The organism is Cupriavidus taiwanensis (assembly GCF_900250115.1).
In the GTDB taxonomy this organism is placed as follows: Bacteria; Pseudomonadota; Gammaproteobacteria; order Burkholderiales; family Burkholderiaceae; genus Cupriavidus; species Cupriavidus taiwanensis_B.
On record NZ_LT984803.1, the window covers coordinates 1386343 to 1443090 of the forward strand.

Below are 56748 nucleotides of genomic sequence, written 5' to 3' on the forward strand. Positions count from 1 at the left end.
GCGGGTCCCCTGTTTCCATTGAGAGGACTACACCATGACTGACGTTGTCATCGTATCCGCGGCCCGTACCGCGGTTGGCAAATTTGGCGGCTCGCTGGCGAAGATTCCGGCGCCGGAACTGGGTGCCGTGGTGATCAAGGCCGCGCTCGAGCGCGCCGGCATCCAGCCGGATCAGGTCAGCGAAGTGATCATGGGGCAGGTGCTGGCCGCCGGCTCGGGCCAGAATCCGGCGCGCCAGGCCTCGATCAAGGCCGGCCTGCCGGCGATGGTGCCGGCCATGACCATCAACAAGGTGTGCGGCTCGGGCCTGAAGGCGGTGATGATGGCCGCCAATGCCATCATGGCGGGCGATGCCGAGATCGTGGTGGCCGGCGGCCAGGAGAACATGAGCGCCGCGCCGCACGTGCTGCCGGGCTCGCGCGACGGCTTCCGCATGGGCGACACCAAGCTGGTCGACACCATGATCGTCGACGGCCTGTGGGACGTGTACAACCAGTACCACATGGGCATCACCGCCGAGAACGTGGCCAAGGAATACGGCATCACGCGCGAGGCCCAGGACGAATTCGCGGTGGGCTCGCAGAACAAGGCCGAGGCCGCGCAAAAGGCCGGCAAGTTCGATGAAGAAATCGTGCCGGTGCTGATCCCGCAGCGCAAGGGCGACCCGGTGGCGTTCAAGACCGACGAGTTCGTGCGCCACGGCGCCACGCTCGACAGCATGTCCGGCCTCAGGCCTGCCTTCGACAAGGCCGGCTCCGTGACCGCGGCCAATGCCTCGGGCCTGAACGACGGCGCCGCCGCGGTGGTGGTGATGTCGGCCGCCAAGGCCAAGGAACTGGGCCTGACCCCGCTCGCCACCATCAAGAGCTACGCCAACGCCGGGGTCGACCCGAAGGTGATGGGCATGGGCCCGGTGCCGGCGTCCAAGCGCGCGCTGTCGCGCGCGGGCTGGACCCCGCAGGACCTGGACCTGATGGAAATCAACGAGGCCTTCGCCGCGCAGGCGCTGGCCGTGCACCAGCAGATGGGCTGGGATACCTCCAAGGTCAACGTCAATGGCGGCGCCATCGCCATCGGCCACCCGATCGGCGCGTCGGGCTGCCGTATCCTGGTGACGCTGCTGCACGAAATGAAGCGCCGCGATGCCAGGAAGGGTCTGGCCTCGCTGTGCATCGGCGGCGGCATGGGCGTGGCGCTGGCGGTCGAGCGCAACTAAGAAGGGGTGCGCCGGCCACGCGCGCATGGCGCGGCCGGCGGCAAATAACGAAAAGCCAATCAAGGAGTGGACATGACTCAGCGCATTGCGTATGTGACCGGCGGCATGGGTGGTATCGGGACCGCCATCTGCCAGCGGCTGGCCAGGGATGGCTTTCGCGTGGTGGCCGGCTGCGGCCCCAACTCGCCGCGCCGTGAAAAGTGGCTGGAACAGCAGAAGGCCCTGGGCTTCGATTTCGTCGCCTCCGAAGGCAACGTGGCGGACTGGGACTCGACCAAGGCCGCCTTCGACAAGGTCAAGGCCGAGGTCGGCGAAGTCGACGTGCTGATCAACAACGCCGGCATCACGCGCGACGTGGTGTTTCGCAAGATGACCCGCGCCGACTGGGATGCGGTGATCGACACCAACCTGACCTCGCTGTTCAACGTCACCAAGCAGGTGATCGACGGCATGGCCGACCGCGGCTGGGGCCGGATCGTCAATATCTCGTCGGTGAACGGGCAGAAGGGCCAGTTCGGCCAGACCAACTACTCCACCGCCAAGGCCGGCCTGCACGGCTTCACCATGGCGCTGGCGCAGGAGGTGGCGACCAAGGGCGTGACGGTGAACACGGTTTCGCCGGGCTATATCGCCACCGACATGGTCAAGGCGATCCGCCAGGACGTGCTCGACAAGATCGTCGGCACGATTCCGGTGAAGCGCCTGGGCGAGCCGGAAGAGATCGCGTCGATCTGCGCGTGGCTGTCGTCCGACGAGTCCGGCTTCTCGACGGGCGCCGACTTCTCGCTCAACGGCGGCCTGCACATGGGCTGACCTGGCCTTCAGCCAGCCGCGCCGGCGGCCGCGTTTTGCGGTGCAGCCAGCGCGGCGCACAAGGCGGCGGAGGCTCGTTCTCGCTGCCGCTCGCGCGGGCCGTGATGGCCCGCGAATCATTTCCAGGCGCGCGGCATCGGCTTCGCGGCGCGCCGGCCTACCGGGTTTTCCTTAAGCCCCGTCGCTTTTCTTAGTGCTTTGTTGGGCATAGAATCAGGGCAGCGGCGCAGCCAGCACCATAGTCGTGCAGCATCAGCCCTCGCGGGGGCGAGACGGCGTGCCGCGGCGCGCAGCCATGCGCGAACAGCCGCAAGACGGCCGGCACGATAACAGCAGATGGCGCGGGCGGTACCGATTTGCGCATTGCACCCCATGCGGTGCAGCAGCGCGCAATCAGCGACGACACAAGGACAGAGCACCGATGGCCACGACCAAAAAAGGCGCAGAGCGACTGATCAAAAAGTATCCCAACCGCAGGCTCTACGATACCCAGACCAGCACCTACATCACCCTGGCCGACGTCAAGCAGCTGGTGATGGACTCCGAGGACTTCAAGGTCGTCGACGCCAAGTCCGGTGACGAACTGACGCGCAGCATCCTGCTGCAGATCATCCTGGAAGAAGAGACCGGCGGCGTGCCGATGTTCTCCAGCGCCATGCTGTCGCAGATCATCCGCTTCTACGGCCATGCCATGCAGGGCATGATGGGCACCTACCTGGAAAAGAACATCCAGGCCTTCATCGACATCCAGAACAAGCTGGCCGAGAACTCCAAGGGCCTGTACTCCGGCGAAGCCTTCAGCCCGGACATGTGGTCGCAGTTCATGAACATGCAGGGCCCGATGATGCAGGGCATGATGAGCAACTACATCGAGCAGAGCAAGAACCTGTTCGTGCAGATGCAGGAGCAGATGCAGAACCAGGCCAAGAACATGTTCGGCACGTTCCCGTTCAACCAGCCTGACAAGAAGTAGCAAGCAGCGGCGGCGGGCCGGGCGCCCGCCGCGCATCAGCACCGGGGCCGGCGTTCTTTCATGGCGCATTCCCGATTCAGGTTCTTCGCGAGGTGGCGGGCCCCATCTGTGGCAGCGTGCGTGGTTAATCGCCTCCGTGGAATCACCGACTCCCGAAAAGCCGCGCAACCCCAAAGCAGGTAGAATGCGCGCTTTGGCCCCATCCGGGGCCTCTGTATCGCATCTCTCAGCGGCGGCTCAGTTTGGGACTCGCCTGGTTTGCGCGGCGTCCCATGTCCTACGCTTCCCGATCTTCCTGTCCGGCGCCGGTGCCTGCGGCGCGTTCCGTGCCATGAGCCGGCTGTTCCTGGCTCCGATGGAAGGGCTGGCCGACTATGTCCTGCGCGACGTCCTGACCGATACCGGCGGCTACGACGGTTGCGTGTCGGAGTTCGTGCGGGTGACGGGGTCGCTGCTGCCGGCGCGGGTCTATCAGCGGGACACGCCCGAGATCCTGTCGGGCGGCCGTACCCGCAGCGGCACGCCGATGGTGATCCAGCTGCTCGGCAGCGATCCCGGGTGGCTGGCGCGCAATGCCGCCTATGCCGCGACCCTGTCGCCGCATGGCATCGACCTGAACTTCGGCTGTCCCGCCAAGGTGGTCAACCGCCATGGCGGCGGCGCGATGCTGCTGGCCGATCCGGCGCTGCTGAACCGGATCGTGGCGTCGGTGCGCGCCGCGGTGCCGGCCAACGTACCCGTGACCGCCAAGATGCGGCTGGGCGTCTCGGATACCGCGCTCGCCATCGATTGCGCCACCGCGCTGGCGGAAGGCGGCGCGGCCTCGCTGGTGGTGCATGCCCGCACGCGCGACCACGGCTACCGGCCGCCGGCGCACTGGGACTGGATCGCGCGCATTGCGGCGGCCGTGGACATACCCGTGATTGCCAACGGCGAGGTCTGGACCGTCGCCGACTGGGCGCGCTGCCGCGAGGTCAGCGGCTGCGCCGACGTCATGATCGGGCGCGGCGCCGTCTCGGACCCGTTCCTGGCCTTGCGCATTCGCGGCCAGATGCCCGGCACGCCGTCGGCGCAAGAGTGGCCGCTGGTGCTGCGCCAGATCGCGGCGTACCTGGACAAGCTGCATGCCCGTATCGCTTCGTGTCATGAGCACGGCCGCGTCAAGCTCTGGCTCAGCTACCTGAAGCGCACCTGGCCGCAGGCGGGCGAGCTGCATGCGGCGATCCGGCGCGTCCAGGACTCGCGGGAAATCGCGCAGGTCCTGCAAGGCATGCAAGGCAGAGTGACGTCGGCGTAACCGTGGCCCGGTGGGCATGTCGTGCGTCAGGCGCCGGGAAACTCCGGCAAACGGTTAAAATGCGCGATTGCCTGTTTCGCGCCTGGCGGCCTTGTCTCCGTGACCGACGGTCTGGCCGGCGCGCCTTGCCCCACATTCGGATTCCAACGTGAAAAACCCCTCAGAAGCAACGAACCAGAAAGACCATAGTCCGCGTGTGGGATTCGTTTCCCTGGGCTGCCCGAAAGCGCTGGTCGACTCCGAGCAGATCATCACCCAGCTGCGCGCCGAGGGCTATGCCATCAGCGGCACCTATGACGGCGCCGACCTGGTCGTGGTCAACACTTGCGGCTTTATCGACGAGGCGGTGCAGGAAAGCCTGGACGCGATCGGTGAAGCGCTGACCGAGAACGGCAAGGTCATCGTCACCGGCTGCCTGGGCGCGAAGAAGGACGCGGCGGGCCACGACATCGTGTCGTCGGTGCATCCCAAGGTGCTGGCCGTGACCGGCCCGCACGCGCTGGGCGAGGTGATGCAGGCGGTGCACACGCACCTGCCCAAGCCGCATGACCCGTTTACCGACCTGGTGCCGGCCGCCGGCATCAAGCTCACGCCCAAGCACTACGCCTACCTGAAGATCTCCGAGGGCTGCAACCACCGCTGCTCGTTCTGCATCATCCCGTCGATGCGCGGCGACCTGGTCTCGCGCCCGGTGGCCGAAGTCATGCTGGAGGCCGAAAACCTGTTCAAGGCCGGGGTCAAGGAACTGCTGGTGATCTCGCAGGACACCAGCGCCTACGGCGTCGACGTCAAGTACCGCACCGGCTTCTGGAACGGCCGCCCGCTCAAGACCCGCATGACCGAACTGGTCGCGGCGCTGGGCGAGCTGGCCGCGCAGTACGGTGCCTGGGTGCGCCTGCACTACGTGTACCCGTACCCGCACGTCGACGAGATCATCCCGCTGATGAACAACGGCCACGTACTGCCGTACCTGGACGTGCCGCTGCAGCACGCCCACCCGGACGTGCTCAAGCGCATGAAGCGCCCGGCCAACGCCGAGAAGACCATGGACCGCATCCGCGCCTGGCGCGAGATCTGCCCCGAGCTGACCATCCGCAGCACCTTTATCGCCGGCTTCCCGGGCGAAACCGAGGCCGAGTTCCAGACGCTGCTGGACTTTGTCGCCGAGGCCGAACTCGACCGCGTCGGCTGCTTTGCGTACTCGCCGGTGGAAGGCGCCACGGCCAACGACCTGCCGGGCGCACTGCCCGACGAGGTGCGCGAGGAGCGCCGCGCCCGCTTCATGGAAGTGGCCGAGGAAGTGTCCTCGCGCCGGCTGCAGCGCAAGGTCGGCCAGACCCTGCGCGTGCTGGTCGACGAGGTCAACCAGGATGGCGGCATCGGCCGTTCGTCGGCGGATGCGCCGGAAATCGATGGCCTGGTCTATATCGCGCCGCCGCAGCGTACCTCGCAGCGCTACCGCGCGGGCGAGTTCGTCGAAGTCAGGATTACGGGTGCCGATGGCCACGACCTGTGGGGCGAGGTCTGAGCTAGTCCTGCCGGACGAGGCCGGCGCGGTGGCGATTAGGTAAAAGTACGGTCGTTCGTTTCCGCGCGGCCGCGGCTATACTGTGCGGTGCAACATACCCCCCTTGGAGACAGTCATGACGCGTGAAGTCGTAGTGGTGAGCGGTGTCCGTACCGCAATCGGGACCTTTGGCGGCAGCCTGAAGGATGTGGCGCCGGCAGAACTGGGCGCGCTGGTCGTGCGCGAGGCGCTGGCCCGGGCGCAGGTGTCCGGCGACGATGTCGGCCATGTGGTGTTCGGCAACGTGATCCAGACCGAGCCGCGCGATATGTACCTGGGCCGCGTGGCGGCGGTCAACGGCGGGGTCTCGATCAACGCGCCGGCGCTGACCGTGAACCGCCTGTGCGGCTCGGGCCTGCAGGCCATCGTCAGCGCCGCGCAAACCATCCTGCTGGGCGATGCCGACGTCGCCATCGGCGGCGGTGCCGAAAGCATGAGCCGCGCCCCGTACCTGGCGCCGGCGGCACGCTGGGGCGCGCGCATGGGCGATGCCGGCCTGGTCGACATGATGCTGGGCGCGCTGCACGACCCGTTCCACCGCATCCACATGGGCGTGACCGCGGAGAATGTCGCCAAGGAATACGACATCTCGCGCGCGCAGCAGGACGAAGCCGCGCTGGAATCGCACCGCCGCGCTTCGGCCGCGATCAAGGCAGGCTACTTCAAGGACCAGATCGTCCCCGTGGTGACCAAGGGCCGCAAGGGCGAGGTTACCTTCGACACCGACGAGCATGTGCGGCATGACGCCACCATGGACGACATGACCAAGCTCAAGCCGGTCTTCGTCAAGGAAAACGGCAGCGTCACCGCCGGCAATGCCTCGGGCCTGAACGACGCCGCCGCCGCGGTGGTGATGATGGAGCGCGCCGAGGCCGAGCGCCGCGGCCTGAAGCCGCTGGCGCGCCTGGTGTCGTACGGCCATGCCGGCGTCGATCCCAAGACCATGGGCATCGGCCCGGTGCCGGCGACGAAGATCGCGCTGGAACGCGCCGGCCTCCAGGTCTCGGACCTGGACGTGATCGAAGCCAACGAGGCCTTTGCCGCGCAGGCCTGCGCCGTGACCAAGGCCCTGGGCCTGGATCCGGCCAAGGTCAACCCGAATGGCTCGGGCATCTCGCTGGGCCACCCCATCGGCGCCACCGGCGCGCTGATCACGGTGAAGGCGCTGCATGAGCTGAACCGCGTGCAGGGCCGCTACGCGCTGGTGACGATGTGCATCGGCGGCGGGCAGGGCATTGCCGCCATCTTCGAGCGGATCTGAGCTTAGCCTTGCGCCGCGTGCCGCTGAAAACGTCCATCCCGGCGCTGGCCGCCGTGCTCGCCCTGGCGGGCACGGCGCAGGCCGCACCGGCGACCGAATTGTCGAGCGGGCCGGTCGGGGCGGCCGCGCCTGGCGGCGAAAGCCTGGGCATCAACCAGGCCATCCGCGATGGCGAGGCCAGGCGCGGCACGGCGCTGTCGACCGGCGCGCCCAGGCCGCTGGCGCCGCGCCCCGAATATTCATCGCTGCCGGTCTATGTCGGCAAGGTCGGCGACCAGCCGGTGCGCCTGCGCCTGGGCCCCAAGCCGGACGAGCGCGACAGCGTGCGCGGCGAGTACAGCGGCCGTGGCGCCGGGGTGCGCCTGCTGGCCGGCGAGTGGGAGGACGGCGCCTTCCTGATGGAGGAGTCCGACGACGGCACCCGGGTGTCGGGCAACTGGGAAGGCACCATCGACGCCGGCGGCGCCGTGCGCGGCACCTGGACCGACGCCTTCAATCCGGCCATCGTGTTGCCGTTTTTTATCCGCCCGCTGGGCCTGCTGGTGATTCCCCCGTTCGACATGACGCCCAACAGCGGCGTCACCTACGCGCCGCCGCCGCCGAAGTCGTCGATTTCCGGCTGGTAGGCCATTTCCGGCACCACGCGCCGAACCATCCCGGTGGCGCGCGCGGCATTTGCTGGTAAGCTCGGAGGCTCATCGCGTCTCATGCCTGACCGTGCCGCGCCGACGCACGCCGACGCACGCCGACGCACACTGACGCACACTGACGCACTCCGCCGCACTGGCCGTGTCAAGCGACCGGGCGGCAGCCAGCAAGGAAACCGCCGTGTCCGATTCCTCATCCGACAAGCCCGCATCCCGTTACCTGCAGACCGTCGCGGTCCAGCCCGAGCTGGACATCGCCCCCGGCTTTGCCTCGTTTTCCCCGGCCACGCATCGCGGCTCGACCGTGGTGTTCCGCAACCTCGCCGAACTGCGCGCGCATGGCGACGGGGCCACCACTTACTGGCGCTACGGCCTGCATGCCACGCCGACCAGCGAGGCGCTGTGCCAGCACCTGGCGCTGCTCGAGGGCGCGCGCCACGCGCTGCTGCAGCCGTCGGGCCTGGCGGCGATCTCGCTGGTGTACTTCGCGCTGCTCAAGAGCGGCGACGACGTGCTGGTGCCGCATAACGTCTACGGCCCCAACCGCGACCACGGCGAGTGGCTGGCGCGCGACTTCGGCGTGACCGTGCGCTACTACGATCCCATGGACGCCGCCGCGCTGCCCGCGCTGATCCAGCCCAATACGCGCCTGATCTGGATGGAGTCGCCGGGCTCGGTGACGATGGAGGTGCCCGACTGCGGCGCCATCGTCGCCGCGGCGCGCGCGCGTGGCGTGCTGACCGCGATCGACAATACCTGGTCGGCCGGCGTCTACTTCCGCCCGTTCGAGCTGGGCATCGACATCTCGGTGCAGGCGCTGACCAAGTACCAGTCCGGCGGCAGCGACGTGCTGATGGGCGCGGTGCTGAGCTGCGACGATGGCCTGCACGGCCGGCTCAAGCGCGCCCGCATGCTGATGGGCTGGGGCGTGTCCGCCGACGACTGCCACCTGGTACTGCGCGCGCTGCCGAGCCTGCCGGTGCGGCTGGCTGCCCATGACCGCGGCGCGCGCGAGGTGGCCGAATGGCTGCGCCAGCGGCCGGAGGTGGCGCGCGTGCTGCATCCCGCGCTGCCGGACTGCCCCGGCCATGCCAACTGGCGGCGCGAATTCACCGGCGCCAGCGGGCTGTTCGCCATCGTGCTGCGCGAGCGCTTTACGCGCCAGCAGGTCGATGCCTTCGTCGAGGCCTTGCAGCTGTTCGCCATCGGCTGGTCGTGGGGCGGCGCGCACAGCCTGGCGGTGCCGTACCACGTCCAGGGCATGCGCCCGGCGGGCACCTGGCCGCCGGCAGGCTGGCAGGATACCGGCGAGCTGGTGCGGCTCTATATCGGCCTGGAAGACACGCGCGACCTGATCGCCGACCTGCGCCAGGCGATCGAGGCCACGTTGTCCGCGTAAGCGGGCGGCCAGGTCAGGCCGGCTGTCTCAGCGCCAGGTTGAGCTGGTCGACGACTTCGGCCCAGTCGGCGTCGTCGAGCAGCTCGTCGCGCAGCAGGGCGGACTGGGCCGGCGTCCAGAACGGGGCTTCGGCCAGCTCGAGGGTCTCGGGCAGCGGCGCGTGCTTGCCGATGAAGGCACGGATGCTGGCTTCGTCGGAGGCCAGGCCAAGCTGGTCGAAAAGTTCTGAAAACTGGTGGAAGGTCGGTTCCATGATGGTCGGGCTCGCTGTGGTTGACCTGAGGTAGTGTAGGGCAGCCACGAGAACAAGAACGGACGCCGTGGCGTCCGTTTTTAATGGTGCCGGCGCTGCGCGTCAGCGCGTCTCGGTGCCCGACAGCGCCTTGGCGCCGGCGGCGGGGCTGGCCGCCGCTTCGGCCAACGCGGTGCGCGGCATGGCCCAGACCGACTCCGCCGGCCCGCCGCGGGCGCGGCGAGCGGTGGCGCGGGCGAGCGCGGCAAAGCCCGCCGCCAGCGCAATCGCGCCGAGGTCGAAGCCGGCGATGATCCAGTGCCCGCTGGGAATGCTGTGCAGCAGGTGGTCGCCGGTCAGGATCGCGTTCGACAGCGGCACCGTCAGCGCGGCCAGCGCTGCGGCGCAGAGCAGCTCCACCGCGGCGCGCACGGGCGCGCGCAGCAGCGCCCAGGCGCAGGCCAGGCCGAACGCGGTGAAATAGGTCTGGCTGACGGCGCGCTCGGGCCACAGCAGCGCCGCGGGAAAGCACAGCGCCACGCCGATGCAGCAGCCGATGCACACGCCCACGGTGGCCTGCGCCAGCAGGCGGTGCGCGCGCGGCTGCCCGGCCTGGCGCAGCTTGCGCCGCGACTCGATCCACAGCAGGTTGCCCGAATAGAACAGGAAGGCGCCGGCCAGCCCGGCCAGCAGGTAGACCAGCCGCACCGGCAGTTCGCCGAAGGTACCGAAATGCAGCGCGTACAGCGCGCTGTAGAGCCCGTGGTTGCTGTCGCGCGCGCCCGCGGTCTGGTTGGCCGTCAGCTGGCCGGCGTTGGCTGCGCCGCTGGCGGCGTGGATGCCGACCGAGCCCAGGTTGCCGAGCGCGCGCGTGCTGGTGCCGCGCACTTCGACCACGGCGTTGGCGTCGCCGTAGCGCTGGAAGCGGAATGATTCCGGCGTGAAGCGCTCGCCGCCGTGCGCGCGCGCGATCTGCATCAGCGTCGCGGTGGGCAGCGTCGGCACCGCGCGCCCCGCGGCGGCAACTTCCGGCACCGCGGTGGTGGCGGTCGGCACCGCCTCGAACAGGCGGCCGTTGAAGGTGAGCGTGTTGAACACCATCATCAGCACCAGCGACAGGCAGAACAGCGCGCCGGTGACGGCAAAGACCAGGTGGAAGGGCAGGCTGAACAGGCCCAGCACATTGTGGGTGTCCATCCAGAAACGCTTGAGGTTGCGCCCCGGACGCACCGCGAACAGGTCCTTTTTCAGCCGCGGCAGGTGCAGCAGCACGCCGGACACCAGCGCCAGCCCGTACAGTACCGAGATCGCGCCCATGAAATAGATGCCGCCGACCGGGATGCCGAGCGAATAGTGCAGGCTGTTCAGGAACGCCGACAACTCGCCCATGACGTGGTCGCGCGAGGTGTCGCGCTGCATCGCGGCGTTGCCGGCCAGGCGCGCGTCGGTGGTCATCTGCCACGCGCCGGCCTGGTCCTGCCAGTAGGCCGAGATATTGGGCTCGCCCTCCGACGGTATGATCACGTAGGCACTGGCCGCGGCTTCCGGGTGGATCGCGACCAGCTTCTGCATGAAGCGGTCGACCGCGGCCGGGTCGGCGCTGGCCTCGACCGGCGCGCTGCCCTTGAGCCGCGCCGGCGACTGCCAGACATGCAGTTCGTGGTGGAAGACGGTGATGGCGCCGGCAAAGAAGGCGATAAACAGGGCCCAGCCGGCCATCAGGCCGACCCAGGTATGCAGCGTCTGGTACAGGCGCAGGGTTGCGGTTTTCATGATGGCGGTCTCAGGTGGTGGGCACGGCGGCCAGTGCGGCCGGCGCCAGGCCGGCCAGTCGCAGCGCCCACAGCGCGCCGAAGCCGAGCAGGTTGGCACCGCCCAGCCACAGCCACGCGCTGCGGCTGGAACGGAACAGCAGGCTGGCGCTGATGATCGCGACCCACAGCGGCAGGCAGGCCGCCACCGCCGCGACGATGCCGGATTGCCAGCCGCCCGGCAGGGCAAGGATCGCCAGCGTGCACAGCACCAGCGCCAGCGGCAGGCCGAGCAGCGTGCCGGCCAGCCACTTGCTGCCCATGCCGGATGCGTCCGCGCTCATGCCCGCTGCTCCCGTTCGCCGTGGCGCCCGCGCGCGGCATAGGTGCCGATGAACGGCCACACCGACAACGCGCACGGCACCGTGACCAGGCTCGCGGCAATAGCGACCGGCCAGCCGTCGGTCAGGCTCCACAGCCAGGTGCTGGCGCAAGTCAGCGCCAGCCCCAGCCAGCCGGCCAGCCGCGGACGGGAGAGGGTGCCGCGCGGCAGCAACACCTGGTTCGGCGCGGCCAGGTACAGGCACGCGGCCGCAGCCAGGCCAAGAAGGACGGCCAGAACTTGCATGGGGCAATGTCAGATCAGCGAAACATTAATAATAATGATTCGCATTTGTGTGCGCAAGCGCCACGTCGAGGGTGCGCGCCCCGGCGAGGATTTCAGTGCACCCGGAAAGGCACGCGCGGCGACGGCGCGCGAGCAGCGTCCGCGCGCGGCGGACGCTTCAGGAGGCGAGGCGCCTGGCGGGGATCAGTGCGGGAACAGCGCCAGCAGGCCGTCGAGCCCGACGTGGTTGAATGCGACGCTGGCCTGCGCGCGTACCACCGGCTTGGCGCGGAACGCCACCGACAGTCCGGCCACGGCCATCATCTTCAGGTCGTTCGAGCCGTCGCCCATGACGATGGCCTGGTCGGGCGTGGCGCCGATCTGCGCGCAGATTTCCTGCACGGTGCGGGCCTTGACGTCGGCGTTGACGATCTCGCCGACGACATTGCCGGTCAGCTTGCCGTCGACGATCTCGAGCGTGTTGGCGCGGGTGAAGTCGAGCTGCAGGCGCGGCTTGAGCTGGTCGGTGAAGTGCACGAAGCCGCCCGATACCAGCAGCGTCTTCAGGCCCAGCGCCCGCACCGTCTCCAGCATGCGCTCGGCGCCCGGCGACAGCCGCAGGCGCTCGGCGTAGACCCGCTCCAGCACGGCGGCGTCCAGCCCCTTGAGCAGCGCCACGCGGCGGCGCAGGCTTTCGTTGAAATCGGTGATCTCGCCGCGCATGGCGGCTTCGGTGATGGCGGAGACCTCGGCCTTGAGGCCGCAGAAGTCGGCGATCTCGTCGATGCACTCGATCGTGATCAGGGTCGAGTCCATGTCCATCGCCACCAGGCGGAAGTCGGACAGCTTGCGCCCGGCCGGCACCACCGCCCAGTCGATCGCGCGCGGGCCGCAGAAGTCGTCGAGCGCGTCGCGCAGCGCCGCTGTCAGCGGCGCGCAGTCCTCGGCCACCGCCACGGTGTCGCTGCGCGGCACCAGCGCGGAAGCGCGGGCCAGGGTGCGGGCGGTGTCGAGGTCGGCGGGGACAAGCGGGGCGAGGCTCTGCAGGATCAGGGGCATGACGGGCGAAAATCGGGCGCTTGCCGCGGTCGTCGGCAAGGCGGGGGCTGCTACGCGGCAAAAGCGCTATTGTAGCCCCCCGCGGCGCCCCCGGGCGAATCAGCGCTGCGCCATCACCATGTAGTCGACCGTCAGGCTGGACAGCGCGCGCACGCCGTTGATCAGCGCCGGCTCATCCACATAGAACTCGGGCGAGTGGTTCGACGGCGCCTTGGTCACATCCTGCCCCCTGGGCGTCACGCCGAGGTTGAAGAACAGGCCCGGCACCTTCTCCTGGTAGAACGAAAAATCCTCGGATGCGGTGGCCTTGGGCGTGATCATCCAGTTGCCGTCGCCGGCCACGCGCTGCAGCGTCGGCGCCATCTTCTCGGTCAGCGCCGGCTGGTTGATGGTGGCGTTGTACAGCTCGACCACGCGGAAACTGGCCTCGGCCCCGGCGCTGGACGCAATCGCCTCGGTGGTGCGCTTCATGCGGGCATGGATGTCCTTCTTCATGCCTTCGTCGTAGGTCCGGATGGTGCCCATCATCTCGACCTTCTCCGGCACGATGTTCATGCGGTTGCCGCCGTGGAAGGTGCCGACGGTGATCACCGACGGTTCCAGCATGGCATTGACCTGGCGGCTCTGGATGGTCTGCAGGCCCATCACGATCTGCGACGCCACCACGATCGGGTCGATCCCGCCCCACGGCCGCGCGCCGTGGGTCTGGCGGCCCTTGACGTCGATCCAGAACTGGTCCGCCGCCGCCATCGAGGCGCCGCTGCGCCAGCCCAGCTTGCCCGATTCGATGCCGCTGGTCACATGCAGGCCGAAGATGGCATCGACCTTCGGATTGTCCAGCACGCCCTCGGCCACCATCTGCTTTGCGCCCCACATGTTCGAGCCATTGGGCTCGAAGTCGGCCGGGCTTTCCTCGGCCGGCTGGAAGATAAACTTGACGGTGCCGGGCAGCTGGTCCTTCATGCCGGCCAGCACCTCTGCCGTGGCCATGAGAATCGCGACGTGCGTGTCATGGCCGCAGGCGTGCATCACGTCGACTTCCTTGCCCAGGTACTGGCCCTTGGCCTTCGACGCGAACGGCACGTCGACGCGCTCCTTCACCGGCAGCGCGTCCATGTCGGCGCGCAGCGCCACCACCGGGCCGGGCTTGCCGCCCTTGAGCACGCCCACTACGCCGGTCTTGGCCACGCCGGTCTTGACCTCCATGCCGAGCTTGCGCAGGTGGTCCGCCACCAGCCTTGCGGTGCGGGTCTCGTAGTTGCCCAGTTCCGGATGCTGGTGGATATCGCGGCGCCAGGCGATCAGCTGCTTTTCCACGGCCTTGGCGCGGGTCTCGATCTGGGCGTGGAGGGCGTCGGTGGCGGCGCCGGCCGGGGCAGGCGTGGTCTGCGCCGGCGCGGGGTTGCAGAGCAGGCCGGCCGCGAGTGCGAGGCTGGCGAAAGCAAAGCGGACGGTGGAACGGGATGCGGTGGAACGGACGGCCATGCAGGATCTCCTTCGTTATTGTTGGTTTGATGCTGGCAGAGTGGTTGGCTGCTTGGTGAGTGGGGCGCTGGAGTACTGCGGGCGCCGGCCCTCACCCCCGCCCCTCTCGCGCAGGCGGGAGAGGGGAGCAAACAAGCGGGATGGGATGACTACGATACTGTCGAACGCCGAGGCAGTGCTCCCTCTCCCGCTTGCGCGAGAGGGTTGGGGTGAGGGCCAGCGTATCGACGCAGTGCGGACAACAAAGCCGCCGCGGACCCAGATCAGGCCGTAACCCGCAGGCTATCCACCACCTTATGCAAGAACCTTTCGCACGCAGCCAGCTGCTCCAGCGCAACGAACTCGTCCGGCTTGTGCGCCTGCTGGATATCGCCGGGGCCGCACACCACCGCCGGAATGCCCGCGCGCTGGAACAGCCCGGCCTCGGTGCCGTAGGCCACCTTGCTGGTGTCGCGGTCCGCGGTCAGCGCGCGTACCAGCTGCGTGATGGCTTCCTGCTCGGCCACGTCGAGCGACGGCGCGGCGGCGATCTTGCTCAGCGTCAGGTCGGCGTCGGCATGTTCGGCGCGCATCTTCGGCAGCAGCACCTCGCTGGCATAGGCCTGGATGCGCGCGTAGATCGCTTCCGGATCGACGCCGGGCAGGTTGCGGAACTCGAACACGAACTCGCACAGCGCCGGGATCGTGTTGAGCGCAATGCCGCCCTGGATGGTGCCGGTCTGCGCGGTGGTGTAGGGCACGTCGAAGGCCTGGTCGTAGGGGCCGTTGGCCTTGAACTCGTCGGCGATGTCGCGGATGAAGCAGATCAGCCGTGCCGCGTATTCGATCGCATTGACGCCGCGCGGCGTCAGCGACGAATGCGCGGCCTGGCCTTTCACGCAGCAGCGGTAGGCGTTGATGCCCTTGTGCGCAACGATCACGCGCATGCTGGTGGGTTCGCCGACGATGCAGCCGCCGGGGGTCACGCCGCGCTCGCGCAGTTCGGCCAGCAGGTAGGGCGCGCCCATGCAGCCGATTTCTTCGTCGAACGACAGCGCGTAGTGCACCGGCTCGCGCAGCCTGGCGTCGAGGATGGCCGGCAGCAGCGACAGGCTGGTGCCGATAAAGCCTTTCATGTCGCAGGTGCCGCGGCCGTACAGCTTGCCGTCGCGCACCACCGGCTTGAACGGGTCGGTGGTCCACGCCTGCCCGTCCACCGGCACCACGTCGGTGTGGCCCGACAGCACGATGCCGCCGTTGGTCTCGCCGTTGGCCGCGGGCACGGTGACGAACAGGTTGGCCTTGTCCCGTTGCGGGTTGTAGCTCAGATGGGGCTTCAGCCCCTTGGCCAGGAAATGGTCGCGCACCGACTCGATCAGGCCAAGGTTCGAATTGCGGCTGGTGGTGTCGTAGGCCACCAGCCGCTGGGTCCATTCCAGTGCGCTGCCGCGCGCTGCGGTTTCGGTGACGGACTGGCTGGAGTCGGCTCGGGCAGCTTTGGCTGGCATGGGGGCGGTATCACTAACGTGTTAAGGAATCGATGCTACACCCGGCCGCGCGCCGCGTCCATGCACGATCGGCATCGGCGCTACGCCAGCTGCCGCAGCGTATGCTTGATGGTCTGCGCGCGCACCGCCACGTCCGGCATCTTGGCCTCGATGCGCAGCTTGTCCTGTCCCGCCAGCTTGATATGGCGGTTCTTCTGCACCAGGTCGATGATGCGCATCGCATCGATGGGCGGATTGGGCACGAACTGCACGCTGATGGCGGCCTCGCCGGCGTCGATCTTGCGCACGCCCAGCGGCGCCGCGGCGATGCGCAGCCGGTGGGTCTCGACCAGCGCCTGCGCCTGCGCCGGCAGGCGGCCGAAGCGGTCGACCAGCTCTTCCTGGATGTCGTCGACCCGCTCCGGGGTCTCGCAGTTGGCCAGCCGCTTGTACAGCGACAGGCGCTCGTGCACGTCGGCGCAGTAGTCGTTGGGCAGCAGCGCCGGCGTGCCCAGGTTGATCTCGGTGGTGGCGGCCAGCGGCGCCATCAGGTCGGGCTCCTTGCCGGCCTTCAGTGCCTTGACTGCATGGTTGAGCATGTCCGTGTAGAGCTGGAAGCCGATCTCGTGGATCTCGCCCGACTGCTTGTCGCCCAGCACCTCGCCGGCGCCGCGGATTTCCAGGTCGTGCATGGCCAGGTAGAAGCCCGAGCCCAGTTCCTCCATCTGCTGGATCGCCTCGAGCCGGCGCTGCGCCTGCTTGGTCAGGCCGTCGACGTCATGCACCAGCAGGTAGGCATAGGCCTGATGGTGCGAGCGCCCGACGCGGCCGCGCAGCTGGTGCAGCTGCGCCAGCCCGAACTTGTCGGCGCGGTGGATCAGGATGGTGTTGGCGGTCGGCACGTCGATGCCGGTCTCGATAATGGTGGTGCACAGCAGGATGTTGTCGCGGCGCGAGACGAAGTCGCGCATCACGCGTTCGAGCTCGCGCTCGTGCATCTGTCCGTGCGCGACCGCGATGCGCGCCTCGGGCACCAGCTCGGCAAGCCTGGCGCGCTTGTTCTCGATGGTCTCGACCTCGTTGTGCAGGAAGTAGACCTGCCCGCCGCGCTTGAGCTCGCGCAGGATGGCCTCGCGGATCACACCGTCTTCCTCGCGCCGCACGAAGGTCTTGATCGCCAGCCGCTTCTGCGGCGCGGTGGCGATCACCGAGAAATCGCGCAGCCCTTCCAGCGCCATGCCCAGCGTGCGCGGAATCGGCGTGGCGGTCAGGGTCAGGATGTCGACCTCGGCGCGCAGCGACTTCAGCGCTTCCTTCTGGCGCACGCCGAAGCGGTGTTCCTCGTCGATGATGACCAGCCCCAGGCGCTGGAACCGGACCTGGTCGGACAGGATTTTGTGGGTGCCAATGACGATGTCGACGCTGCCCTCGTTGATCTGCTTGATGGCCGCGTCGATCTCCTTCTTGGTCTTGAAGCGCGACAGCTCGACGATGCGCACCGGCCATTCGGCGAAGCGGTCGGACAGCGTCTGGAAGTGCTGCTCGGCCAGCAGCGTGGTCGGCGCCAGCATCGCCACCTGCTTGCCGCCGAGCACCGCGACAAAGGCCGCGCGCAGCGCGACCTCGGTCTTGCCGAAGCCGACATCGCCGCACACCAGCCGGTCCATCGGCTTGCCCGAGGTCATGTCGGCGATCACCGCGGCGATCGCGGCGGCCTGGTCCGGCGTTTCCTCGAAGCCGAAGCTCTCGGCGAAGGTCTCGTAGTCCTTGGGCGAGAGCGGGAAGGCGAAGCCCTCGCGCGCGGCGCGGCGCGCGTACAGGTTGAGCAGTTCGGCGGCGGTGTCGCGGATCTGCTGCGCTGCCTTGCGCTTGGCCTTGTCCCACTGGCCCGAGCCCAGGTGGTGCAGCGGCGCGGTATCCGGGTCGGCGCCTGAGTAGCGTGAGATCACGTGCAGCTGGTGCACCGGCACGTACAGCTTGCTGCCCTTGTCGTAGTCCAGGTGCAGGAATTCCTCGTCGCCCTGGCCCATGTCGAGCGTCACCAGGCCCTGGTAGCGGCCGATTCCGTGCTCGCTGTGCACCACCGGATCGCCGATCTTCAGCTCGGCCAGGTCGCGCACCATCGAATCGACGGCCGAGGCCTGCTCCTGCTTGCGACGGCCGGTGCGGCGCGCGGTGCCGGCGTACAGCTCGGCTTCGGTGACGAAGGCCAGCCGTGCCTGCGGCAGCGCGAAGCCGCTCTGCAGCGGCGCCACCGCGATCGAGAAATGCGCGTCGCCGGCGAGGAATGCGGCAAAGTCGTCGACCGGATGCGGGCGCAGGCCGCTTTCGGCAAACAGCTGCAGCAGCGTCTCGCGCCGGCCGGCGGAGTCGGCGCACATCAGCACGCGGGTCTGCTTGTCGAGCAGCAGCGACTCCAGGTTGACCAGCGGGTCTTCGGCGCGGCGATTGACCGCGACGTCGGGCAGGAGCGCCGAGAACGCCGGCTGCTCGGCGCCGGCTTCCCCCTGCAGCACCAGCCGCGCCATCGGCTTGGCGGCGACGAAGAACTGCTCCTCCGACAGGAACAGGTCCGCGGGCGGCAGCAGCGGGCGCTCGCGGTCGTGGCGCATGAAGTTGTAGCGCTGCGTGGTGTCGGCCCAGAAGCGGCGGATGGCCTCGTCGATGTTGCCCGCGAATACCAGCTGCGTGTCGGCGGGCAGGTAGTCGAACACGGTGGCGCTGTGCTCGAAGAACAGCGGCAGGTAATACTCGATGCCGGCCGACGGCACGCCGTTGCCGACGTCCTTGTAGATCGGCGACTTGGTCGGGTCGCCTTCGAAGACCTCGCGCCAGCGGCCGCGGAAGGCGGTGCGCGCGGCTTCGTCGAGCGGGAACTCGCGCCCGGGCAGCAGCCGCACTTCCTTGACCGGATACAGGCTGCGCTGCGTGTCCGGATCGAAGGCGCGGATGGTCTCGATCTCGTCGCCGAACAAATCGATGCGGTACGGCAGCGCCGAGCCCATCGGGTACAGGTCGATCAGGCCGCCGCGCACGCTGTATTCGCCCGGCCGCATCACCGCGCTGACATGCTCGTAGCCGGCCAGCGTGAACTGCGCCTTGAGTGCGGCCTCGTCGAGCCGCTCGCCCTGCTTGAAGAAGAAGGTATAGGCGGCCAGGAAGGCCGGCGGCGCCAGCCGGTACAGCGCGGTGGTGGCGGGCACCAGCATCACGTCGCACTGGCCGGTCTGGATGTCGTGCAGCGTCGCCAGGCGTTCGGAGACCAGGTCCTGGTGCGGCGAGAAGCTGTCGTAGGGCAGGGTTTCCCAGTCGGGCAGCAGGCGCACGCGCAGTTCCGGCGCGAACCAGGGGATTTCCTCGGCCAGGCGCTGCGCATCGACCGCATGCGAGCACACCACCGCCAGCATCGGCGCGCGCGCGCGGTGCTGGCGCGCATAGGCGGCCACCGCCAGCGCATCGGCCGAGCCGCGCAGGCCGGCCACGCTGTGGCGCAGCCCCGGCTTGACCAGCGGCAGGTTGACGAAGGGAAAGGCGGGCGTGGCGTCAGGCATGTCGGCAGGGGGCGTTCAAAACGACGACGCCCCGCCGGCATTGCGGGCGGGGGTCGGAACAGGGGACCTCGGGTGCCGGTGGCGCCGGCCGGATACGTTGATGCGGCATGGCGACGGGCAAGGGCCGTATTATAGAATGCGCACCGGTTGCCCCGCTGGCCAGTGCCGCTGGCCTGCGCTGGCGCCGCCTTTTTCACTCCACGCCGATCCCGTGTCCGCTCGCCGCTTTGCCCTGATTCCCTGTGCCGGTACCGGCAGCCGCGCCGGCGGCGCCGTGCCCAAGCAATACCAGACCGTGGCCGGCCGGCCGATGATCTGGCACGCCCTGGCGGCGTTCTCGGCGTGCGACGCCATCAACGCCACCGCGCTGGTGCTGGCGCCCGACGACATGCCGCTGGAATCGCGTTTCGGCGCGGCCGCGTTTGCCGGGCTTCGCTTCGATACCGCCTTTGTCGGCGGGGACAGCCGCCATGCATCCGTGCTGGCCGGCCTGCACCACCTGGCCCAGCTGGGCGCGACCGACGCCGACTGGGTGCTGGTGCACGATGCCGCGCGCCCGGGACTGACGCCGGCGATGGTCCACGCGCTGGTGCGCGCGGTGGAAAGCGACGGCGACGACGATCCGGACGCGGCCATCGGCGGCATCCTGGCGGTGCCGGTGCCCGACACGCTGAAACGCGCCCAGGACGATGCCCGCATCGGCGCCACGGTGCCGCGCGAAGGGCTGTGGCAGGCGCAGACGCCGCAGATGTTCCGCCTGGGCGTGCTGCGCCAGGCGCTGCAGGACGCCATGGCCGCCGGCGCGGTGGTAACCGACGAGGCCAGCGCGATCGAGCGCCTGGGCCTGCATCCGCGGCTGGTCAACGGCTCGCTGCGCAATTTCAAGGTGACCTACCCGGAGGACTTCGCGCTGGCCGAAGTGCTGCTGGGCAGCCACGCCAAAGGAGCATGACCGCATGATGCCTTTCGATATCCGGGTCGGGCAGGGCTATGACGTCCACGCGCTGGTACCCGGCCGCAAGCTGATCCTGGGCGGGGTCGAGATCCCGCACGACCGTGGCCTGCTGGGTCATTCCGATGCCGATGCGCTGCTGCACGCGGTCACCGACGCGCTCTTCGGCGCCGCGGCGCTGGGCGATATCGGGCGCCATTTTCCCGACACCGACGCGCAGTTCGCCGGCGCCGACAGCCGCGCGCTGCTGCGCGAGGCGGCGCGCCGCGTGCGCGAGGCCGGCTATGAAATCGGCAATGTCGACGCCACGGTGATCGCGCAGGCGCCCAAGCTGGCGCCGCATATCGGCGCGATGGTGGCCAACCTGGCCGAAGACCTGGCGATCGCGCGCGGGCGCTGCAACGTCAAGGCCAAGACCAACGAAAAGCTGGGCTTCGAGGGACGCCAGGAAGGCATCGTGGCGCAGGCCGCGGTGCTGCTGTGGCGCGCCTCGGTGGCGGACGCGCAGGACTGAGCTCAGGCGCGCGGCGCCTCGGGCGCCACGTCTTCGGGTGGAATGGCGTAGGTGTAGTCGATCAGCCGCGCCATCGCGCCGCTGCGCGCGCCGGCCTCGGTGCGCTTGGTGAACCCCATCTGCTGGCACAGCCGGTTGGCTGACGCCATTTCCGGCATGGTGCGCACCACCAGCGTCGACGCGCCGATATCGCGTGCGCGCTGGATGCAGATCTGCATCAGCGTGCGCCCCAGCCCCAGGCCGCGCGCCTGAGGGCTGACCGACAGCAGCCGCGCTTCGGGCTGGGTCAGGGTGATGGTGCTGCCATCCAGCGCCGGCAGCGTCGCCCCTGGGTGGCAGAACAGCACCGCGCCCATGATGCCGTGATCGGTCTCCGCCACCCACCATTCCATGTCCGGGTGGCTGGTCGCCAGCACGGCCTGCATGCCGCGCTGGAACGAGGCGCGGCAATCTTCCATGATCGCGAGCTCGTATTGCCCGTAGGCCTGTTGCGTGACGGCGGCGATATCGCCCCAGTCATGCACCGCCGCCAGGCGGTAATGGAAGCGGGGGGAAGTCGGCGAAGGCAGGGTCATGGCAGGCTGAAAGTGCGTATCCTGCCTGGATTGTAGGCGGATCGCCGCGCCCGCGCAGGTCGGCGCCATGACGGTTGCAGGATGGGAACAGCCGGCAAGTTCCGATGGGAAGCTGTCGGCTGTTGTGCTACGGCGCCCGTTGCCGGGCTGCCAGGGAGGGCGCGGGGGCGCGCAGATGCCTTACTGGGCCGCGATCACGTTGGCCGCGGCCACGATCACCGCGGCAATGCGGCCGACGTCGCGCAGCTGCTGCGCGGTCATGCCCTGTTCGTTCTTCAGCAGCTGGTAGTGCGACTTCACGCAGAAGTGGCACTTGCCCACGATCGATGCGGCCAGCGCGTACATCTCGAAGCGGCGCTTGTCCACGCCGCCATGGGTGGCGTAGGCGTTCATGCGCAGCCCGGCCGGCTGGCTGGCCAGGTCCGGATCGTCGGCCATCTCGACATACGGGTACCAGGTGTTGTTCATGCCCATCAGCGCGGCCGCGGTCAGCGCGCCGTTGGTTTCCTCGGGCGACAGCACGCCGGCATTGCGGATGGCGTCCACCAGCACCTTGCTCTGCGCCGCGAATGCCGCCGCCAGCGCCACGCCGACCGCATCGTTGCCTTCCAGCGAGGAGCGGGCGATGGTGCCGTCGACGTTCAGGCGGATGTCCTTGGCGTAATCGGGGATCAAATTCTTAATCGTACTGAGGAATTCCATTTATTTCTCCTATCGATCGGGGCTCAAAAAACCCGCGCAAGCGGGTTTCGATGCGGAGGGTGGGCCCTCCGCGGATCGCCAGGGCGTCTGGCGACGGACAGAAATTACAGCGTGGCGCCACCAACGGCACGGTTGCACGGGCACAGCTCGTCCGTCTGCAGGCCGTCCAGGATACGCAGGACTTCGTCCGGGTTGCGGCCGACGTTCAGGTTGTTCACCGAAACGTGCTGGATGGTGTTTTCCGGATCGACGATGAAGGTCGCGCGCAGGGCCACGCCGGCAGCGTGGTCACGCACGCCCAGCTGGTCGATCAGCGAACCGGTCACGTCGGCGAATTGCCACTGGTTCAGCTTGCTCAGGTCCTTGTGTTCGCGGCGCCATGCCAGCTTGACGAATTCGTTGTCGGTCGAGCCGCCCAGCACGATCGCGTCGCGGTCGGCGAAGTCGCCGTTCAGCTTGGCGAAGGCCACGATTTCGGTCGGGCACACGAAGGTGAAGTCCTTCGGGTAGAAGTAGATGATCTTCCACTTGCCTTCGAACGACTTCTCAGTGATGTCTTCGAAAGCCGACTGGCCGTTCTCTTCGTGATTGTTGAAACCCGGCTTGACACCGACGACGTGAAAGGCTTCGAGCTTGTCACCAACGGTCTTCATAGACTTCTCCTGATATGGTTGCAATGAGAGCGGTGCCGCTGCCGCATGCCCCGGCGTGGGACCGGTGATACGGCTGCTGCGGCGGCGTACCGCGACAAAACGTGATTATGCGTCATCATCCGGGTCCGGGCTAATTGATATTCTCAAACGGCCCGATAGGCAAAGGCATGGCCACGCCCGGCACGGCATGTGGCGCATCGTCGCGCCACCCCGCCGTTGCGATGGGCCAGTATGCCACGCGCGATCACCCCCACATGGGAAGTTGGTGACGGTCGCGGCGAAATCAAGCCGCCTGCATTGCCGCCTCGCTGCCGCGGCGCGCGCGGAAGATCACCAGCGTGGCGACCAGCCCGCACAGCGCGGCGAACATCAGCCACAGGCCCGGGGCGGCCTTGTTGCCGGTGGCGTGGATCAGGTAGGTCGAGATCGCCGGCGTGAAGCCGCCGAACAGCGCGGTCGCCAGGCTGTACGCCAGCGAAAAGCCGGTGGTGCGCACCGCGGGCGGCATGATCTCGGTCAGCGCCACCACCATCGCGCCGTTATAGCTGCCGTACAGGAACGACAGCCACAACTCCACCATCAGCAGCCGCGCGAACGACGGCTCGGCCACCAGCCACGACACCGCCGGATACGCGCTCAGCAGCGTCGCCACCGTGAAGCCCAGCAGCAGCGGCTTGCGCCCGACGCGGTCCGACAGCGCGCCCATCAGCGGCAGCCAGATAAAGTTGGACAGGCCCACGCACATGGTGACGATCAGGTTGTCGGTGTCGTCGAGCCTGAGCACGGTCTTGCCGAAGGTCGGCGTGTACGCGGTGATCATGTAGAACGACACCGTGGTCATCACCACCATCATGCAGCCGGCCAGGATGATGCGCCAGTTCTCCAGCATCGAGCGGTAGATCTCGCCGATCGCCGGGCGGTGCTTGCGCGCCTTGAAGGCCTCGGTCTCTTCGAGCGAACGGCGGATCAGGAACAGGAACGGCACGATCAGGCAACCGACCAGGAAGGGGATGCGCCAGCCCCATTCGTCCATCTGCGCCGGCGCCAGCGTGGCGTGCAGGATCACGCCGAGCAGGCCGGCGAAGATCACCGCGACCTGCTGGCTGCCCGACTGCCACGCGACATAGAAGCCCTTGCGCCCGGGCCTGGCGATCTCGGACAGGTACACCGAGACCCCGCCCAGCTCCACGCCCGCGGAAAAGCCCTGCAGCAGGCGCCCGGCCAGCACCAGCAGCGGCGCGGCCACGCCGATGGTGGCATAGCCCGGCACGCAGGCGATCAGCAGCGTGCCCAGCGCCATCAGCACCAGCGTCATGATCAGGCCCTTGCGGCGGCCGTGGTGGTCGATGTACGCGCCCAGCACGATCGCGCCCAGCGGGCGCATCAGGAAGCCCGCGCCAAAAGTGGCGAGCGAAAGCATCAGCGAGGCAAACTCGTTGCCGCTGGGGAAGAACGTCCTGGCGATGGCGGCGGCGTAGAAGCCGTACACCATGAAGTCATACATTTCCAGGAAGTTGCCGCTGACGACGCGGAACACGGTGCGGAACCCGTGCTGCGAGCCGGCGGACGCTGCGGTGGTTTCTGACATGGCTGTCTCTCGGGCGCCGCCGGTGCGATCCGGCGGCATGATTGTCGGGAGGTATCAGCCAGGCGCGCGGGGCACGCCATGTGGGTGGAGGGTTGCCGCGGGCCTGATGACGGGCGCCAGTGTGCGCCGCGCCGCTGTCATTGCCCTGTCAAATGCCTTTCAGAAAGCTATCAGCGGCTGTCGAAAACCTGTCAGGTCGCCGCTCAGGCGCGCCGGAAGCACGCGCTGACCACCAGTCCGGTGGCCGGCGCGGCGCGGTTGGCCAGCAGCAGCCGGCCGCCGTTGCGCTGCATGATGCGGTTGACGATGGACATGCCCAGCCCGGCGCCCTTGGCTTCGCTGCGCGCGGCGTCGAGCCGGTAGAAGGGCCGCGTCAGCAGCGACAACTGCCCGTCGGGCACGCCGTTGCCATGGTCGGCCACGGTCAGCACCGCTTCCTTGTCATCGACGCGCGTGGAGATCTCCACCACCGCCATGCCGGTCTGCTCATCCTTGGCGTAGCGGCGCGCGTTCTCGACGAGGTTGTCGAGGATGCGCTGCACCTCCATGCGGTTGGCCACCGCCATCACCGGCTCGTTGGCGCGCACGTGCACGCGCACGTCGTCGTGCGCGGCATAGACGCCGACCGCATCGTGCACCAGCGCCGACAGGTCCACCGGCTCGACCGTCTCGAGCGGCGGGCGCGCGTAGTTGAGGAACTGGCCGATGATGGCGTCCATCTGCTCGATGTCGGCAATCATGGCGTCGCGCGTGGTGCCGTCCATCGGCGACATCTCGGTTTCCAGCCGCAGTCGCGTCAGCGGCGTGCGCAGGTCATGCGAGATGCCGGCCAGCATCACCACGCGGTCGTCGTCGAGCTGGCGCAGGTCGCGCACCATCTGGTTGAAGCTGTGGTTGGCCAGCGCCACTTCGCTGGCGCCGTGCTCGGGCAGCGGCGGCGGATCGCCGCCGGCGCCGATGGCGCGCGCGGCGTTGGCCAGCCGCTTGAGGGGGTAGTTGACGCGCGCGGTGATAAAGGCCGCGCCGATGATCGACAGCAGCAGCGCGGCGATGCTCCACCACAGCCACTGGATGCCGGGCACGCGCTCGAAGCGCTCCGGGCTGATCGCGACCCAGTAGTCGTCGCCCTCGATCTCGAAGCTGACCCACACCCCGGGGATGTCGTTGACGGTGGTGGCCAGCACGGTGTCCTCGCCCAGGCGGCTGCGGATCTCCTGCTGCACCAGCGAGGTCAGGAACGGATTGGCGGTGGGCGCGGCGAAGTCGTCGTCCTTCTCGCGCGGATAGACCTTGATGCCTTCGTTCTGCACCAGGTCCAGCAGCAGGAAGCGGCGCCGCGCGGGATCGGAATAGAGCAGCGCGGCGCGCGTCAGCTTGACCACGCTGACCACCTGCATGGCTATCTGCTGCGCGCGCGGGGCGCGTTCGAACAGCCGGTAGCTCTGGAACCAGATCCCAAGCGAGATGGCCAGCAGCAGGGCGATCAGCATGAAGGTCCGCCAGAACAGCGAACCAAAGAACCGCGTTGCGGTACGGCCGATTACGGTCGCCACGATAGGAACAGCGGCCGCACTCGGTTATTTCACGCCATCGGGAATGAAGACGTAGCCCAGGCCCCACACCGTCTGGATGAAACGGGGGTTGCTCGGGTCCGGCTCGATCAGCTTGCGCAGGCGCGAGATCTGCACGTCGAGGCTGCGGTCGAACACTTCGTATTCGCGGCCGCGCGCCATTTCCATCAGCTTTTCACGCGACAGCGGCTGGCGCGGATGGCGCGCGAACACCTTCAGCACCGAGAATTCGCCGGTGGTCAGCGTGATTTCCTCGTCGTTCTTGGTCAGCGTGCGCGTGGCCAGGTTCAGCACGAAGTCGCCGAAGGCGAAGGTCTCGGGCGTTTCCGACGGGGCGCCGGGCACTTCGGCCGGGCCCTTGCGGCGCAGCACCGCGTGGATGCGCGCGATCAGCTCGCGCGGATTGAAGGGCTTGGGCAGGTAATCGTCGGCGCCCATCTCCAGGCCGACGATGCGGTCCACGTCCTCGCCCTTGGCGGTGAGCATGATGATCGGGGTCTGGTCGTTGGCGCCGCGCAGCCGGCGGCAGATCGACAGGCCGTCTTCGCCGGGCATCATCAGGTCCAGCACCAGCAGGTCGAAACGCTCGCGCAGCCAGAGCTTGTTCATCGCGGTGGCGTTCTCCGCCACCAGCACGGTAAAACCCTGTTCGCCCAGATAGCGGCGCAGCAGATCGCGCAGACGCGGGTCATCGTCGACGACGAGAATCTTGTGGCTGGTATTTTCCATGGCGGTATCTTAGCGACTATCGCTTTCGCTCAAAATGGCTTAACAAAACGTTACATACTTTACCCCGTGGTATGGCAGTGTGCATCAATCGTGCGATTACACTGCGCAATCCGTCCATTTCGGCGCCAGGCGCGGCTGTTTTCCGCGCATTTTCGCCGGACGTTCCACGGCTTCCGCCAGCCCGCCCAGCGCTCGCTGGCGCAATGCTTGCAGAGCGCGCGGTGCCGGACGGGGTACCGGGATTCCCGCCTTCGGGGCAGTCCAACCACTGCCTTTTCGCGAAGCCAAGACCGCCATTATCAATGAAAGTGAACCGAACCCGGCACGGGCAGCCGCAGCATGGTATCGCCGGCGCATGCCTTGCGCTGGCGCTGTGCATGCCGGGCGGGACGGCGCTGGCGCAATCGGCGGGTATGGCCAACTTGCTCAAGCGCTATCCGTCGACACAGGCGAGCGACCCGGGCAACAGCCAGCGCGAGGCGCGCGCCCGCGCCGAGCGCCACCGCACCGAGCAGCGCGAGGCCGAGCGCCGGCGCGGCGAGGAGCGCGGCGGCTCGCGGCTGTCGCCGGACGAGCGCCGCCGGCTGCGCAAGAACCTCTACGACTTCGGCCGCGACATCTACCAGGGCGGCTAGCCGCGCGGCTTGAAATGGCGCAGGAAATCCACGAAGACCTCGGCGGCCAGCTGCGCGTCTTCGCTGGTGATGGTCTCCAGCGGGTTGTGGCTGATGCCGCCGTTGCCGCAGCGTACGAACAGCATCGCCACCTCGGTGACCCGCTGCATCATCATGGCGTCATGGCCGGCCCCGGACGGCAGCTCGAACGCCTGCAGCCCGCGCTTCTTCAGCACCGCCCCGAACTGATCCATCAGCCAGCGCGCGCATGGCGCGTTGTTGACCGGCGGCACCCGCTCCACCTGCGCGCTCAGCCCGCGCCGTTCGGCGATCTGCGCGATGCCGGCAACGATGTCGGCGATGGCGGCCTCGCGGATGGCGTCCTCGCCGGCGCGGATATCCATCGAGAAGGTGCAGGCCGCGGGGATGACATTGCTCGAGCCGTTCGGCACCTGCAGCTGGCCTACGGTGCCGACCAGTGTCGGCGCTGCCGCGCAGCGCTGCTCCACCAGCAGGACCATCTCGGCTGCGCCCGCGGCGGCGTCGCGGCGCATGCCCATCGGCGTGGTGCCGGCGTGGCTGGCGAGGCCTTCGACGCGCACCGAGAAACGGCTGCTGCCGGCAATCTGCGTGACCACGCCCAGCGGCAACTCATGGTGCAGCAGCACCGGACCCTGTTCGATATGGACTTCGACAAAGCCCAGCAGCGACACCGGATCGAGCGCCGCGTCGCGCAGCGCCTGCAGCCCGCCGGCGCCCGGCAGGCCGGACGCGGCCAGCGCCTCGCGCAAGGTGATGCCGTCCGCGTCCTGGCGTTCGAGCAGTGCGGCGTCGAAGCGGCCGGCCAGCACGCTGCTGGCGAGGAAGCTGGTCTTGAAGCGCAGTCCCTCTTCTTCGGCGAAGGCCACCACGTCGACGTGGTAGGGCAGGCGGATGCCGGCCCGGTCGAGCGCGCCGATCACGGCTATCGGCAGCAGGATGCCAAGCCGGCCGTCATAGCGCCCGCCATTGCGCACGGTGTCGAAGTGCGAGCCGGTCAGCAGCACGCGCGGGTCGCGCACGGCGGGATCGGCCGCATAGCGGCCGACGACATTGCCGATGGCATCGATGCGCACCTGCATGCCGGCGGCTTCCATCCACTGCGCCAGCAGCGCCTGCGCGGCGCGGTGGGCGGGCGTCAGGTAGGCGCAGGTCAGGCCGCCCTCCATGTCGGAGAAGCGGGCGAGTTCGTCGGCGTGGGCCAGGATGGTGTCGCCGAGGGAAGCGGAGGTCTGCGTCATGGCGGTACGGCGTGAGGCAAGTGGATCGGGAAGGGCGGCGTCATCGGCGTGCTAGCTGTTGCGCACCCAGGTCTTCCAGGCGATCCACAGCTTGCGCAGCGGCGTCAGCGCGATGCGCTGGTTCAGCACCTGGAACTCGCTGGCCTCCAGTTCATCGAGCAGCGCGTGGTAGATCGCGCCCATCAGCAGGCCGGCGCGCTGGGCGCGGCGGTCCTGCCGCGGCAGCAGCGCCAGCGCCTCATGGTACAGCGCGCGGGCCCGGCCGGCGTGGTACTGCATCAGCGCGACAAAGCGCCCGGAATGCTCGCCCTTGAGGATCTCTGAAGCCGGCACCTGGAATTGCTGCAGCGTATTAACCGGCAGGTAGATGCGGCCGCGCCGGGCGTCCTCGCCGACATCGCGCAGGATATTGACCAGCTGCAGCGACTGCCCCAGCTTTTCGGCGAAGACCAGCGTCTGCGGATCGGTGTAGCCGAACAGGCGCGCGCTGAGGGTGCCGACCACGCCGGCCACGCAGTGGCAGTAGCGCGCCAGGCCGGCTTCGTCCAGGTAGCGGGTCTGGGTCAGGTCCATTTCCATGCCCTCCAGCACTTCCGCCATTTCGGCCTGGCTCAGGCCGGCGCTGGCGACGTGCGGCTGCAGGGCCTGGGTGGTGGGATGGGTCGGCGCGCCGTCGAACAGGCGGCGCAGCTCGGCACGCCACCAGTCGAGCTGCTGGTGCGCCAGGCCGGCGTCATGGGTGTCGTCGACCACGTCGTCGACCTCGCGGCACCAGGCATAGAGCGCGGTGATCGCGCGGCGCCGCTCGGCCGGCAGGAACAGGAAGCTGTAATAGAAGCTCGAGCCGCTCTGGGCGACTTTCTCTTGGCAATACTGATCGGGCGTCACGCCGGTCTCGGGTCGAAGAAATGTGGAAAGCGGGGGAAAGCGGGGGTGCCAGGCCGATGGGAGTCAGCCGCCTTGCAGTGCGCCAGCGGCGCGCCGGATTGTAGCACCGCGCCCGGCCCGGCCCGGCCGCGCCGGGCGCAGTTCGCCGCCCCGGAGCGCCGCTGAAGCTTGCTTCCAGGCATTTCGTCGCCTGCCGTTTGACGCACCCCGGAGCGGTCGTTATATTACTGACCGAAAAGTTATTTAGTGCCCGTGCCGGCCTCCGGCCTCCGGCCATCCGCCGGCCATCGTCACGCTGCCACCCTCGGCCCGCCACCTTGCGCGGCGTGAATGCGGTGGAGCGCGGTGGCGCGCGGCCCGCCCAGCAGTTGTACCGATTCCGACTCGTTGCCTACCGATGCCAGTGCTTTGCCAACTGCCGGAAGTTGCGGCCGCAGATAACTCTGTCACCCCCGTCGTCACCACGCCGCACCGGCACGCCAGGCGGGGCGGCCGCGGCATGGCCGTGGCGGCGCTGTCGCTGCTGGCTGGTGCGCTGGTGCTGGCCGGCTGCGGCAAGGCGCCCGAGCCCGCGCCGGAGATCCGCCCGGTGCGCATGATGCAGCTCAGCCCGCATAGCGGCAAGACCGCCTTCGAGTTTTCCGGCGACGTGCGCCCGCGCGTGGAGTCGCGGCTGGGCTTTCGCGTCGGCGGCAAGATCGCCGCGCGGCTGGTCGATGTCGGCGCCGTGGTCAGCAAGGGCCAGCCGCTGGCACGGCTGGACCCGGCCGACCTGTCACTGGCCGAAACCGGCTCGCGCGCGCAGTTCGAGGCCGCCCGCACCGAGCGCGACCTCGCCGCGGCCGACCTGAAGCGCTATAACGACCTGTTCGCCAAGGGCTTTATCAGTGCCGCCGAGCACCACCGGCGACAGGCCGGTTTCGATGCCGCCGAGGCGCGGCTGCGCCAGGCGCAAGCCGGGCTGCGCACCCAGTCCAACCAGACCGCCTATGCGGTGCTGCATGCCGACGCCGACGGCGTGGTTACCGCCATCGACGCCGAGGTGGGCCAGGTCGTCACCCCCGGCCAGCCGGTGGTGCGGGTCGCGCAGACGGCCGAGAAGGAAGTGGCGATCGGCCTGCCCGAGGACCAGGTCGGACTGCTGCGCGGCCTGACCGATGTGACCGTCCATACCTGGGCCGAGCCGCAGCGCGCGCTGCCCGGCCGCGTGCGCGAGATCGCCGCCGCTGCCGACCCGGTCACGCGCACCTACGCCACCCGCGTGAGCGTGCCCAACCCGCCCCCCGACCTCAAGCTGGGCATGACCGCGGTGGTGACCTTCGTGCGTACCGGCGCCGCCCCGGCGCTGCGCGTGCCGCTGACCGCGCTGCTGCAGGAGCAGGGCCGCGACCTGGTCTGGATCTACGATGCCCCCTCCGGCACGGTCAAGCCGGTGGCGGTGACGCTGGGCGAGGCCTTCGGCAACGAGATCGAGGTGCGCCAGGGCCTGGCGCCGGGCCAGACCATCGTCACCGCGGGCGTGCACCTGCTGCGCCCGGGGCAGAAGGTGCGGCCGCTGCAGACGGTCGCGCCGGCGTCGGCAGCGGCCGCCACCCCGAAGCAGGGGTGAGCGGATGGACCATTCCCGCTTCAACCTGTCGCGCTGGGCGCTCGAGCACCAGCCGCTGACCCGCTACCTGCTGGTGGTGCTGCTGCTCGGCGGCCTGCTGGCTTTCTTCCAGCTCGGCCAGGACGAGGACCCGCCGTTCACCTTCCGCGTGATGGTGGTGCAGGCGTTCTGGCCCGGCGCCACCGCCGAGCAGATCGCGGTCCAGGTCACCGACAAGATCGAGCGCCAGCTGCAGGAAGTGCCCTATGCGGACAAGATCCGCAGCTTCTCCAAGCCCGGCGAGACCACGGTGATCTTCCAGCTCAAGGACACCTCGCCCGCCAGGGAGACCGCGCAGGTCTGGTACACCGTGCGCAAGAAGATCGGCGACATCCAGCAGACCTTGCCCGCCGGCGTGCGCGGGCCGTTCTTCAACGACGAGTTCGGCGACGTCTACGGCACCATCTACGCGCTCTCGGCCGATGGCTTCAATTACAAGGAGCTGCGTGAATATGCCGACCTGGTGCGCCAGGAACTGCTGCGGGTGCCGTCGGTGGCCAAGGTGTCGCTGATCGGGCTGCAGGACGAGAAGGTCTACATCGAATTCAACCAGGCGCGCTTTGCCCAGCTGGGGCTGGACATCAATGCCATCGCCGACCAGATCTCGCAGCAGAACAACCTCACCGGCAGCGGCGTGCTGGTAACCCCGAGCGACAACCTGCAGGTGCGCCTGTCGGGCCAGTTCGCCAGCGTGGCAGACCTGGAGAACCTGGTGCTGCGCGGGCCCAACGGCATCGCCAACATCCGCCTGGGCGACATCGCCCAGGTCTACCGCGGCTATGTCGACCCTACCCAGCAGCGCATGCGCTTCAACGGCAAGGACGTGATCGGGCTGGGCATCTCGATGCAGAAGGGCGGCGACATCATCGAGCTGGGCAAGAACCTGCGCAGCGCCTTCGAGCGGCTGCGCGGCCAGTTGCCGGTGGGTATCGAGATGGACCAGGTGCAGGACCAGCCCGAGGCGGTGCAGCGCTCGGTCGGCGAGTTCGTGCGGGTGCTGATCGAGGCGGTGGTGATCGTGCTGGCGGTGAGCTTTGTCTCGCTGGGCCTGCACACGCGGCCGCTGCGGCTCGACGTGCGCCCCGGGCTGGTGGTGGCGCTGACCATCCCGCTGGTGCTGGCGGTGACGTTCCTGTTCATGAACATCTTCGGCATCGGCCTGCACAAGATCTCGCTGGGTGCGCTGATCGTGGCGCTGGGACTGCTGGTCGACGACGCCATCATCGCGGTCGAGATGATGGTGCGCAAGCTGGAAGAGGGCTTCTCCAAGATGGAGGCCGCCACCTTCGCCTATACCTCGACCGCGATGCCGATGCTGACCGGCACGCTGATCACCGCGGCCGGCTTCCTGCCGGTGGGGCTGGCACGTTCGACAGTGGGCGAGTACACCTTCGCCATCTTCGCGGTGACGGCGCTGGCGCTGGTGCTGTCGTGGCTGGCGGCGGTCTACTTCACGCCCTACCTGGGCTACCTGCTGCTCAAGACCCGCGGCCGGGGCGCGGGCGAGGCCCACGAGGTCTTCGACACGCCGTTCTACGCGCGCTTCCGCCGGCTGGTGGACTGGTGCGTCAGCTGGCGCAAGCTGGTGATCGCGATCACGCTGGTGGCGTTCGCGCTGGGCCTCTACGCCTTCAAGTTCGTCGAGAAGCAGTTCTTTCCGGATTCGAGCCGCCCGGAGCTGATGGTGGAGCTGTGGATGCCGGAGGGCACCAGCTTTGCCCAGATGGAAACCGAAGCCAAGCGCTTCGAGCAACGGATCGGCAAGGACAAGGAGGTCGCCAGCCTGACCACCTTCGTCGGCACCGGCGCGCCGCGCTTCTACCTGCCGCTGGACCAGATCTTCCCGCAGACCAACGTGGCGCAGGTAATCGTGATGCCGGCCAGCACCGAAGTGCGCGACGCGCTGCGCCGCCGCATCATCAAGCTGCTCGACGCCGAGTTCCCGTACCTGCGCGGCCGCGTCAAGCTGCTGCCCAACGGGCCGCCGGTGGCCTATCCGGTGCAGTTCCGCGTAATCGGGCCGGATGCCGCCGGCGTGCGCCGGCTGGCCGACCAGGTCAAGGCCGAGATGCGCGCCAATCCCAACACCGTCGGCGTCAACGACAACTGGAACGAGAACGTCAAGATGCTGCGCCTGGAGATCGACCAGGACAAGGCGCGCGCGCTCGGCGTGACCACCCAGGCCATCGCCCGCGTCACGCAGACGGTGCTGAGCGGCGTGCCGGTGGGGCAGTACCGCGACGGCGACAAGCTGATCGACATCCTGATGCGCACCCCGCGCAATGAGCGCGACGCGATTTCGGACCTGAACAATATGCTGGTGCCGACCAGCAGCGGGCGCATGGTGCCGCTGACGCAGGTGGCGCGCGTGGCGCTGCGCTCCGAGCCCGGCGTGGTCTGGCGCGAGAACCGCGACTTCGGCGTGACCGTGCAGGCCGACGTGGTCGACGGCATCCAGGGTCCGACCGTCACCGCGCAGATCAATCCGAAACTCGATGCGCTGCGCACGCAATTGCCGCCGGGCTACCGCATCACCGTGGCCGGCGCGGAAGAAGAGAGCGGCAAGGCCGGGGCCTCGATCGCGGCGCAGCTGCCGTTGTGCATCTTCATCATCTTCACGCTGCTGATGCTGCAGCTCCACAGCTTCTCGCGCGCGGCCATGGTGTTCCTGACCGGTCCGCTCGGGCTGATCGGCGCCGCCGCCACACTGTTGCTGCTGCGCGCGCCGATGGGTTTCGTGGCGCAGCTCGGCATCACCGCGCTGCTGGGCATGATCATCCGTAACTCGGTAATTCTGGTCGACCAGATCGAGCAGGACATCCGCGCCGGCGTGCCGCAATGGACCGCCATCGTCGAAGCCGCGGTGCGCCGCTTCCGCCCGATCATCCTGACCGCCGCCGCGGCGGTGCTGGCGATGATCCCGCTGTCACGCTCGATGTTCTGGGGGCCGATGGCGGTGGCCATCATGGGCGGGCTGATCATCGCCACGGTGCTGACGCTGCTGTTCCTGCCGGCGCTGTACGCGGCATGGTTCCGCGTGCGGCGGCCCGAAGACGGGCCGGGCGCCGTGGCCGTGTGACGGCCGGCGCCAGGGTCCCGCGCCACTGCGCCAGGCTGCGCCTAGTTGCAGATCGTGCCGGGAACAGGCTTGCCCGAGGCGGTCAGTCCCTGGCAGGCATCGCCGCTGGCCAGGCTGGTGTCCGACGCCGACGCCGGCGACAGCTTCAGCTTGCCGGCCACGGTGCAACATCCGCGCGGCGGTGGCGGGTTGGGGCTGCGCTTGACGGTGGTGCCGGTCAGGGTGGTAGGGGTGCCCGGGGTTACCGAAGTGGTTGGGACCGGAGTCACCTCCGCCGCCGAGCCGGCGGCGGCTGCTGCGGCAGCGCCGGCCTTTGGCGGGCCGCCTGCTTCAGCCGACTCTTCCACTTCGGGATAGACGCATTGCCCCTGGTGGCAGATCCGCTCACCTTTGCACTGCATGTCGTACTGGCATCCGGCGGCGTGTGCGAGCGATGTCCAGCCAGCGGCCATCGACGCTGCCAACAGCAAGGCAGGGAATTTCATATGCCCTCCGATCAGGGCTGAGGTGATCATGCCGGGCCCTGCCTGCGCAGTGCGCACGGCGACCCCGACATCTTCAGCATAGATCGCCGCAAGGGTCCGCGAAAGGCGGCGCCCCTCAGGTGTTCTACCACCTGCGCCGCGCCGCGAACGCGGACGTCATCGCCCACACGCAGCCCATTGCCGCATGGCCGAGCGAAGTCGATCGAAATCCTTGGGGGGAAGGTTGTCAGCCCGCCACTTGGAAGGCGGGTGGTGCGAGGGAGGGGACTCGAACCCCTACACCATTGCTGGCGTCAGGACCTAAACCTGGTGCGTCTACCAATTTCGCCACCCTCGCGGTCCTAGCGGCGCTGCCCGGACGGGCGGCCGCGCTGCTCGTTGCAGGACAGGAAAGCAAAAAGGCGGCTGGAATTGCCCGCCTTCGTCCGCTTTGTTGCCCACGGCACCGGCCGCCGCGACGTGGTGTCGGCAAGGCTTGTGCCCGCGGTGCAACGAGGCTGCGGATTGTAGCGCAAGGTGCGGGGGGAATCCAGCCCCGTGGCGACTGCGAGCCCTGGCTGTCCGGTGCAGCTATATTGTCGGCTTTTCCAGACCATCGTCCCCACCCATGATTGCCGTTCCGACCCTGACCCCGCTGCGCTGGCGCCTGCTGTTCTGGGCCTGCGCCGCCGCCATGCTGGTGCTGTCGCTGATGCCGCCGACGCAGCCGCTGCCGACCACCGGCTGGGACAAGGCCAACCACGCGCTCGGGTTTGCGCTGCTGGGCGTGCTGGGCGCGCGTGCCTACGCTGCGCGCGGCTGGCCGCTGTGGCTGGGGCTGGTCGCGTATGGCGGCGTGATCGAGCTGCTGCAGGGGCAGACCGGCTACCGCGAGGCCGACTGGCTCGACCTGCTCGCCGACACCGTCGGCGTGGCCGCGGCCATGGCGCTGCTCTGGCTGGCGCGCCGGCTCAGCGCTCCTCGGCTTCGAGCGTGAACCCTGCGCCGTCGTCCTGCCCGAGCAGGTCGACCAGCACGGGCATGGCCTGCCGCAGCGACTCCTGCAGCCGCCACGGCGGATTGACGATGAACATGCCGCTGCCGTGCAGGCCCAGCCCGCCCTCGACCGGGCGCTTCACCGTCAGGGTCACATGCAGCCAGCTCTTGAGCGGCAGGCCCTGCAGCTGCACCGGCAGCTGCACCGCTTCGCGCCGCTGCACCTGCGGGTACCAGACCGCGTAGACGCCGGTGGCAAAGCGCTCCAGCCCGTCGCGCACGGTCTGCACGGTGCGCGCGTAGTCCTGCTTGTCTTCGTACGAAGGATCGACCAGCACCAGCGCGCGCCGCGGCGGCGGGGGCAGGATGGCCTTGATGCCGCCGAAGCCGTCGCCGTCGTACAGCATCACGCGGCGCCCGGCGCCGCGGAAGTTATCGCGCAGGACCTGGATCTCGGTGCTGTGCAGCTCGAACAGGCGCAAGCGGTCGTGCTCGCGCAGCATCTGCCAGGCCAGCCACGGCGAGCCCGGGTAGTGGCGCAGGTTGCCATCCGGGTTGAGCGCGCGCACCTGGTCCAGGTATTCGTCCAGCATCGGGGGCAGCTGGGTGCCGCTGGCGGCGGCGCGCCACAGCGGCGCGATGCCGGTTTCGAACTCGGCCTTCTTCTGCGCGTAGGCGTGGTCCAGCGCATAGAGGCCGGCGCCGGCGTGGGTGTCGATGTACCAGAACGCCTTGTCCTTCTGCGCCAGGTGCTCGAGCAGTTGCACCACGACGGCGTGCTTGAGGACATCGGCGTGATTGCCGGCATGGAAGGCGTGACGATAGCTGAGCATGTGGAGCAGGGCGCCCTGGCGGCGCAAGATCGGAGGCGGACGGCGAGGCGGTCCGCGGCAAGGCCGCTATGCTACCATCCGGCGCGAGTCGCCCCCTCCACGCCCCGCTGGTTCGCCTGGGGCATTCTGCTTCCGAGTTTCCTGTCCCATGCCGCGCGCACTAGAGCCCGCCGAGCCGATCCTGTCGGCCCAGGGCACCCCCTATTCGCCCCGCTACGACGACGTCTACCACAGCACCGAAGGCGGCCTGGCGCAGGCCGCCCATGTCTTCCTCGGCGGCAATGGCCTGCCGGGGGCGTGGGGCGGGCAACGGCAGTTCGTCATCGTCGAGACCGGCTTCGGCCAGGGGCTGAATTTCCTGGCGACCTGGCAGGCGTGGCGCGACGATCCACAGCGCTGCGGCACGCTGCATTTCGTCTCGATCGAAAAACATCCGTTCACGCGCGCGGGGCTGGCGCAACTGCATGCCAGCCTGGACGGGCTGCAGCTGCTGGCGCAGGCGCTGCAGGCGCAATGGCCGCTGGCACTGCCGGGCCTGCACCGGCTCGCGTTCGAGCAGGGCCGCGTGGTGCTGACGCTGGCGCTGGGCGATGCCGAGGCGATGCTGCCGCGGCTGGCCGCCGGGGCCGATGCATTCTACCTGGACGGCTTCTCGCCGGCGCGCAATGCCGAGATGTGGTCGGCGCCGGTGTTGCGCGGCCTGGCGCGGCTGGCGCGTCCCGGCGCGACGCTGGCGACGTATACCGCCGCGGGTTTTGTGCGGCGGGGGTTGAAGGAAGTCGGCTTCGAGGTCGACAAGGCGCCCGGCTTTGGCGGCAAGCGCGACATGACGGTCGCGCGCTTTCGCCCGCAATGGAAATCGCGCCGGCACGCGCCGCCGTTGCCGGGCCAATGGCCCGAGCGCCATGCCATCGTGATCGGCGCCGGACTGGCGGGTTGCGCCGTGACCGAGCGGCTGGCCGCGCGCGGCTGGCGCGTGACCCTGTTCGACGCCCACGCAGGTCCGGCGCGGCAGACCTCGGCGCATCGCGCCGCGGCCATGCATGCGCACGTGTCGGCCGACGACAGCCTGCTGTCGCGGCTGTCGCGTGCCGGCAACCAGTACGCCTTGCGCGCCTGGGCGGCGTTGGCCGAGGCCGGGCATCCGGTCGGCTGGCACGGCTGCGGCGTGCTGCAGATCGGCGCGGACGAGGCCGAAGGCGAGGCACAGCGCGCCGCGCTGGACGCCATGGGCCTGCCGCAGGAGTTCGTGCGCTGGATCAGCGCCGCCGAGGCGGCCGCGGCGCATCACGCCCGGGTGCCGCGCGGCGGCCTGTGGTTTTCGCAAGGCGGATGGGTCGCGCCGCCGGACATCTGCGCGGCGCAGCTTGCGCGTGCCGGCCAGGCGGTGACGGCGCGCTTCGGCTGCCGGGTTGGCGCAATCGCGCGCGTCGACGGGCAATGGCGGGCGCTCGCGCAGGACGGGGCGGTGCTGGCGGCGGCGCCGGTGCTGGTGTTGGCCAACGCACACGAGGCGCAGCAACTGCTGCCGCAGCAACACTGGACCCTGCGGCGCGTGCGCGGGCAGCTGACCACGCTGGCATCCGCGCAGGTCGATGCACTCGGTGGCTGGCCCGACTGCGTGGTGACCGGTGCCGGCTACCTGCTGCCGCGTGCCGCCGACGGCAGCGGCCGTGTCGGCTCGAGCTATGACGACGACAATGGCCCGCTGGTGGCGCAGCCGGCGGTCCACGCGGCCAACCTGGCCCGGCTGGCGGGGCTGCTGCCGGACCAGGCCGACGCCGTGGCCGCGATCGACCCTGCCGACGTGTCGGGCTATGTCGGCGTGCGCACGGTCACGCACAACCGGTTGCCGCTGATCGGGCAAGTGCCCGACGAGGCCGCCGCGGTGGCGCAGGCCGCGTCGCTGCGCGGCGCGCACCTGCGCGACCTGCCGCGCCTGCCCGGGCTGTATGCTGCGCTTGCCTATGCCTCGCGCGGCCTCACCTGGGCCGCTCTGGGTGCGGAACTGCTGGCCAGCCAGATCGAGGGCGAGCCGCTGCCGCTGGAGTCGGACCTGGCCGATGCGGTGGATCCGGCACGCCTGCTGCTGCGTGCGCTGCGCCATGGGCTGGCGGCGTAGCGCGGCGCCGCGGGGCCGGAGGGTTGCGGCGCGTTCCGGGCAAAATCTGCCGGAAGCGAATCAAAACCGTGCGATAATCCCCGTTTTCCGTTTGCGCGGAGCTTTCCGTTCGCCGGTGCGCTGCCCTGGCCGTCCTGTGGTGACGGCGCCGTGGCGGTAAAGCGGGCGGTACGCGTACAAGACGGCAGCACCTACGAACACAACTACATTTCTGGATTGGATCTACGACCATGTCGAACGTGATTGAGAACCTCGGCAAGCTGGACCGCAAGGTGACCCTGGCCATCCCCAAGGCCGAAGTGGAAAAGGAAAAGCAGGAGCGCCTGGTTCGCCTGTCGAAGACCGTGAAGATGTCGGGCTTCCGTCCGGGCAAGGTGCCGATGAAGATGGTCGAGAAGCAGTACGGCCAGCAGGTCGAGTTCGAAGTGCGCTTCGACAAGGCCGCGCGCAAGTTCTTCGACATCACCAAGGAACAGGACGTCAAGGTTGCCGGCCAGCCCAAGTTCGAGATCAAGAACGAAGGCGTGGGCGAGGATGAAGTGGCGTTCGACGCCACCTTCGAGGTGTACCCCGAAGTGACCATCGGCGACCTGTCGGCGGCCGAAGTCACCCGAACCGGCACCGAGATCACCGACGCCGAAGTCGACAAGACCATCGACATCCTGCGCAAGCAGCGCGTGCACTACCATGCCCGCGGCGAAGCCGGCGAGCATGGCGACGGCGGTGCCGACGTCACCGCGCAGAACGGCGACCGCGTGACCGTGGACTTCGTCGGCAAGATCGACGGCGAAGAGTTCGCCGGCGGCAAGGCCGAGGACTTCCCGTTCGTGCTTGGCGAAGGCCGCATGCTGCCCGAATTCGAGCAGGCCACCCTGGGCCTGAAGGTCGGCGAAAGCAAGACCTTCCCGCTGGCTTTCCCGGCCGACTACCACGGCAAGGAAGTGGCCGGCAAGACCGCCGAGTTCACCGTGACCCTGAAGAAGGTCGAGTGGGCCCACCTGCCGGAAGTGAATGAAGCCTTCGCCAAGTCGCTGGGCATCGCCGACGGCAGCGTCGAGAAGATGCGCGCCGACATCCGCGAGAACCTGGAGCGCGAAGTGAAGCGCCGCACGCACGCCATGCTGAAGGACCAGGTCATGGAAGCGCTGCTGAAGGCGAGCGAGCTGGACGTGCCCAAGGCCCTGATCGAGCAGGACCAGGAGCGCCTGGTGGAAATGGCCCGTCGCGACCTGGAACAGCGTGGCATGCCCAACGCCAAGGACATGCCGATTCCGGCCGAGATGTTCGCGCAGCAAGCCGAGCGCCGCGTCAAGCTGGGCCTGATCCTGGCCGAGATCGTCAAGGCCAACGGCCTGGAAGCCAAGGCCGACCAGATCAAGGCCGAGATCGAGGACTTCGCCAAGAGCTACGAGGACCCGAAGGAAGTCATGCGCTGGTACTACGGCGACCAGCAGCGCCTGGCCGAAATGGAAGCCTACGTGCTCGAAAACAACGTGGTAAATTTCGTGTGCGGCAAGGCCAAGGTCACCGACAAGAAGGTGTCCTTCGAGGAACTCACCGCCGAAGGCAACCAGCAGCAAGCCTGAGGCCGGAAGTGACCGGCAGCCCCGCGCCACGGTGCGGGGCAGGGACTTCCCGAGTTACCCGGATTGCCTTGCGATCCGACGAATCCATGGAGAACATGCATGACCCGCAATGATTTGCTTGACCGTCTCGCCACCACGCAGGCTTCGGCACTGGAAACCCAGGGCCTGGGGCTGGTGCCGATGGTCGTCGAGCAGTCCGGCCGGGGCGAGCGCGCCTATGACATCTACTCGCGCCTGCTGAAGGAGCGCGTGGTGTTCATGGTGGGCGAGGTCAACGACCAGACCGCCAACCTGGTGGTGGCACAGCTGCTGTTCCTGGAAAGCGAGAACCCCGACAAGGACGTGTCCCTGTACATCAACTCGCCGGGCGGTTCGGTGTCGGCGGGGCTGGCCATCTACGACACCATGCAGTTCATCAAGCCCGACGTGTCGACGCTGTGCATGGGCATGGCGGCCAGCATGGGCGCCTTCCTGCTGGCGGCGGGTGCCAAGGGCAAGCGTTCGGCGCTGCCCAACTCGCGCATCATGATCCACCAGCCGCTGGGCGGCGCGCGCGGCCAGGCCTCGGACATCGAGATCCAGGCGCGCGAGATCCTGTACCTGCGCGAGCGGCTCAACACCATCCTGTCGGAAGTGACGGGCCAGCCGGTAGAGAAGATTGCCCGCGACACCGATCGCGACAACTTCATGAGCGGCGACCAGGCGGTCGACTACGGCCTGATCGACAAGGTACTGGCCCGCCGCGGCTGATGCTGCGCGCCGCCGTGGCCTATGCGGCAACGGCGGCCGGCCATGCTGGCCGGGCCCAACTGGCGAAGGCTACACCGGAACGAGGCCCCGTGCCTCGTTTTTTGCATCGGAACCCGGGCCACGGGGCCTTGGCCCCACAGCCGGGGGGAAGCGCCGGTGATGCCAATTGTTTTGGCGTATGATGCGTTTGAAGCGTATCGCCGAGGAGCCTGTCGCCCCGCGGTGTGCGCACTGCAAAAGTGACTGATTCCTATGGCGGACAAAAAAGGTTCATCCAGCGAAAAGCTTCTGTACTGCTCCTTCTGCGGCAAGAGCCAGCATGAGGTCAAGAAGCTGATTGCCGGCCCGTCGGTGTTCATTTGCGACGAATGCATCGACCTGTGCAACGAGATCATTCGCGACGAGGCCACGGCATCCGAGAAAGACGCCGCCGCGGCCGCGCGCTCCGACCTGCCCACGCCCCACGAGATCCGCGAAAGCCTGGACCAGTACGTGATCGGCCAGGAACAGGCCAAGAAGATCCTGGCCGTGGCGGTCTACAACCATTACAAGCGCCTCAAGCACCTCGGCAAGAAGGATGACGTCGAGCTGTCCAAGAGCAACATCCTGCTGATCGGGCCCACCGGCTCGGGCAAGACGCTGCTCGCGCAGACGCTGGCGCGCCTGCTCAACGTGCCGTTCGTGATCGCGGACGCGACCACGCTGACCGAAGCCGGCTACGTGGGCGAGGACGTCGAGAACATCATCCAGAAGCTGCTGCAGAACTGCAATTACGAAGTCGAGAAGGCGCAGCGCGGCATTGTCTACATCGACGAGATCGACAAGATCTCGCGCAAGTCCGACAACCCGTCGATTACGCGCGACGTGTCCGGCGAAGGCGTGCAGCAGGCCCTGCTCAAGCTGATCGAGGGCACCATGGCATCGGTGCCGCCCCAAGGTGGCCGCAAGCACCCGAACCAGGACTTCCTGCAGGTGGACACCACCAACATCCTGTTCATCTGCGGCGGCGCCTTCGATGGCCTCGAGAAGGTCATCATGCAGCGTTCGGACAAGACCGGCATCGGCTTTGCCGCGCAGGTCAAGAGCAAGGAAGAGCGCGACGTCAGCGAAGTGTTGCCGCAGACCGAGCCGGAAGACCTGATCAAGTTCGGCCTGATCCCCGAACTGATCGGCCGCCTGCCGGTGGTGGCGACGCTGGCCAAGCTGGACGAGGCGGCGCTGATGCAGATCCTGGTCGAGCCCAAGAATGCGCTGGTCAAGCAATACCAGAAGCTGCTGGCGATGGAGGGCGTCGAACTCGAAATCCGTCCGGGTGCGCTCAGCGCCATCGCCCGCAAGGCGATCCGCCGCAAGACCGGTGCGCGCGGGCTGCGCTCGATCCTGGAGCAGTCGCTGATGGACGTCATGTATGACTTGCCTAATTACAAGGGCGTGCAAAAGGTCGTGATCGACGAGAACACGATCAACGGCGATGCCCCGCCGCTGCTGATGTACGAAGAGCAGCAGCCCAAGGTGGCAGGGTCTAACTGACGCGAGGCCTGCCAGCGTGGCAAGTGGTCGGCACCATACCGGCAGCAGGCGGAACAGGCCGTTCGCGTAGAAGCGAGCGGCTTTTTTTGTTTATTTCTACCGACGAGAGGGAGGAAACGCGGGTATGCTGTTTCAGAGGGGCCACCAAGTGCAGGTAGCGGCATCTGCCTGCCTTGATGAATCGATTGGCACGTATCTTGTAATCGATTCGGGCGGCCCAATTTACGCCTTAAATGACTGACTTGGGGAAAATGATGTCCGGAACACAACTCCTCCCGGCCGAGCCGATTCGCCTGCCACTGTTGCCGCTGCGCGACGTGGTGGTGTTTCCGCACATGGTGATCCCGCTGTTCGTGGGACGCCCAAAGTCCATCAAGGCGCTTGAGACTGCGATGGAGGCGGGCAAGAGCATCATGCTCGTGGCCCAGAAGACGGCGGCCAAGGACGAGCCGACCGCCGACGACCTGTACGAGGTCGGCTGCATCGCCAATATCCTGCAAATGCTGAAGCTGCCCGACGGTACCGTGAAGGTGCTGGTCGAGGGTACCCAGCGCGCAAACATCCGCGAGGTGAGCGAGGACGATTCGCACTTTATGTGCGAAGCCGTGCCCGTGCCGCCCGCACCTGGCGAAAGCGCCGAGACCGAGGCCCTGCGCCGCGCGATCGTGTCGCAGTTCGACCAGTACGTGAAGCTCAACAAGAAGATCCCGCCCGAGATCCTGACCTCGCTGTCGGGCATCGACGAGGCCGGGCGCCTGGCCGATACCATCGCCGCGCACCTGCCGATCAAGCTCGAGCAGAAGCAGAAGATCCTGGAGATGGTCAATGTGACCGAGCGCCTGGAAAGCCTGCTGTCGCAGCTCGAGGGCGAGATCGACATCCTGCAGGTCGAAAAGCGCATCCGTGGCCGCGTCAAGCGCCAGATGGAGAAGAGCCAGCGCGAGTACTACCTGAACGAGCAGGTCAAGGCCATCCAGAAGGAACTGGGCGAGGGCGAAGAAGGCGCCGACCTGGAAGAACTCGACAAGCGCATCAAGGCTGCGCGCATGCCGAAGGAAGCCAAGAAGAAGGCCGACGCCGAATTCAAGAAGCTCAAGCTGATGTCGCCGATGTCGGCCGAGGCCACCGTCGTGCGCAACTACATCGACACGCTGGTGAACCTGCCGTGGCGCAAGAAGAGCAAGGTCAACAATGACCTGGCCAACGCCGAGCGCGTGCTGGATGAAGACCACTACGGCCTGGAGAAGGTCAAGGAACGCATTCTCGAGTACCTCGCGGTGCAACAGCGCGTGGACAAGGTGAAGGCGCCGATCCTGTGCCTGGTCGGGCCTCCCGGCGTGGGCAAGACCTCGCTCGGCCAGTCGGTGGCGCGCGCGACGAACCGCAAGTTCGTGCGCATGGCACTGGGTGGCGTACGTGACGAGGCCGAGATCCGCGGCCACCGCCGTACCTACATCGGCTCGATGCCGGGCAAGATCCTGCAGAGCCTGTCCAAGGTCGGCGTGCGCAATCCGCTCTTCCTGCTCGATGAAATCGACAAGATGGGCATGGACTTCCGCGGCGATCCGTCGTCGGCGCTGCTCGAGGTGCTGGACCCGGAACAGAACCACACGTTCCAGGACCACTACATCGAGGTCGACTTCGACCTGTCCGACGTGATGTTCGTGGCGACGTCCAACTCGCTCAACATCCCGCCGCCGCTGCTCGACCGCATGGAAGTGATCCGCCTGTCGGGTTACACCGAGGACGAGAAGGTCAACATCGCCCAGCGTTACCTGCTGCCCAAGCAGATCAAGAACAATGGTCTGAAGGCAGGCGAGATCGAGGTCACCGAAAGCGCGATCCGCGACATCATCCGCTACTACACGCGGGAAGCGGGCGTGCGATCGCTGGAACGCGAGGTCTCCAAGATCGCCCGCAAGGTGGTCAAGCTGCTGCTGCTGAAGAAGGAGTCGGGCACGATCAAGGTCGATTCGGAGAACCTGGACAAATTCCTGGGCGTGCGCAAGTACGACTTCGGCCTGGCCGGCAAGGAAAACCAGGTGGGCCAGGTGACCGGCCTGGCGTGGACCGAGGTGGGCGGCGATTTGCTGACCATCGAGGCCGCGATCATGCCGGGCAAGGGCAACATCACCCGCACCGGTTCGCTGGGCGATGTGATGAAGGAATCGGTCGAGGCCGCGCGTTCGGTGGTGCGTTCGCGGGCACGCCGCCTGGGCATCACGGATGAGATGTTCGAGAAGCGCGACATCCACATCCACGTGCCTGAAGGCGCCACGCCCAAGGACGGCCCGTCTGCGGGTGGCGCCATGACCACGGCGCTGGTATCGGTGCTGACCGGCATCCCGGTGCGCGCGGATGTCGCCATGACCGGCGAGATCACGCTGCGCGGCGAGGTGCTGCCCATCGGCGGCCTCAAGGAGAAGCTGCTGGCAGCCCACCGCGGCGGCATCAAGCTGGTGCTGATCCCCGAGGAAAACGTCAAGGACCTGGCCGAGATCCCGGACAACGTCAAGAACGCCATCGAGATCGTGCCGGTGCGCTGGATCGACAAGGTGCTGGAACTTGCGCTCGAGCGCAAGCCCGAGGCCCTGCCGGAGGAAGACGCCAAGCCCGCCGAGGTGGCCGATAAAGCCACGGCCAAGGTCGAACGCCTGCATCACTGAGGCCGGCCCAGCCGCTCCAACAAGACGCCGCAGGGCAGCGATGCCCGGCGGCGTTTTTTTGTCCGCGCAGGCCTTGGCAAACCGAAATCACCTGTATTACACTTGCGCCCTCGCAACGCAAACCACGGCAGCTGCCGCGAGGTGCGAAGCGTTCAGCAAGTTGCAGGCAGACAGCCTGCGATGGTCGAGCGGGTGCTTAGCTCAGTTGGTAGAGCGGCGCCCTTACAAGGCGTAGGTCGGGGGTTCGAACCCCTCAGCACCCACCAACGTTCGATCGATGAAATCAAGGACTTGGAGTGATCCAGGTCCTTTTTTTATGCCCGTTTTACCACCCGACAGCGGAGCCTAAGGCAGTCTCTGTGGCCGACACTATCGCCATCAATGCGATGACCGGCTGCGCCGACCGAGTTTCGCGGGGGCCAGCGAAGGGGTTTGCTCACCCCACCAGCAGTTTCGCAAAACTCAGCTCATGGCCGTCGGGATCGCTGATATGGAAATACCGCTCGCCCCACTCGGCATCGCGCGGGGCGTCCTCGGGACGCAGCCCGTGTGCGAGCGCCCGTTGGTGGATGGCGTCGACATTGTCGACATGGAAAATGATGCGTCCCCACCACGACCATTGCCGGCTGGATGGCTGCGCAATCAGGTTGAGATAGCCCGTGCCTACGTGGAAGCTGGTGAATTCCGCATCAGAACCTCCATAGCGGATCTGAAATCCGAGCGTCTGGTAGAAGGCAACGGCTCGTGACATGTCGTGGGTGGCAAGTGTCACGGCATTGATCGAGGAAATCATCGGCATTGGGGGCGTGTTTAACCGGACCAGATCAGGCTAGATCCGGATTTTCACCGGAATCCACCGCCGCCCGAACTGGCGCCGCGTGCGGATGCGCCAATGCCCTCGCCGGTCGCTGGGGGGGCGGCTGAGTTCAGTATAGGCCCCGTGAATGCGCCAAGGGCGCGCAGTATGAGCGCCCGCAGGAGGTCAACCAGCGTTTTGCTGCGATGGTTTTCGTCTGCTGGGACGCCCCGTCCATGACTGTACCTCGCTGTGCCCAGATTGCTTTCGAACCCGCGCATGCTATTCCGATCGGGTTGGCACAGGTGGATCGTTTTCCGATATACCCGAATCGCCATTCCCTATTAGCCAGACCACTGTCGTCTCCATAGACTCAACACAGTTTCATCCAACTGGAGTAGAAATGGACAAGAAGCGAGTTGACCTGTACTGGGATGTCGGCAGCACTAATACCTACTTCGCCATCAAGCTGATCAAGCCGATCATTGAGCGCCATGACGCAGAACTTGTTCTGCATCCCTACAATCTGGGCTATGTCTTCCGGAACAACGAATATGAGCTGATGAAGGAACCGAAGTCGAAACTCCGGTACCGCAAACGGGATCTGATGCGCTGGGCCGAAAAGTACAACCTTCCGTTTCAGATCCCCCGGCAGTTCCCGATCAAGTCCAGCCGGGCGCTTCGTGGCTCGCTTGCGATGCGACGCAAAGGCCTCGAGCTGGCGTTTGTCGAGCGGGTGATGGAAGCATACTGGGAGCGCGGCGATGCCAGCATCGTCGAGTTTGCCGGCCTGCGACCGATCGTCGAGGCGCTAGGCGTTGACTTCGCCTGGTTCGAAGAGCTTGCCGCGAGCGACGAGATTGGCGCCGAGCTGGCGCGAAGCACGGACGCAGCGGTCGAGCGTGGGGTTTTTGGGGTGCCGATGATGTATGTGGGAGACGAAATGTTCTGGGGGAAGGATCGCCTCGACTTCATGGAAGAGGAACTTGCGCGCACCGCGTAGGAGATCGCACGACGGCCTGCGCAGCGGTCTGGCTCCGACCGCTGGGGAGGCCGTTCTCACCAGAATCCTGTCCCGCCACTGATCCTCGGCAACTCACCCCATTGCTTCCTGGCTGCAAAGCCATCGTGCCGGTAGCCACCGACAAGCACGGTCAGCACGCATTGTCGTGCCTCGTCCCAGACGGAGCGAAGAAGGGCGGCAACCGGCGGCGCAGCCCTGGTCCTGCTCAAATGATGTTGCGTTCTCGCAGCCGCTGGAACTCGGCGGCATCTACGCCGGCCATTTCCCGCAGGATCTCTTCCGTGTGTGCCCCCGGTATGGGCGCCGGCGTGTCATAGCCGACGTCTGCATCGCCAAATTGCAAGGGGAATGACGCCGCTTTGACATGCATCGTTGCCTTTGCGAGCGGGTTCCACAGCGATACGGCCATGTTCCGCGCAACGATCTGATCCCAGGCGAGTACGTCATCGATCGTCCGTACCGGACTGCACGGAATCCTGGCGGACCGCATCTGCTGCTCGATCTCCGCAGTAGGCAGCGCCGATGTCCACTTCGAAACGATCTCGTCAACTGTCGCATTGTTCGACAAGCGCCATGAGACGGACATGATGTCGGGATCATCCTTGAGGTCGGACCGGCCCATGAGGTCCAGCAGGGTGCTCCAGTCATCGTTGCTGGCGGCCCCGATGGTCACCCAGCCATCCGCGCTCTGGTACGCGTTGAAGGGGGAGAATCGCATGATGCGGTTGCCTTGCTGGAAGGAGAGGCCCAGTTCGCGATAGCAATCCAGCGGCTCGTCGAGGATCAAGGACAGCAGGCAGTCCGTCATGGAAACATCCACCGACTGTCCATGGCCGGTGCGCTGGCGGTAGTTCAATGCCGCGACGATCCCGAACGCGGCGAACAGGCCGGCAATCGCATCCGAAAGCGGCGAGCCCGCCTTCGTGGGCCCGGCGCCTGGTTGACCCGTGATGCTCATCAAGCCGGCGGCCGCTTGTACCATCAGATCATAGGCCTTGAGGTTTTTTGCAGGGCCTGTGGAACCGTATCCAGTCAGCGAGCAGTAGACCAGGGATGGATTCACTTCGCGCAGCATGTCATAGCCAATGCCAAGCCGAGCGGCGACGCCCGCGCTGAAATTCTCCACCACGACATCAGCTTGCCTGGACATACGCAAGAAGAGCTCCTTGCCGTCCGCGCTCTTCAGGTTCAGCGTGGCGGACTTCTTCGAGCGCGCCCGCTTCAGGTAGGCGATGCCCATGTCCTCCTGGGTACGTCTTTCGAAGGAGACGCCATGCGGGCCGGCAAACGGTGGTGAAAATGCGGTCGGATCCCCGCCGTCCGGATCGTCGATCTTGATGACTTCCGCACCGAGCCCGGCGAGAAACAGCGTGCATTGAGGGCCGGAGAAGAACCGGGTAAGGTCAAGTATCTTGACGCCGTCGAGAATCCGTTTGGTCATGGGTTGCCGTTTGCCTGTTTAGACGCTTCGAAAGTCTAGACACGCAACAGTGCAACCGGCCAATAGGACTTTGCGGTGACGGTATTGCGATTCCGTATGGCTAATCGATTCTCGACGCGCCGGGCCATGCGCCTTCGGCAACCAGCGCCGCAGCGGTCTCGCGAATCAGTTCCATGATCCGGCGCGCGGCGGTACTCAGCGGCATGATGTCGAAGGTGCAAAGCGAAAGGCGTCGTTGCAGCGCAGCACCGGCGATCCGTTGCACGGTGAGGCCCTCGGTGCCCCCGGGGATCGAAGGCGACAAGATCGTCGAGCCGACGCCGCTTGCGACGACCGCGCGAATCGTCGCGAGAGAATCGAGTTCCGCCAACACGACCGGCCGTTGGCCCGCAGCTTCGAATGCCTCGTCGATAATCTGTCGCGTGATGTTGGATTTCCCGGGAAGGATCAGGGGCCGTCGTGCCGCTGCCTCGACGGAGATCTCTTCCGGCGCCGCGCCTTCCGCTGCTTGGGACGAAAGCAGAAACAGGTTCTCGGTCAGCAGGGGGCTGACCTCAAGATGTGCCCCGAGCCTTGTCTCGCGTACCGCACCGGCTCCATCCACGCGCTCAAACAACAGGCTCATCTCGATCCGCCCGTTTACCACCAGCTCCTGAAGGTGTCCGCTGAGGCTTTGCGTGATCCGGAGCTGGATATCGGGGTACTGCGTGGCTGCCGCGGCCAGCAGTCTGGGCGCGAGTATCGTCGCTGCGCTGGTCGGAAGCCCGACCGATACGGTTCCCTGCGGATGCTCGCCGGCATGCTGGACATCGTTCTTCATCAACTCCGCCTGGCGCAACATGGCGCGTGCGTGGCGATAGAAGACTTCTCCCGCGTCCGTCGCAACCACGCCGCGGGCGCTCCTGGCCAGCAACTTCACCTTGAGCTCGTCTTCGAGCTTGGCGATTTGCTGGCTGAGCGCTGGCTGTGCGGTGTACAGGTCGGCGGCCGCACGGGACACGCTTCCCAACTCGACGATGCGTACGAAGTACTTAAGTTGTCGGAATTCCATGGCTCATTGTATGGCGCGCCAGCCGGACGGTGCCAGCCATAAGTTTTCGACATGCCCCAAGCGGGACACAGTATTGGCGCAACGATGGTGGCATTTCTAAGATGGCTCCATCAGTAACGAGCCACCTCACCGAGATGATCGACCTCTACTTCTGGAGCACGCCGAACGGCTACAAGGTTTCCATTCTCCTTGAAGAGCTGCGGATGCCCTACAACGTCATACCGGTGCACATCGGCAAGGGGCAGCAGTTCGCGCCGGAATTCCTGGCGATCAGCCCGAACAACAAGATACCTGCCATTGTCGATCATGAAGGCCCGGACGGACAGCCGATTGCGATGTTCGAGTCGGGCGCCATCATGATGTACCTGGGGGAGAAAAGCGGCTACCAGTTCATGCCGCAAGACACGCGCAGGCGCTATGAGGTGCTGCAGTGGCTGATGTTCCAGATGGGTGGCGTGGGACCGATGCTTGGGCAGGCCCATCATTTCCGCAAGTACGCGCCGGAGAAGATCGACTACGCGATTGACCGTTATACCGGCGAGGCACGTCGGCTCTACACGGTGATCGATCGCCGGCTCGCTGATTCCGAATACCTGGCGGGCGATTACTCGATCGCGGACATGGCCACCTATCCGTGGCTGCGTGCCCACAAATGGCAAGGCCAGGACCTTGCGGACTTTCCCAATCTCGAGCGCTGGTACTCGGCGGTACGCGAACGTCCCGCGGTTCAGCGCGGTATTGCCGTGCTCGCCGAGAAGGTCGACAAGACCGGTGCCAAGCCGAGCGGCGAGCGCTGGGACAACCTGTTTGGCAAGAACCAGTTCACCACGCGTTAGGAGAAACACCGTGTCGCAAACCAGGACTCCAATGCTTACCGGCTTCCGCGTGCTGGATATCACCCAGATCGTTGCAGGGCCGACCTGCACCCGCATTCTTGCCGAGATGGGCGCGGAGGTCGTCAAGCTCGAGCTCGCCCCGTTTGGCGACCGCACCCGCGTCGGCGGCCTGCGCAGCCGGAAGCCGGAGCATAAGCGTTGTTCCCAAAGCACCTACTTTGTCCAGCACAACCACTCGAAGAAAAGCCTGGCGCTGAATCTCAAGGACAACAAGGCGCGCGAGCTTGTGCTCAAAATGATCCCGCAGTTCGACGTGCTGGTGGAAAACTTCTCGCCAGGCGTGATGGATCGTTTCGGGCTTGGCTACGACGTGCTGAAGACCATCAATCCGCGCCTGGTCATGTGCTCGATTTCTCTTGCGGGGCAGAAGGGCGTCCTGGCGAGCAAGCCGGGATACGACTACGTTGCGCAGGCATACGCCGGCATCACGGACCTGATCGGCGATGCCGAAGGCAGTCCCGCCCTGATCACCATGGCGATCGGGGACGCATCCACCGGGGTCGCCGCCGCCATGGCAATCGGCTTCGCGTTGCTGCATCGGGAGCGAACCGGTGAGGGGCAGTACCTCGAGACGTCGCTGCTGGATACCTATTTCAACATGCATGAGGTAGCCGTTCCGCGCGTCAGCCTGCGCCAGGGCTATGAACCAACGCGCACCGGATCGCAGCATCCCGACGGTGGGCCGACCGGCATCTTCCGTTGCGGGGACGGTACTTACCTGACGCTGGCGACCCTTCCGCACCAATGGGAGCAGGTTGCGTTGGCCCTGGGACGCGACGACCTCCTGACCGATCCGCGCTTTGCCACCGCTGCGCTGCGCCGCGACAACAACGACCAGCTCAAAGAGATTGTGGAGTCTTGGCTTGCTACCTTCGCGTCCAGGGACGCTGCCATCGAAGCACTGGAGCGGCAGCGGATTCCTTGCGCGCCGGTGCTCACGCTGCGCGAGGCCATGAACCATCCCCATCTGCGTGAGCGCGGGGTCGTACGCGCGGTGCGTGACCCTTACCTAGGCGAATTCCAGATCCCGGGTCCGGCGGCGAGATTCTCCGCCTGGGAGTATCCGTCTTCCTTGAAGGCTGACCTGCTGGGCGAACACAACGAGCAAGTCCTGAAGGCGTTCGCCGGGCTTGAGGATGCGGAGATCGACGCCTTGTATGCCGAGGGCGTGCTGGTGCGAGACCGGCTGCTCGAGCCGAACGCGGTGCCGACAGCAGAAGCTGAGGTCTCGCGATGAGCGCCGTGGATAACAGCATGGACGCTTTCGATCTGCTCGTCATTGGTGCGGGCTCTGGCGGCGTAAGGGCGGCACGTACCGCTGCAGCGCTCGGCGCGCGGGTTGCGATCGCGGAACAGTCGCGCGTAGGCGGCACCTGCGTGATTCGCGGCTGTGTGCCGAAGAAGCTCCTGGTCACGGCGAGCCGATACCGCTCCGAGGCAACCGACGCAATCGGCTTTGGCTGGAGCTTTGAGGCCAGAGGCCACAACTGGCGTGTGCTTCGTGATGGCATCGCCGAAGAAGTCTGCCGGCTCGAGCAGCTGTATCGCAAGGGACTGGAAAACGCCCACGTGACGATCCTAGACGAGACCGCGTCGGTGGAGGGCAGTGGCCGTGTGCGGCTCGCATCGGGCAGATCGGTGCGGGCTGAAAACATCATCGTCGCCACGGGCGCGTTACCTTCGCCGCTTGGCATTCCCGGGGCGGAGCATTGCATCACCTCGGACGATGTCTTCGGGCTGCCGGCTCTGCCCCCTCGTATCGTGATCGTGGGCGGTGGCTATATCGCGCTCGAATTCGCAGGAATTTTCAAGGGGCTGGGCGCCGATGTCACGCTACTGCACCGCGGCGCCGCGGTGCTGCGAGGGTTCGATGCGGATGTGCAGCAAGGCGTTGCCGGCGCGTACCTCGAGCAGGGCATCCGGATCCGATTCAATACCGCGGTCCGTTCCATCGAGGCCTCGCCCGCCGGCTATTGCGTGACGGACCACACCGGGAACCGTTTCGATTGTGATCTCGTCCTGAACGCGACCGGCCGCCTGCCAAACACGATGGCCGCAGCGGGAGTCCTTGCGCTGAACCAGGGCGGGGCCATCGTGGTGGATGATCGATATGCGACCTCGGTGGCGGGCGTTTATGCCATCGGGGATGCGATCGGGCAGTTGAACCTGACGCCGGTGGCGATCCGGCAAGGACAGTGGCTGGCCGAGTCGCTCTTTGGGACACCGCGGCTTTGTTTGCCCGACTTCGGGTTGACACCGACGGCAGTGTTCTCCACGCCGGAGCTTGCCAGCGTGGGACTGACCGAGCAGCAGGCACGCGCGACGCTTGCCGATATCACGGTCTACCGCACCAGCTTCCGTCCCATGCGAGCTTCGCTGGCAGGGAGCCTTGAGCGCGTCATGATGAAGCTGGTCGTCGACAAACACAGTGACCGGGTCGTTGGCCTGCACATGCTGGGGCGTGATGCTGCCGAGATCGTTCAGATGGGCGCGATCTCGCTGCAGCGGGGCATCACGAAACGCGAGTTCGACCGGACCGTCGCATTGCATCCCAGCGTCGCGGAAGAGTTCGTCACCATGAGCAACCATGACTGAAGGTGGCGGGGCGGAGCAGCAAGCGTAGTCATCACACAAAGAGCAGGACGCAAGGAGACAGGCTATGAGATTGATTACAGCATTCGCAATAGGATGGCTGGCATGCAGTGCTTCGTTCGCGGAATCCTTCCCTTCCCGGCCACTGACCCTGGTGGTGCCGTTTTCGCCCGGTGGCCCGACAGACGTTGTGGCCCGTCACCTGAGCGCCGCGATGGGACGGTCACTGGGGCAATCGGTGGTCGTGGAGAATCGTGCCAGCACGGGCGGCATTGTCGGTTCGGAGTTCGTTGTGCGGGCCGAGCCCAATGGCTATACGCTATTGATTCATAACATCGGCATGGCGACCTTGCCCGCGCTGACCAAAAGGCTTCGATTCGACCCGACCAGGGACTTTGACTATATCGGGCTCGTTGCCGATGTGCCGATGACATTGGTCGCGCGCCCGAACCTTGCACCGTCCGGGTTCAGCGAACTGCGGGCCTATATCGCGGCCAATCAGCGGAAGATCAATCTCGCCAATGCGGGCATCGGCACAGCGTCACACCTGTGCGGGCTGATGCTGATGAGCCAGCTCCATGCGGCAATGACGAGCATCCCGTATAAGGGCGCTGCGCCGGCCATGGTCGATGTCCAGGGCGGGCAGGTCGATTTGTTATGCGATCAAGTGACGACCACGCTCCAGCCGATCAATACCGGCCGGGTCAAGGCGTACGGCAGCACGACGTCGCAAAGGCTGGCCGCGTTGCCCAAGCTGCCGACCCTGCACGAGCAGGGCCTGGATCAGTTTGAAGTGACAGTCTGGCATGGCGTCTACGCGCCCAAGGGCACGCCCAGGCCAGTCGTCGCCAAGCTGGTCAAGGCTCTGCAGGATGCGGTTGGTGATGCTGCCTTCCGGGAGGGAATGCTGAAGCTCGGCGCAATCCCGGTAGCGGTTGACCGCGCTACGCCCGAAGCACTGTCGCAGCAATTGAGAAGCGAGATTGCCCGATGGACACCGGTCATCAAACAGGCCAACGCCTTTATCGACTAACAGCGGCCGAAGGCCAGGGTTACTTGGGAGCGATCATGGGCAACGATTCCCGGCAGACGGAAGCAGGCGCGCGCAGCGAAGTCGTGCGGCGGATTGCCATGGAGGCGGCCGCGCTGATGATGTTCAAAGGAACGTCGGCGGCGACGGCGATTTCCGCGGCGGTTGCGCATCATGTTTCCGATGTACAGGGCGGGCGCGAGTGCAGGGGAACATTGGCGGAGGTCGAGTCGACCTGGATCCCGCCAGGCAGAGACCAGGAGGTCCTCGAGGCGTCCACCGGGATTCTGGCGGAGGTCGAAATGCGCCTTTCCGAGACGACGTGGGATTGATGGCAGGCAGCGCGATGGCCGGCCTTGGTCGTGCGGACATGCCATGCACGCCGGCCGAGCTGCTTCACCGGATCCGGGCCATGCTGAAGCAGCTAAGCTTCGATGAGGCCAGCGCCGCGAAGACAGAGGCATCCGGCATCGAGCGTCGCCTCGCGACGCGGTTGAGCCAGGCCATTGCGGTAGGCTCAGCGCTGGAAATTGCCGTGGTTTTAGGTTGCGGTGCCGAACTCTCGCTGTTCCCCGACGATGCTGTGCTCGAGCGGTGCACGACAACCGTACGGACGGCAGGGCAATGCACACTGGTGGGTGCGATCTGGGCAGTGCGGCATCGATGCGTGCGAGGGGGAGGGGCGGTCCGGAGATTCTCGCTCTAGCCACCATCCTCGAGGCCCCTCAGCGGCCATCAGGCAACCGCATTGGCACTGAACGGAAACTGGGGATGCCGGTTCAACCCACCCCACGCGAGGCCGCTATGGCAAAGCTCGTGGCAACAGAGTCGGCTCGGCGTGTCGTCGATGCTGCAGCCCAGCTTTTAACCCCAGTTCGGGCGACGTTTCTCTACGAAGGCAGTGATGCCTTCGCGCGCATCATCGGTGGCCGCGACGCGGCAGAACGTATCGACTGCATAGGAAACACCACGACGGTAGTCGCTGTCGGCGGCCCGATGGAATGCTGCTCTGCCAATGCTCATCGCAGAGGCTGACTTGGCGGCCAGATTTGCGGCCAGTGACCGCGCCTCCTCGAGTACCGTTTCCGTGGGGACCACACGATTAACCAGATGCAAGGCCTGCGCCTCGCTCGCGTTAAAGGAGCGCCCGGTAAAGAGCAAGTCGAATGCGACGTGACGGCCGACGATGCGCGGCAAATGGGTAAAGTGGATAGCCGGGAGCATGCCGACGTCAATTTCCGGGTATCCGAAGCTGGCATCCTCGGCGGCCACAATCAGATCGCAGGAGATAGCGAGGGTCATGCCGCCGCCGCGCGCGGCGCCACTCACCGCGGCGATGGAAGGTTTGCCAAGACGATACTGTGCTTCTGACAGCTGGACGTAAAGCTTGTCCAGAAGCGTGTGGACGGTATCCGCCGATGCGCCTTGCAGTGCGGCAATATCAAGCCCGGCGCAGAATCGCTTGGGCAACGAACTCGCAATGATCACTGCCCGAGCCGCGTCATCAGAGGCAGCGCGATTCAGCGCCTGAATCAGCGCGTCGACCATTGGAACGGTAAGCGCATTGACCGGAGCGTGGTCGAGGAGAATTTCGGCGACGTGGTCGCGGACAGTGTAGGTGACCAAGGACATAGTCTGCTCAATCATGGTGTGGTCTAGGCGGCTGCCGCCGTTGCGGCAGAAGTCACGGCGCCGGTGTGGTACATGCCTTTAATCTGCCCTGGTGTGAACCCAGCCTCGTGCAGGATTTCGTCAGTGTGTTCGCCGAGCAGCGGGGCGGGACGACTTGCCCGGCGTGCTCCTCGGCCGAAGCGGACGGGCAAGCCGATGTTCGAGACGGTACCCAGGACGGGGTGCTCGGTCTCGACAATCAATTGTCGGGCCTTGACTTGAGGGTGTGCCAACGCTTGATCCAGCGTCTGAATCGGCGAGTAGGGCACCCCGATTTTCTGGAGCGCTTCCAGCCAGTATGCGAGCGGCTGGGTCGAGAGGCGAGACTGCACCAGTTCTACCGTACGGGCGAAGTTCTGTACGCGCGCGGCATTGGTGGCAAAGTCCGGATGATCCACGCAATCTTCGAGGCCGGCGACCGCGCAGAAGCGCTTCCATTGAGCGTCATTGCCAACACCCAGCATAAGGGGGCCATCAGCGGCCTCGAACGCCTGGTAGGGCGACATGGAAGGATGCGCAGTACCCATCCGTTGCGGCGCCTTCCCGGTACGCCAGTAGTTCTGCGCCATGTAGCCCATAAAGCCAAGGGCGGTCTCCATGAGCGCGACTTCGAGATACGTTCCCTTGCCTGTGCTGTGCCGCTCGAGCAGGGCAGCCAGGATGCCGCTGAGGGCGTGCATGCCTGTGCCGATGTCGACTGGCGAAAAGCTCGCCCGCGCAAATTTTCCGCCGGGCTCGCCCATGGTGCTGATCATCCCGCTGAACGCCTGCAGCATCACATCATAGCCGGGTTCGTTCCCGAGGGGGCCGTCGCGCCCATAGCCGGATATCTCGCAGTAAATCAAGCGGGGATTCAATGCGCTCAGGGTTGCGTAGTCCACGCCGAGTTTCGCCGCGGTGCCCCCGCCGAAGCCCTGCAGCACGATATCCGCGTTAGACGCAAGTTGTTGAACAACACGTTGGCCCGCTTCGCTCTTGAGATCCACGGCGATGCTGCGCTTGTTGTGGTTGACAGCAAGGAACACCGCCGACTGACCCGCATCCTGCGGCACCCACCCGCGTGTGTCGTCGCCGGAACCCGGTGGCTCCACCTTAATGACATCTGCGCCCAACTCCCCGAGGTATTGACCGCATAGCGGGCCTGCCAGGACCTTGCTCAGGTCCAGGACCTGAATACCTTTCA

General features: G+C 66.9%; 49 protein-coding genes and 2 tRNA genes (1 of these 51 only partly in view). 27 read left to right on the plus strand and 24 right to left on the minus strand.

Features of this window, described 5'->3' with window-relative positions; genetic code table 11:
* The first annotated feature begins 34 nt into the window (after positions 1–34).
* The 8 genes from CBM2586_RS06710 (at position 35) to CBM2586_RS06745 (ending at position 9173) form a co-directional block, all read left to right on the plus strand.
* Complete coding sequence (locus CBM2586_RS06710; protein WP_115662315.1) at positions 35–1216, plus strand: acetyl-CoA C-acetyltransferase; 1182 nt, start codon at positions 35–37, stop codon at positions 1214–1216.
* A 72-nt stretch (positions 1217–1288) separates the two neighbouring features.
* Entirely contained in the window at positions 1289–2029 is a 741-nt protein-coding gene (locus CBM2586_RS06715) for a 3-ketoacyl-ACP reductase (RefSeq protein ID WP_115662314.1), read from the plus strand.
* Positions 2030–2450: 421 nt separating this feature from the next.
* Complete coding sequence (gene phaR, locus CBM2586_RS06720) at positions 2451–3002, plus strand: polyhydroxyalkanoate synthesis repressor PhaR (RefSeq protein ID WP_012352635.1); 552 nt, start codon at positions 2451–2453, stop codon at positions 3000–3002.
* Between the two features lie 331 nt (positions 3003–3333).
* Positions 3334–4299: a tRNA dihydrouridine synthase gene (locus CBM2586_RS06725; protein ID WP_115687078.1), complete on the plus strand. Its 966-nt coding sequence runs from the start codon at positions 3334–3336 to the stop codon at positions 4297–4299.
* A 148-nt stretch (positions 4300–4447) separates the two neighbouring features.
* On the plus strand, positions 4448–5827 hold the full coding sequence (gene rimO / locus CBM2586_RS06730) for a 30S ribosomal protein S12 methylthiotransferase RimO (protein WP_115662312.1): 1380 nt from the start codon (positions 4448–4450) through the stop codon (positions 5825–5827).
* Positions 5828–5942: 115 nt separating this feature from the next.
* The gene (gene bktB, locus CBM2586_RS06735) at positions 5943–7127 is read left to right on the plus strand and encodes a beta-ketothiolase BktB (protein WP_115662311.1); all 1185 of its coding nucleotides are present in this window, start codon (positions 5943–5945) and stop codon (positions 7125–7127) included.
* 17 nt (positions 7128–7144) lie between these two features.
* Positions 7145–7753, plus strand: coding sequence for a hypothetical protein (locus CBM2586_RS06740; protein ID WP_240987894.1), 609 nt, complete (start codon positions 7145–7147; stop codon positions 7751–7753).
* Positions 7754–7955: 202 nt separating this feature from the next.
* Complete coding sequence (locus tag CBM2586_RS06745; RefSeq protein WP_115687080.1) at positions 7956–9173, plus strand: cystathionine beta-lyase; 1218 nt, start codon at positions 7956–7958, stop codon at positions 9171–9173.
* Between the two features lie 13 nt (positions 9174–9186).
* Here CBM2586_RS06745 and CBM2586_RS06750 read toward each other — a convergent pair whose 3' ends face one another.
* The 8 genes from CBM2586_RS06750 to mfd form a co-directional block, all read right to left on the minus strand.
* Positions 9187–9426 (minus strand): DUF2789 domain-containing protein, encoded by a 240-nt coding sequence (locus tag CBM2586_RS06750; RefSeq protein ID WP_115662308.1) that lies wholly within the window; start codon positions 9424–9426, stop codon positions 9187–9189.
* Between the two features lie 102 nt (positions 9427–9528).
* Complete coding sequence (locus CBM2586_RS06755) at positions 9529–11178, minus strand: PepSY-associated TM helix domain-containing protein (RefSeq protein WP_115662307.1); 1650 nt, start codon at positions 11176–11178, stop codon at positions 9529–9531.
* 10 nt (positions 11179–11188) lie between these two features.
* Positions 11189–11500 carry a hypothetical protein gene (locus CBM2586_RS06760; RefSeq protein ID WP_115662306.1) on the minus strand — a complete coding sequence of 104 codons (312 nt, stop codon included), beginning with the start codon at positions 11498–11500 and terminating at the stop codon, positions 11189–11191.
* Entirely contained in the window at positions 11497–11784 is a 288-nt protein-coding gene (locus tag CBM2586_RS06765; protein WP_115662305.1) for a hypothetical protein, read from the minus strand. Before CBM2586_RS06765 ends, CBM2586_RS06760 begins: the two co-directional genes overlap by 4 nt.
* Positions 11785–11967: 183 nt before the next feature.
* Positions 11968–12822: a phosphoserine phosphatase SerB gene (gene serB, locus CBM2586_RS06770; RefSeq protein ID WP_115662304.1), complete on the minus strand. Its 855-nt coding sequence runs from the start codon at positions 12820–12822 to the stop codon at positions 11968–11970.
* A 99-nt stretch (positions 12823–12921) separates the two neighbouring features.
* On the minus strand, positions 12922–14307 hold the full coding sequence (locus CBM2586_RS06775) for an amidohydrolase (protein ID WP_115687081.1): 1386 nt from the start codon (positions 14305–14307) through the stop codon (positions 12922–12924).
* 263 nt (positions 14308–14570) lie between these two features.
* Positions 14571–15794, minus strand: a complete 1224-nt coding sequence (gene argE, locus CBM2586_RS06780) for an acetylornithine deacetylase (protein ID WP_115687082.1) — start codon at positions 15792–15794, stop codon at positions 14571–14573.
* Positions 15795–15874: 80 nt separating this feature from the next.
* On the minus strand, positions 15875–19324 hold the full coding sequence (gene mfd / locus CBM2586_RS06785; RefSeq protein WP_115687084.1) for a transcription-repair coupling factor: 3450 nt from the start codon (positions 19322–19324) through the stop codon (positions 15875–15877).
* Positions 19325–19460: 136 nt separating this feature from the next.
* On the opposite strand from mfd, the gene ispD reads away from it, so the two are divergent.
* Positions 19461–20276, plus strand: coding sequence for a 2-C-methyl-D-erythritol 4-phosphate cytidylyltransferase (gene ispD, locus CBM2586_RS06790; protein ID WP_115662300.1), 816 nt, complete (start codon positions 19461–19463; stop codon positions 20274–20276).
* 4 nt (positions 20277–20280) lie between these two features.
* The gene (ispF, locus tag CBM2586_RS06795) at positions 20281–20790 is read left to right on the plus strand and encodes a 2-C-methyl-D-erythritol 2,4-cyclodiphosphate synthase (protein WP_012352652.1); all 510 of its coding nucleotides are present in this window, start codon (positions 20281–20283) and stop codon (positions 20788–20790) included.
* A 2-nt stretch (positions 20791–20792) separates the two neighbouring features.
* Here ispF and CBM2586_RS06800 read toward each other — a convergent pair whose 3' ends face one another.
* The 6 genes from CBM2586_RS06800 to ompR all read right to left on the minus strand — a co-directional run bounded on the left by CBM2586_RS06800 (position 20793) and on the right by ompR (position 26608).
* A complete protein-coding gene (locus CBM2586_RS06800) occupies positions 20793–21365 on the minus strand; it encodes a GNAT family N-acetyltransferase (protein WP_115662299.1) in 573 nt (190 codons plus the stop codon).
* Between the two features lie 180 nt (positions 21366–21545).
* Positions 21546–22067 carry a carboxymuconolactone decarboxylase family protein gene (locus tag CBM2586_RS06805; protein WP_010810111.1) on the minus strand — a complete coding sequence of 174 codons (522 nt, stop codon included), beginning with the start codon at positions 22065–22067 and terminating at the stop codon, positions 21546–21548.
* Positions 22068–22171: 104 nt separating this feature from the next.
* Positions 22172–22720: a peroxiredoxin gene (locus CBM2586_RS06810; RefSeq protein ID WP_115662298.1), complete on the minus strand. Its 549-nt coding sequence runs from the start codon at positions 22718–22720 to the stop codon at positions 22172–22174.
* A 283-nt stretch (positions 22721–23003) separates the two neighbouring features.
* Positions 23004–24308: an MFS transporter gene (locus CBM2586_RS06815; protein ID WP_115662297.1), complete on the minus strand. Its 1305-nt coding sequence runs from the start codon at positions 24306–24308 to the stop codon at positions 23004–23006.
* 203 nt (positions 24309–24511) lie between these two features.
* On the minus strand, positions 24512–25861 hold the full coding sequence (locus CBM2586_RS06820) for an ATP-binding protein (protein ID WP_018004459.1): 1350 nt from the start codon (positions 25859–25861) through the stop codon (positions 24512–24514).
* 24 nt (positions 25862–25885) lie between these two features.
* The gene (ompR, locus tag CBM2586_RS06825) at positions 25886–26608 is read right to left on the minus strand and encodes an osmolarity response regulator transcription factor OmpR (RefSeq protein WP_010810107.1); all 723 of its coding nucleotides are present in this window, start codon (positions 26606–26608) and stop codon (positions 25886–25888) included.
* A gap of 302 nt (positions 26609–26910) precedes the next feature.
* On the opposite strand from ompR, the gene CBM2586_RS06830 reads away from it, so the two are divergent.
* A complete protein-coding gene (locus CBM2586_RS06830; protein WP_115662296.1) occupies positions 26911–27243 on the plus strand; it encodes a hypothetical protein in 333 nt (110 codons plus the stop codon).
* Here the strand turns inward: CBM2586_RS06830 and CBM2586_RS06835 are convergent.
* Positions 27240–28502: a Zn-dependent hydrolase gene (locus CBM2586_RS06835; RefSeq protein WP_115662295.1), complete on the minus strand. Its 1263-nt coding sequence runs from the start codon at positions 28500–28502 to the stop codon at positions 27240–27242. The two genes, CBM2586_RS06830 and CBM2586_RS06835, sit on opposite strands and share 4 nt — an antisense overlap.
* 51 nt (positions 28503–28553) lie before the next feature.
* Entirely contained in the window at positions 28554–29390 is an 837-nt protein-coding gene (gene hpnD, locus CBM2586_RS06840) for a presqualene diphosphate synthase HpnD (RefSeq protein WP_115662294.1), read from the minus strand.
* A gap of 397 nt (positions 29391–29787) precedes the next feature.
* Here hpnD and CBM2586_RS06845 point away from each other — a divergent pair, with 397 nt between their 5' ends.
* Positions 29788–30999 carry an efflux RND transporter periplasmic adaptor subunit gene (locus tag CBM2586_RS06845; protein ID WP_115687085.1) on the plus strand — a complete coding sequence of 404 codons (1212 nt, stop codon included), beginning with the start codon at positions 29788–29790 and terminating at the stop codon, positions 30997–30999.
* Positions 31000–31003: 4 nt separating this feature from the next.
* Positions 31004–34117 (plus strand): efflux RND transporter permease subunit, encoded by a 3114-nt coding sequence (locus tag CBM2586_RS06850; protein WP_115687086.1) that lies wholly within the window; start codon positions 31004–31006, stop codon positions 34115–34117.
* A gap of 41 nt (positions 34118–34158) precedes the next feature.
* Here the strand turns inward: CBM2586_RS06850 and CBM2586_RS06855 are convergent, their stop codons facing one another.
* Together CBM2586_RS06855 and CBM2586_RS06860 are read right to left on the minus strand one after the other, a co-directional pair.
* On the minus strand, positions 34159–34602 hold the full coding sequence (locus CBM2586_RS06855) for a hypothetical protein (protein ID WP_115663767.1): 444 nt from the start codon (positions 34600–34602) through the stop codon (positions 34159–34161).
* Between the two features lie 250 nt (positions 34603–34852).
* Positions 34853–34939, minus strand: a tRNA-Leu gene (locus tag CBM2586_RS06860).
* Between the two features lie 270 nt (positions 34940–35209).
* On the opposite strand from CBM2586_RS06860, the gene CBM2586_RS06865 reads away from it, so the two are divergent.
* Entirely contained in the window at positions 35210–35578 is a 369-nt protein-coding gene (locus tag CBM2586_RS06865; protein WP_115662291.1) for a VanZ family protein, read from the plus strand.
* Here the strand turns inward: CBM2586_RS06865 and CBM2586_RS06870 are convergent.
* Positions 35553–36410, minus strand: coding sequence for a 23S rRNA (adenine(2030)-N(6))-methyltransferase RlmJ (locus tag CBM2586_RS06870; RefSeq protein ID WP_115688662.1), 858 nt, complete (start codon positions 36408–36410; stop codon positions 35553–35555). The genes CBM2586_RS06865 and CBM2586_RS06870 overlap by 26 nt on opposite strands.
* A 148-nt stretch (positions 36411–36558) precedes the next feature.
* Between CBM2586_RS06870 and mnmC the strand changes: the two genes are divergently transcribed.
* From mnmC to CBM2586_RS06900, 6 genes are all read left to right on the plus strand, one after another.
* A complete protein-coding gene (gene mnmC, locus CBM2586_RS06875) occupies positions 36559–38532 on the plus strand; it encodes a bifunctional tRNA (5-methylaminomethyl-2-thiouridine)(34)-methyltransferase MnmD/FAD-dependent 5-carboxymethylaminomethyl-2-thiouridine(34) oxidoreductase MnmC (protein WP_115687087.1) in 1974 nt (657 codons plus the stop codon).
* 230 nt (positions 38533–38762) lie between these two features.
* Positions 38763–40118 carry a trigger factor gene (gene tig / locus CBM2586_RS06880; protein ID WP_115662288.1) on the plus strand — a complete coding sequence of 452 codons (1356 nt, stop codon included), beginning with the start codon at positions 38763–38765 and terminating at the stop codon, positions 40116–40118.
* A gap of 99 nt (positions 40119–40217) precedes the next feature.
* Positions 40218–40868: an ATP-dependent Clp endopeptidase proteolytic subunit ClpP gene (gene clpP, locus CBM2586_RS06885; protein WP_011615108.1), complete on the plus strand. Its 651-nt coding sequence runs from the start codon at positions 40218–40220 to the stop codon at positions 40866–40868.
* Positions 40869–41120: 252 nt separating this feature from the next.
* Positions 41121–42398 (plus strand): ATP-dependent Clp protease ATP-binding subunit ClpX, encoded by a 1278-nt coding sequence (gene clpX, locus CBM2586_RS06890; RefSeq protein WP_012352668.1) that lies wholly within the window; start codon positions 41121–41123, stop codon positions 42396–42398.
* A 254-nt stretch (positions 42399–42652) separates the two neighbouring features.
* Positions 42653–45064 carry an endopeptidase La gene (gene lon / locus CBM2586_RS06895; RefSeq protein WP_012352669.1) on the plus strand — a complete coding sequence of 804 codons (2412 nt, stop codon included), beginning with the start codon at positions 42653–42655 and terminating at the stop codon, positions 45062–45064.
* Between the two features lie 190 nt (positions 45065–45254).
* Positions 45255–45330: transfer RNA gene (locus CBM2586_RS06900), tRNA-Val, on the plus strand.
* A gap of 170 nt (positions 45331–45500) precedes the next feature.
* Here the strand turns inward: CBM2586_RS06900 and CBM2586_RS06905 are convergent.
* Entirely contained in the window at positions 45501–45857 is a 357-nt protein-coding gene (locus tag CBM2586_RS06905; RefSeq protein WP_115688664.1) for a VOC family protein, read from the minus strand.
* A gap of 406 nt (positions 45858–46263) precedes the next feature.
* On the opposite strand from CBM2586_RS06905, the gene CBM2586_RS06910 reads away from it, so the two are divergent.
* Positions 46264–46863, plus strand: a complete 600-nt coding sequence (locus tag CBM2586_RS06910; RefSeq protein ID WP_115687088.1) for a 2-hydroxychromene-2-carboxylate isomerase — start codon at positions 46264–46266, stop codon at positions 46861–46863.
* Between the two features lie 226 nt (positions 46864–47089).
* Here CBM2586_RS06910 and CBM2586_RS06915 read toward each other — a convergent pair whose 3' ends face one another.
* The gene (locus tag CBM2586_RS06915) at positions 47090–48325 is read right to left on the minus strand and encodes a CaiB/BaiF CoA transferase family protein (RefSeq protein ID WP_115687089.1); all 1236 of its coding nucleotides are present in this window, start codon (positions 48323–48325) and stop codon (positions 47090–47092) included.
* Positions 48326–48425: 100 nt separating this feature from the next.
* Positions 48426–49376, minus strand: coding sequence for a LysR substrate-binding domain-containing protein (locus tag CBM2586_RS06920; protein ID WP_115687090.1), 951 nt, complete (start codon positions 49374–49376; stop codon positions 48426–48428).
* A gap of 134 nt (positions 49377–49510) precedes the next feature.
* On the opposite strand from CBM2586_RS06920, the gene CBM2586_RS06925 reads away from it, so the two are divergent.
* The 6 genes from CBM2586_RS06925 to CBM2586_RS06950 all read left to right on the plus strand — a co-directional run bounded on the left by CBM2586_RS06925 (position 49511) and on the right by CBM2586_RS06950 (position 54600).
* Positions 49511–50212 (plus strand): glutathione S-transferase N-terminal domain-containing protein, encoded by a 702-nt coding sequence (locus tag CBM2586_RS06925; RefSeq protein WP_115687091.1) that lies wholly within the window; start codon positions 49511–49513, stop codon positions 50210–50212.
* A 31-nt stretch (positions 50213–50243) separates the two neighbouring features.
* Positions 50244–51509 carry a CaiB/BaiF CoA transferase family protein gene (locus CBM2586_RS06930; protein WP_115662283.1) on the plus strand — a complete coding sequence of 422 codons (1266 nt, stop codon included), beginning with the start codon at positions 50244–50246 and terminating at the stop codon, positions 51507–51509.
* Positions 51510–51526: 17 nt separating this feature from the next.
* Positions 51527–52867 carry a glutathione-disulfide reductase gene (gene gorA, locus CBM2586_RS06935; protein WP_115688666.1) on the plus strand — a complete coding sequence of 447 codons (1341 nt, stop codon included), beginning with the start codon at positions 51527–51529 and terminating at the stop codon, positions 52865–52867.
* A gap of 64 nt (positions 52868–52931) precedes the next feature.
* Complete coding sequence (locus CBM2586_RS06940; protein ID WP_115687092.1) at positions 52932–53897, plus strand: tripartite tricarboxylate transporter substrate-binding protein; 966 nt, start codon at positions 52932–52934, stop codon at positions 53895–53897.
* 35 nt (positions 53898–53932) lie between these two features.
* Entirely contained in the window at positions 53933–54226 is a 294-nt protein-coding gene (locus tag CBM2586_RS06945) for a hypothetical protein (RefSeq protein WP_115662281.1), read from the plus strand.
* A gap of 80 nt (positions 54227–54306) precedes the next feature.
* A complete protein-coding gene (locus tag CBM2586_RS06950; RefSeq protein WP_231942490.1) occupies positions 54307–54600 on the plus strand; it encodes a hypothetical protein in 294 nt (97 codons plus the stop codon).
* 158 nt (positions 54601–54758) lie between these two features.
* On the opposite strand, the gene CBM2586_RS06955 is transcribed toward CBM2586_RS06950, so the two are convergent.
* Positions 54759–55526 carry an enoyl-CoA hydratase/isomerase family protein gene (locus CBM2586_RS06955; protein WP_115663764.1) on the minus strand — a complete coding sequence of 256 codons (768 nt, stop codon included), beginning with the start codon at positions 55524–55526 and terminating at the stop codon, positions 54759–54761.
* 23 nt (positions 55527–55549) lie between these two features.
* Positions 55550–56748: the 3' portion of a CaiB/BaiF CoA transferase family protein gene (locus CBM2586_RS06960; protein WP_115687093.1), read on the minus strand. It continues 10 nt past the right edge of the window; the window shows 1199 of its 1209 coding nt (coding positions 11–1209); its start codon lies beyond the right edge, outside the window; the stop codon is at positions 55550–55552.

Excerpts from the sequence above, each read along its gene's own strand:
- CBM2586_RS06710 (WP_115662315.1), top strand. The coding sequence starts at position 35 with ATGACTGACGTTGTCATCGTATCCGCGGCCCGTACCGCGGTTGGCAAA.
- CBM2586_RS06715 (WP_115662314.1), top strand. The coding sequence starts at position 1,289 with ATGACTCAGCGCATTGCGTATGTGACCGGCGGCATGGGTGGTATCGGG.
- phaR (WP_012352635.1), top strand. The coding sequence starts at position 2,451 with ATGGCCACGACCAAAAAAGGCGCAGAGCGACTGATCAAAAAGTATCCC.
- CBM2586_RS06725 (WP_115687078.1), top strand. The coding sequence starts at position 3,334 with ATGAGCCGGCTGTTCCTGGCTCCGATGGAAGGGCTGGCCGACTATGTC.
- bktB (WP_115662311.1), top strand. The coding sequence starts at position 5,943 with ATGACGCGTGAAGTCGTAGTGGTGAGCGGTGTCCGTACCGCAATCGGG.
- CBM2586_RS06750 (WP_115662308.1), bottom strand. The coding sequence starts at position 9,426 with ATGGAACCGACCTTCCACCAGTTTTCAGAACTTTTCGACCAGCTTGGC.
- CBM2586_RS06755 (WP_115662307.1), bottom strand. The coding sequence starts at position 11,178 with ATGAAAACCGCAACCCTGCGCCTGTACCAGACGCTGCATACCTGGGTC.
- CBM2586_RS06760 (WP_115662306.1), bottom strand. The coding sequence starts at position 11,500 with ATGAGCGCGGACGCATCCGGCATGGGCAGCAAGTGGCTGGCCGGCACG.
- CBM2586_RS06765 (WP_115662305.1), bottom strand. The coding sequence starts at position 11,784 with ATGCAAGTTCTGGCCGTCCTTCTTGGCCTGGCTGCGGCCGCGTGCCTG.
- serB (WP_115662304.1), bottom strand. The coding sequence starts at position 12,822 with ATGCCCCTGATCCTGCAGAGCCTCGCCCCGCTTGTCCCCGCCGACCTC.
- CBM2586_RS06775 (WP_115687081.1), bottom strand. The coding sequence starts at position 14,307 with ATGGCCGTCCGTTCCACCGCATCCCGTTCCACCGTCCGCTTTGCTTTC.
- argE (WP_115687082.1), bottom strand. The coding sequence starts at position 15,794 with ATGCCAGCCAAAGCTGCCCGAGCCGACTCCAGCCAGTCCGTCACCGAA.
- mfd (WP_115687084.1), bottom strand. The coding sequence starts at position 19,324 with ATGCCTGACGCCACGCCCGCCTTTCCCTTCGTCAACCTGCCGCTGGTC.
- ispD (WP_115662300.1), top strand. The coding sequence starts at position 19,461 with ATGCGCACCGGTTGCCCCGCTGGCCAGTGCCGCTGGCCTGCGCTGGCG.
- ispF (WP_012352652.1), top strand. The coding sequence starts at position 20,281 with ATGATGCCTTTCGATATCCGGGTCGGGCAGGGCTATGACGTCCACGCG.
- CBM2586_RS06800 (WP_115662299.1), bottom strand. The coding sequence starts at position 21,365 with ATGACCCTGCCTTCGCCGACTTCCCCCCGCTTCCATTACCGCCTGGCG.
- CBM2586_RS06805 (WP_010810111.1), bottom strand. The coding sequence starts at position 22,067 with ATGGAATTCCTCAGTACGATTAAGAATTTGATCCCCGATTACGCCAAG.
- CBM2586_RS06810 (WP_115662298.1), bottom strand. The coding sequence starts at position 22,720 with ATGAAGACCGTTGGTGACAAGCTCGAAGCCTTTCACGTCGTCGGTGTC.
- CBM2586_RS06815 (WP_115662297.1), bottom strand. The coding sequence starts at position 24,308 with ATGTCAGAAACCACCGCAGCGTCCGCCGGCTCGCAGCACGGGTTCCGC.
- ompR (WP_010810107.1), bottom strand. The coding sequence starts at position 26,608 with ATGGAAAATACCAGCCACAAGATTCTCGTCGTCGACGATGACCCGCGT.
- CBM2586_RS06830 (WP_115662296.1), top strand. The coding sequence starts at position 26,911 with ATGAAAGTGAACCGAACCCGGCACGGGCAGCCGCAGCATGGTATCGCC.
- CBM2586_RS06835 (WP_115662295.1), bottom strand. The coding sequence starts at position 28,502 with ATGACGCAGACCTCCGCTTCCCTCGGCGACACCATCCTGGCCCACGCC.
- CBM2586_RS06845 (WP_115687085.1), top strand. The coding sequence starts at position 29,788 with ATGCCAGTGCTTTGCCAACTGCCGGAAGTTGCGGCCGCAGATAACTCT.
- CBM2586_RS06850 (WP_115687086.1), top strand. The coding sequence starts at position 31,004 with ATGGACCATTCCCGCTTCAACCTGTCGCGCTGGGCGCTCGAGCACCAG.
- CBM2586_RS06855 (WP_115663767.1), bottom strand. The coding sequence starts at position 34,602 with ATGAAATTCCCTGCCTTGCTGTTGGCAGCGTCGATGGCCGCTGGCTGG.
- CBM2586_RS06865 (WP_115662291.1), top strand. The coding sequence starts at position 35,210 with ATGATTGCCGTTCCGACCCTGACCCCGCTGCGCTGGCGCCTGCTGTTC.
- CBM2586_RS06870 (WP_115688662.1), bottom strand. The coding sequence starts at position 36,410 with ATGCTCAGCTATCGTCACGCCTTCCATGCCGGCAATCACGCCGATGTC.
- mnmC (WP_115687087.1), top strand. The coding sequence starts at position 36,559 with ATGCCGCGCGCACTAGAGCCCGCCGAGCCGATCCTGTCGGCCCAGGGC.
- tig (WP_115662288.1), top strand. The coding sequence starts at position 38,763 with ATGTCGAACGTGATTGAGAACCTCGGCAAGCTGGACCGCAAGGTGACC.
- clpP (WP_011615108.1), top strand. The coding sequence starts at position 40,218 with ATGACCCGCAATGATTTGCTTGACCGTCTCGCCACCACGCAGGCTTCG.
- clpX (WP_012352668.1), top strand. The coding sequence starts at position 41,121 with ATGGCGGACAAAAAAGGTTCATCCAGCGAAAAGCTTCTGTACTGCTCC.
- lon (WP_012352669.1), top strand. The coding sequence starts at position 42,653 with ATGTCCGGAACACAACTCCTCCCGGCCGAGCCGATTCGCCTGCCACTG.
- CBM2586_RS06905 (WP_115688664.1), bottom strand. The coding sequence starts at position 45,857 with ATGATTTCCTCGATCAATGCCGTGACACTTGCCACCCACGACATGTCA.
- CBM2586_RS06910 (WP_115687088.1), top strand. The coding sequence starts at position 46,264 with ATGGACAAGAAGCGAGTTGACCTGTACTGGGATGTCGGCAGCACTAAT.
- CBM2586_RS06915 (WP_115687089.1), bottom strand. The coding sequence starts at position 48,325 with ATGACCAAACGGATTCTCGACGGCGTCAAGATACTTGACCTTACCCGG.
- CBM2586_RS06920 (WP_115687090.1), bottom strand. The coding sequence starts at position 49,376 with ATGGAATTCCGACAACTTAAGTACTTCGTACGCATCGTCGAGTTGGGA.
- CBM2586_RS06925 (WP_115687091.1), top strand. The coding sequence starts at position 49,511 with ATGATCGACCTCTACTTCTGGAGCACGCCGAACGGCTACAAGGTTTCC.
- CBM2586_RS06930 (WP_115662283.1), top strand. The coding sequence starts at position 50,244 with ATGCTTACCGGCTTCCGCGTGCTGGATATCACCCAGATCGTTGCAGGG.
- gorA (WP_115688666.1), top strand. The coding sequence starts at position 51,527 with ATGGACGCTTTCGATCTGCTCGTCATTGGTGCGGGCTCTGGCGGCGTA.
- CBM2586_RS06940 (WP_115687092.1), top strand. The coding sequence starts at position 52,932 with ATGAGATTGATTACAGCATTCGCAATAGGATGGCTGGCATGCAGTGCT.
- CBM2586_RS06945 (WP_115662281.1), top strand. The coding sequence starts at position 53,933 with ATGGGCAACGATTCCCGGCAGACGGAAGCAGGCGCGCGCAGCGAAGTC.
- CBM2586_RS06950 (WP_231942490.1), top strand. The coding sequence starts at position 54,307 with ATGCTGAAGCAGCTAAGCTTCGATGAGGCCAGCGCCGCGAAGACAGAG.
- CBM2586_RS06955 (WP_115663764.1), bottom strand. The coding sequence starts at position 55,526 with ATGTCCTTGGTCACCTACACTGTCCGCGACCACGTCGCCGAAATTCTC.